The 54,528-nt window shown below is 71.4% G+C and carries 58 protein-coding genes (2 of these 58 running past the window's edge); 25 read left to right on the forward strand and 33 right to left on the reverse strand.

Features of this window, described 5'->3' with window-relative positions:
* The 8 genes from ACFVQ0_RS31110 to ACFVQ0_RS31145 all read left to right on the forward strand — a co-directional run.
* Positions 1–511: the 3' portion of an IclR family transcriptional regulator gene (locus ACFVQ0_RS31110; protein WP_024492240.1), read on the forward strand. The gene continues 260 nt to the left of window position 1, outside the view; 511 of the gene's 771 nt are visible here — the last part of the coding sequence; its start codon lies beyond the left edge, outside the window; its stop codon occupies positions 509–511.
* A 3-nt stretch (positions 512–514) separates the two neighbouring features.
* Positions 515–985: a GNAT family N-acetyltransferase gene (locus tag ACFVQ0_RS31115; protein ID WP_390092528.1), complete on the forward strand. Its 471-nt coding sequence runs from the start codon at positions 515–517 to the stop codon at positions 983–985.
* A gap of 90 nt (positions 986–1,075) precedes the next feature.
* Positions 1,076–2,113, forward strand: coding sequence for a hypothetical protein (locus ACFVQ0_RS31120; RefSeq protein ID WP_390092529.1), 1,038 nt, complete (start codon positions 1,076–1,078; stop codon positions 2,111–2,113).
* Positions 2,110–3,414: a histidine kinase gene (locus tag ACFVQ0_RS31125; RefSeq protein WP_390092530.1), complete on the forward strand. Its 1,305-nt coding sequence runs from the start codon at positions 2,110–2,112 to the stop codon at positions 3,412–3,414. Before ACFVQ0_RS31120 ends, ACFVQ0_RS31125 begins: the two co-directional genes overlap by 4 nt.
* Positions 3,411–4,091: a response regulator gene (locus ACFVQ0_RS31130; protein ID WP_390092531.1), complete on the forward strand. Its 681-nt coding sequence runs from the start codon at positions 3,411–3,413 to the stop codon at positions 4,089–4,091. The genes ACFVQ0_RS31125 and ACFVQ0_RS31130 overlap by 4 nt, the downstream gene beginning before the upstream one ends.
* Before the next feature lie 87 nt (positions 4,092–4,178).
* Positions 4,179–5,630: a peptidoglycan D,D-transpeptidase FtsI family protein gene (locus tag ACFVQ0_RS31135; RefSeq protein WP_390092532.1), complete on the forward strand. Its 1,452-nt coding sequence runs from the start codon at positions 4,179–4,181 to the stop codon at positions 5,628–5,630.
* A gap of 191 nt (positions 5,631–5,821) precedes the next feature.
* The gene (locus ACFVQ0_RS31140) at positions 5,822–6,397 is read left to right on the forward strand and encodes a SigE family RNA polymerase sigma factor (RefSeq protein ID WP_390092533.1); all 576 of its coding nucleotides are present in this window, start codon (positions 5,822–5,824) and stop codon (positions 6,395–6,397) included.
* Positions 6,397–7,104, forward strand: coding sequence for a hypothetical protein (locus ACFVQ0_RS31145; RefSeq protein WP_390092534.1), 708 nt, complete (start codon positions 6,397–6,399; stop codon positions 7,102–7,104). Before ACFVQ0_RS31140 ends, ACFVQ0_RS31145 begins: the two co-directional genes overlap by 1 nt.
* A 53-nt stretch (positions 7,105–7,157) precedes the next feature.
* On the opposite strand, the gene ACFVQ0_RS31150 is transcribed toward ACFVQ0_RS31145, so the two are convergent.
* From ACFVQ0_RS31150 to ACFVQ0_RS31190, 9 genes are all read right to left on the reverse strand, one after another.
* Positions 7,158–8,489 (reverse strand): polysaccharide lyase family 1 protein, encoded by a 1,332-nt coding sequence (locus ACFVQ0_RS31150; protein WP_390092535.1) that lies wholly within the window; start codon positions 8,487–8,489, stop codon positions 7,158–7,160.
* Positions 8,490–8,542: 53 nt separating this feature from the next.
* Positions 8,543–9,877, reverse strand: coding sequence for an ABC transporter substrate-binding protein (locus ACFVQ0_RS31155; RefSeq protein ID WP_390092536.1), 1,335 nt, complete (start codon positions 9,875–9,877; stop codon positions 8,543–8,545).
* A gap of 78 nt (positions 9,878–9,955) precedes the next feature.
* Positions 9,956–10,783: a PmoA family protein gene (locus ACFVQ0_RS31160; RefSeq protein WP_390092537.1), complete on the reverse strand. Its 828-nt coding sequence runs from the start codon at positions 10,781–10,783 to the stop codon at positions 9,956–9,958.
* Entirely contained in the window at positions 10,780–11,967 is a 1,188-nt protein-coding gene (locus ACFVQ0_RS31165; RefSeq protein WP_390092538.1) for a Gfo/Idh/MocA family protein, read from the reverse strand. Before ACFVQ0_RS31165 ends, ACFVQ0_RS31160 begins: the two co-directional genes overlap by 4 nt.
* Positions 11,968–11,972: 5 nt before the next feature.
* On the reverse strand, positions 11,973–12,893 hold the full coding sequence (locus ACFVQ0_RS31170; RefSeq protein WP_390092539.1) for a carbohydrate ABC transporter permease: 921 nt from the start codon (positions 12,891–12,893) through the stop codon (positions 11,973–11,975).
* Positions 12,890–13,819 (reverse strand): carbohydrate ABC transporter permease, encoded by a 930-nt coding sequence (locus tag ACFVQ0_RS31175; protein WP_390092540.1) that lies wholly within the window; start codon positions 13,817–13,819, stop codon positions 12,890–12,892. The genes ACFVQ0_RS31170 and ACFVQ0_RS31175 overlap by 4 nt, the downstream gene beginning before the upstream one ends.
* Before the next feature lie 124 nt (positions 13,820–13,943).
* Positions 13,944–15,671 (reverse strand): L-arabinonate dehydratase, encoded by a 1,728-nt coding sequence (araD, locus tag ACFVQ0_RS31180; protein ID WP_390092541.1) that lies wholly within the window; start codon positions 15,669–15,671, stop codon positions 13,944–13,946.
* Positions 15,668–16,570 carry a dihydrodipicolinate synthase family protein gene (locus ACFVQ0_RS31185; protein WP_390092542.1) on the reverse strand — a complete coding sequence of 301 codons (903 nt, stop codon included), beginning with the start codon at positions 16,568–16,570 and terminating at the stop codon, positions 15,668–15,670. The genes araD and ACFVQ0_RS31185 overlap by 4 nt, the downstream gene beginning before the upstream one ends.
* Before the next feature lie 32 nt (positions 16,571–16,602).
* Positions 16,603–17,259: a GntR family transcriptional regulator gene (locus ACFVQ0_RS31190; RefSeq protein WP_390092543.1), complete on the reverse strand. Its 657-nt coding sequence runs from the start codon at positions 17,257–17,259 to the stop codon at positions 16,603–16,605.
* 265 nt (positions 17,260–17,524) lie between these two features.
* Here ACFVQ0_RS31190 and ACFVQ0_RS31195 point away from each other — a divergent pair, with 265 nt between their 5' ends.
* Positions 17,525–18,766 carry an MFS transporter gene (locus ACFVQ0_RS31195; protein WP_390092544.1) on the forward strand — a complete coding sequence of 414 codons (1,242 nt, stop codon included), beginning with the start codon at positions 17,525–17,527 and terminating at the stop codon, positions 18,764–18,766.
* On the opposite strand, the gene ACFVQ0_RS31200 is transcribed toward ACFVQ0_RS31195, so the two are convergent.
* Together ACFVQ0_RS31200 and ACFVQ0_RS31205 are read right to left on the reverse strand one after the other, a co-directional pair.
* Positions 18,749–19,930, reverse strand: coding sequence for a hypothetical protein (locus ACFVQ0_RS31200; protein ID WP_390092545.1), 1,182 nt, complete (start codon positions 19,928–19,930; stop codon positions 18,749–18,751). The two genes, ACFVQ0_RS31195 and ACFVQ0_RS31200, sit on opposite strands and share 18 nt — an antisense overlap.
* On the reverse strand, positions 19,927–20,895 hold the full coding sequence (locus tag ACFVQ0_RS31205) for a 5-dehydro-4-deoxyglucarate dehydratase (RefSeq protein WP_390092546.1): 969 nt from the start codon (positions 20,893–20,895) through the stop codon (positions 19,927–19,929). The genes ACFVQ0_RS31200 and ACFVQ0_RS31205 overlap by 4 nt, the downstream gene beginning before the upstream one ends.
* A 519-nt stretch (positions 20,896–21,414) precedes the next feature.
* On the opposite strand from ACFVQ0_RS31205, the gene ACFVQ0_RS31210 reads away from it, so the two are divergent.
* Complete coding sequence (locus ACFVQ0_RS31210; protein WP_390092547.1) at positions 21,415–22,224, forward strand: NAD-dependent epimerase/dehydratase family protein; 810 nt, start codon at positions 21,415–21,417, stop codon at positions 22,222–22,224.
* Positions 22,225–22,306: 82 nt separating this feature from the next.
* A complete protein-coding gene (locus ACFVQ0_RS31215; RefSeq protein ID WP_390092548.1) occupies positions 22,307–23,524 on the forward strand; it encodes a TerD family protein in 1,218 nt (405 codons plus the stop codon).
* A 145-nt stretch (positions 23,525–23,669) separates the two neighbouring features.
* On the opposite strand, the gene ACFVQ0_RS31220 is transcribed toward ACFVQ0_RS31215, so the two are convergent.
* The 4 genes from ACFVQ0_RS31220 to ACFVQ0_RS31235 all read right to left on the reverse strand — a co-directional run bounded on the left by ACFVQ0_RS31220 (position 23,670) and on the right by ACFVQ0_RS31235 (position 28,285).
* Entirely contained in the window at positions 23,670–23,900 is a 231-nt protein-coding gene (locus tag ACFVQ0_RS31220) for a hypothetical protein (RefSeq protein ID WP_037711258.1), read from the reverse strand.
* A gap of 320 nt (positions 23,901–24,220) precedes the next feature.
* On the reverse strand, positions 24,221–25,720 hold the full coding sequence (locus tag ACFVQ0_RS31225) for an alkaline phosphatase PhoX (RefSeq protein ID WP_390092549.1): 1,500 nt from the start codon (positions 25,718–25,720) through the stop codon (positions 24,221–24,223).
* A 154-nt stretch (positions 25,721–25,874) separates the two neighbouring features.
* The gene (locus tag ACFVQ0_RS31230; protein ID WP_390092551.1) at positions 25,875–27,389 is read right to left on the reverse strand and encodes a hypothetical protein; all 1,515 of its coding nucleotides are present in this window, start codon (positions 27,387–27,389) and stop codon (positions 25,875–25,877) included.
* A gap of 179 nt (positions 27,390–27,568) precedes the next feature.
* Entirely contained in the window at positions 27,569–28,285 is a 717-nt protein-coding gene (locus tag ACFVQ0_RS31235) for an antibiotic biosynthesis monooxygenase (RefSeq protein WP_390092552.1), read from the reverse strand.
* 145 nt (positions 28,286–28,430) lie between these two features.
* Between ACFVQ0_RS31235 and ACFVQ0_RS31240 the strand changes: the two genes are divergently transcribed.
* From ACFVQ0_RS31240 to ACFVQ0_RS31250, 3 genes are all read left to right on the forward strand, one after another.
* On the forward strand, positions 28,431–29,549 hold the full coding sequence (locus tag ACFVQ0_RS31240) for a lipid II:glycine glycyltransferase FemX (RefSeq protein WP_390092553.1): 1,119 nt from the start codon (positions 28,431–28,433) through the stop codon (positions 29,547–29,549).
* Positions 29,550–29,614: 65 nt separating this feature from the next.
* Positions 29,615–30,397, forward strand: a complete 783-nt coding sequence (locus tag ACFVQ0_RS31245; RefSeq protein ID WP_390092554.1) for a phosphodiesterase — start codon at positions 29,615–29,617, stop codon at positions 30,395–30,397.
* A 31-nt stretch (positions 30,398–30,428) separates the two neighbouring features.
* Positions 30,429–30,872: a GNAT family N-acetyltransferase gene (locus ACFVQ0_RS31250; protein ID WP_390092555.1), complete on the forward strand. Its 444-nt coding sequence runs from the start codon at positions 30,429–30,431 to the stop codon at positions 30,870–30,872.
* A 66-nt stretch (positions 30,873–30,938) separates the two neighbouring features.
* Here ACFVQ0_RS31250 and ACFVQ0_RS31255 read toward each other — a convergent pair whose 3' ends face one another.
* Positions 30,939–31,556, reverse strand: coding sequence for a DUF4232 domain-containing protein (locus ACFVQ0_RS31255; RefSeq protein WP_390092557.1), 618 nt, complete (start codon positions 31,554–31,556; stop codon positions 30,939–30,941).
* A 194-nt stretch (positions 31,557–31,750) separates the two neighbouring features.
* Here ACFVQ0_RS31255 and dapA point away from each other — a divergent pair, with 194 nt between their 5' ends.
* Entirely contained in the window at positions 31,751–32,641 is an 891-nt protein-coding gene (dapA, locus tag ACFVQ0_RS31260) for a 4-hydroxy-tetrahydrodipicolinate synthase (RefSeq protein WP_390092558.1), read from the forward strand.
* A 15-nt stretch (positions 32,642–32,656) separates the two neighbouring features.
* On the opposite strand, the gene dapD is transcribed toward dapA, so the two are convergent.
* From dapD to ACFVQ0_RS31280, 4 genes are all read right to left on the reverse strand, one after another.
* Entirely contained in the window at positions 32,657–33,646 is a 990-nt protein-coding gene (dapD, locus tag ACFVQ0_RS31265) for a 2,3,4,5-tetrahydropyridine-2,6-dicarboxylate N-succinyltransferase (RefSeq protein ID WP_390092559.1), read from the reverse strand.
* 131 nt (positions 33,647–33,777) lie between these two features.
* Entirely contained in the window at positions 33,778–34,647 is an 870-nt protein-coding gene (locus ACFVQ0_RS31270; RefSeq protein ID WP_390092560.1) for a CU044_5270 family protein, read from the reverse strand.
* Positions 34,634–35,233, reverse strand: coding sequence for an RNA polymerase sigma factor (locus ACFVQ0_RS31275; RefSeq protein ID WP_390092561.1), 600 nt, complete (start codon positions 35,231–35,233; stop codon positions 34,634–34,636). Before ACFVQ0_RS31275 ends, ACFVQ0_RS31270 begins: the two co-directional genes overlap by 14 nt.
* Positions 35,230–36,483, reverse strand: coding sequence for an MFS transporter (locus ACFVQ0_RS31280; RefSeq protein ID WP_390092562.1), 1,254 nt, complete (start codon positions 36,481–36,483; stop codon positions 35,230–35,232). The genes ACFVQ0_RS31275 and ACFVQ0_RS31280 overlap by 4 nt, the downstream gene beginning before the upstream one ends.
* Before the next feature lie 140 nt (positions 36,484–36,623).
* Here ACFVQ0_RS31280 and ACFVQ0_RS31285 point away from each other — a divergent pair, with 140 nt between their 5' ends.
* Entirely contained in the window at positions 36,624–37,502 is an 879-nt protein-coding gene (locus ACFVQ0_RS31285; RefSeq protein WP_390092564.1) for a winged helix-turn-helix transcriptional regulator, read from the forward strand.
* Positions 37,503–37,576: 74 nt separating this feature from the next.
* Here the strand turns inward: ACFVQ0_RS31285 and ACFVQ0_RS31290 are convergent, their stop codons facing one another.
* Together ACFVQ0_RS31290 and ACFVQ0_RS31295 are read right to left on the reverse strand one after the other, a co-directional pair.
* Positions 37,577–38,113 carry a TetR/AcrR family transcriptional regulator gene (locus ACFVQ0_RS31290; RefSeq protein ID WP_390092565.1) on the reverse strand — a complete coding sequence of 179 codons (537 nt, stop codon included), beginning with the start codon at positions 38,111–38,113 and terminating at the stop codon, positions 37,577–37,579.
* Positions 38,113–38,433, reverse strand: coding sequence for a multidrug efflux SMR transporter (locus tag ACFVQ0_RS31295; RefSeq protein WP_024494376.1), 321 nt, complete (start codon positions 38,431–38,433; stop codon positions 38,113–38,115). Before ACFVQ0_RS31295 ends, ACFVQ0_RS31290 begins: the two co-directional genes overlap by 1 nt.
* A gap of 109 nt (positions 38,434–38,542) precedes the next feature.
* Here ACFVQ0_RS31295 and ACFVQ0_RS31300 point away from each other — a divergent pair, with 109 nt between their 5' ends.
* The 3 genes from ACFVQ0_RS31300 (at position 38,543) to ACFVQ0_RS31310 (ending at position 41,419) form a co-directional block, all read left to right on the forward strand.
* Positions 38,543–39,664: a hypothetical protein gene (locus ACFVQ0_RS31300; protein ID WP_390092566.1), complete on the forward strand. Its 1,122-nt coding sequence runs from the start codon at positions 38,543–38,545 to the stop codon at positions 39,662–39,664.
* Positions 39,665–39,739: 75 nt separating this feature from the next.
* Entirely contained in the window at positions 39,740–40,408 is a 669-nt protein-coding gene (locus tag ACFVQ0_RS31305) for a HEAT repeat domain-containing protein (RefSeq protein ID WP_390092567.1), read from the forward strand.
* A 6-nt stretch (positions 40,409–40,414) separates the two neighbouring features.
* Positions 40,415–41,419: a MerR family transcriptional regulator gene (locus ACFVQ0_RS31310; protein ID WP_390092568.1), complete on the forward strand. Its 1,005-nt coding sequence runs from the start codon at positions 40,415–40,417 to the stop codon at positions 41,417–41,419.
* A 242-nt stretch (positions 41,420–41,661) separates the two neighbouring features.
* Here ACFVQ0_RS31310 and ACFVQ0_RS31315 read toward each other — a convergent pair whose 3' ends face one another.
* The 3 genes from ACFVQ0_RS31315 to ACFVQ0_RS31325 all read right to left on the reverse strand — a co-directional run bounded on the left by ACFVQ0_RS31315 (position 41,662) and on the right by ACFVQ0_RS31325 (position 44,084).
* Positions 41,662–42,291 (reverse strand): alpha-ketoglutarate-dependent dioxygenase AlkB, encoded by a 630-nt coding sequence (locus tag ACFVQ0_RS31315; RefSeq protein WP_390092569.1) that lies wholly within the window; start codon positions 42,289–42,291, stop codon positions 41,662–41,664.
* 315 nt (positions 42,292–42,606) lie between these two features.
* Complete coding sequence (locus ACFVQ0_RS31320; RefSeq protein ID WP_390092570.1) at positions 42,607–43,680, reverse strand: hypothetical protein; 1,074 nt, start codon at positions 43,678–43,680, stop codon at positions 42,607–42,609.
* A gap of 194 nt (positions 43,681–43,874) precedes the next feature.
* On the reverse strand, positions 43,875–44,084 hold the full coding sequence (locus tag ACFVQ0_RS31325; protein ID WP_390092571.1) for a DUF397 domain-containing protein: 210 nt from the start codon (positions 44,082–44,084) through the stop codon (positions 43,875–43,877).
* A gap of 163 nt (positions 44,085–44,247) precedes the next feature.
* Between ACFVQ0_RS31325 and ACFVQ0_RS31330 the strand changes: the two genes are divergently transcribed.
* Positions 44,248–44,538, forward strand: a complete 291-nt coding sequence (locus tag ACFVQ0_RS31330) for a transposase (RefSeq protein ID WP_390092572.1) — start codon at positions 44,248–44,250, stop codon at positions 44,536–44,538.
* A gap of 367 nt (positions 44,539–44,905) precedes the next feature.
* On the opposite strand, the gene ACFVQ0_RS31335 is transcribed toward ACFVQ0_RS31330, so the two are convergent.
* The 4 genes from ACFVQ0_RS31335 to ACFVQ0_RS31350 all read right to left on the reverse strand — a co-directional run bounded on the left by ACFVQ0_RS31335 (position 44,906) and on the right by ACFVQ0_RS31350 (position 47,298).
* Complete coding sequence (locus tag ACFVQ0_RS31335; protein WP_390092573.1) at positions 44,906–45,508, reverse strand: dienelactone hydrolase family protein; 603 nt, start codon at positions 45,506–45,508, stop codon at positions 44,906–44,908.
* A gap of 73 nt (positions 45,509–45,581) precedes the next feature.
* Positions 45,582–46,133, reverse strand: coding sequence for a YciI family protein (locus ACFVQ0_RS31340; protein WP_390092574.1), 552 nt, complete (start codon positions 46,131–46,133; stop codon positions 45,582–45,584).
* 128 nt (positions 46,134–46,261) lie between these two features.
* Positions 46,262–46,471, reverse strand: a complete 210-nt coding sequence (locus ACFVQ0_RS31345; RefSeq protein WP_390092575.1) for a DUF397 domain-containing protein — start codon at positions 46,469–46,471, stop codon at positions 46,262–46,264.
* On the reverse strand, positions 46,468–47,298 hold the full coding sequence (locus ACFVQ0_RS31350; RefSeq protein ID WP_390092576.1) for a Scr1 family TA system antitoxin-like transcriptional regulator: 831 nt from the start codon (positions 47,296–47,298) through the stop codon (positions 46,468–46,470). Before ACFVQ0_RS31350 ends, ACFVQ0_RS31345 begins: the two co-directional genes overlap by 4 nt.
* A gap of 104 nt (positions 47,299–47,402) precedes the next feature.
* Between ACFVQ0_RS31350 and ACFVQ0_RS31355 the strand changes: the two genes are divergently transcribed.
* Positions 47,403–47,642, forward strand: coding sequence for a hypothetical protein (locus tag ACFVQ0_RS31355; RefSeq protein ID WP_390092577.1), 240 nt, complete (start codon positions 47,403–47,405; stop codon positions 47,640–47,642).
* Positions 47,639–47,791, forward strand: a complete 153-nt coding sequence (locus ACFVQ0_RS31360; RefSeq protein ID WP_390092578.1) for a hypothetical protein — start codon at positions 47,639–47,641, stop codon at positions 47,789–47,791. The genes ACFVQ0_RS31355 and ACFVQ0_RS31360 overlap by 4 nt, the downstream gene beginning before the upstream one ends.
* 489 nt (positions 47,792–48,280) lie before the next feature.
* Here the strand turns inward: ACFVQ0_RS31360 and ACFVQ0_RS31365 are convergent, their stop codons facing one another.
* Positions 48,281–49,675, reverse strand: a complete 1,395-nt coding sequence (locus tag ACFVQ0_RS31365) for a hypothetical protein (RefSeq protein WP_390092579.1) — start codon at positions 49,673–49,675, stop codon at positions 48,281–48,283.
* A 338-nt stretch (positions 49,676–50,013) separates the two neighbouring features.
* Here ACFVQ0_RS31365 and ACFVQ0_RS31370 point away from each other — a divergent pair, with 338 nt between their 5' ends.
* The 3 genes from ACFVQ0_RS31370 to ACFVQ0_RS31380 all read left to right on the forward strand — a co-directional run bounded on the left by ACFVQ0_RS31370 (position 50,014) and on the right by ACFVQ0_RS31380 (position 52,798).
* Complete coding sequence (locus tag ACFVQ0_RS31370) at positions 50,014–50,466, forward strand: hypothetical protein (protein ID WP_390092580.1); 453 nt, start codon at positions 50,014–50,016, stop codon at positions 50,464–50,466.
* 9 nt (positions 50,467–50,475) lie between these two features.
* Positions 50,476–52,278, forward strand: a complete 1,803-nt coding sequence (locus ACFVQ0_RS31375) for an alpha/beta hydrolase (RefSeq protein WP_390092581.1) — start codon at positions 50,476–50,478, stop codon at positions 52,276–52,278.
* Positions 52,279–52,354: 76 nt separating this feature from the next.
* Complete coding sequence (locus tag ACFVQ0_RS31380; protein WP_390092583.1) at positions 52,355–52,798, forward strand: hypothetical protein; 444 nt, start codon at positions 52,355–52,357, stop codon at positions 52,796–52,798.
* A 109-nt stretch (positions 52,799–52,907) separates the two neighbouring features.
* On the opposite strand, the gene ACFVQ0_RS31385 is transcribed toward ACFVQ0_RS31380, so the two are convergent.
* The 3 genes in view from ACFVQ0_RS31385 to ACFVQ0_RS31395 are tightly spaced (at most 20 nt apart) and all read right to left on the reverse strand, a layout consistent with a single transcriptional unit that may run on beyond the window.
* On the reverse strand, positions 52,908–53,246 hold the full coding sequence (locus tag ACFVQ0_RS31385; RefSeq protein ID WP_056783575.1) for a metal-sulfur cluster assembly factor: 339 nt from the start codon (positions 53,244–53,246) through the stop codon (positions 52,908–52,910).
* Positions 53,243–53,698: a Fe-S cluster assembly sulfur transfer protein SufU gene (gene sufU, locus ACFVQ0_RS31390; RefSeq protein WP_390092584.1), complete on the reverse strand. Its 456-nt coding sequence runs from the start codon at positions 53,696–53,698 to the stop codon at positions 53,243–53,245. Before sufU ends, ACFVQ0_RS31385 begins: the two co-directional genes overlap by 4 nt.
* A gap of 20 nt (positions 53,699–53,718) precedes the next feature.
* Positions 53,719–54,528: the 3' portion of a cysteine desulfurase gene (locus tag ACFVQ0_RS31395; protein WP_073735372.1), read on the reverse strand. Its footprint extends 459 nt past the window's final position; only the last 810 of its 1,269 coding nucleotides appear in the window; its start codon lies beyond the right edge, outside the window; the stop codon is at positions 53,719–53,721.

Genomic DNA, 54,528 nt, shown 5'->3' on the forward strand with positions numbered 1-54,528 from the left:
GGTCGTCGCCGCCTCCCGCCCCACCCTGGACCGGCTCTCCGACGACACCACGGAGACCATCCACCTGGCCCGTCTCGACGGAACGAACGTGGTGTACCTCGCCACCCGCCAGTCCCAGCACTATCTGCGCCCCTTCACCCGGGTCGGCCGCAGGCTGCCCGCGCACTCCACCTCGCTCGGCAAGGCGCTGCTGGCCACCCACAGCGACGAGCAGGTCCGCAAGATGCTGCCCGAGACGCTGCCCGCGCTGACCGAGCACACCCTGACCGACCGGGAGAAGCTCATCGAGGAGCTGCGCCTGATCCGCGAGCAGGGATACGCGGTGGACCGCGAGGAGAACACCCTGGGGCTGCGCTGCTTCGGTGTCGCGATCCCGTACCGCACCCCGGCGCGCGACGCGATCAGCTGCTCGGTGCCGGTCGCCCGGCTCACGCCCGCGCACGAACAGACGGTCAAGGACGCGCTGTTCGACGCGCGCGACCGGCTGACCCTCGCGACCCGGAGGCTCTGACCCGTGGAGATCTCACTGCGCCCGGTCCAGGACGGCGATCTGCCGCTGTTCTTCGACTGGATGTCGGACCCGGTGGCGGTCCACGCCGCCGCCTTCACCAGCGAGGACCCCACGGACCGGCACGCGTTCGACGCGCACTGGGCACGGATCCTGGCCGACCCGTCGGTCGTGATGCGCAGCGTCCTCGCCGACGGAGTAGTGGTCGGCAACGCCGGGGTCTACGGGCCGCCGGACGACCGCGAGGTCACCTACTGGATCGACCGGGCACGCTGGGGCCGGGGTGTCGCGACCGCCGCGCTGGCCGCCCTGCTCGTCGCCGTACCGGAACGTCCGCTGTACGCGCGCGCCGCGGCCGACAACGCGGGGTCCCGCCGGGTGCTGGAGAAGTGCGGGTTCACCGTGACGGGCGAGGACCGCGGCTACGCGAACGCCCGCGGCGAGGAGACGGCCGAGCTGCTGTTCACCCTGGCCTGAGCGGCGGGCGGCACGTCTCCCCCGCGCGGGGGAGACGGATCACCGTCGGGTATGAGGTGCGCCCGCCGCCCGCGCGGGAGCGTGGACGGTATGACACAGACACCGCTCACACGAGCTCCGGCATCGGCCCCCGCACCGGTTTCCGCCGCCCCGGTCGCCACCGGGGCGCGCACCGCGCTGCGCGCGCTGGCGATCGTCGCCTGCCTGCCCTACATCGTGCTCAAGGCCGCCTGGGTCTCGGGCAGTCACCTCGGGATTCCCGACGGCAGTTCGCTGCTCGACCACCCCACCACGATGATCGTCGCCAACAGCGGTTCGGTCCTGATGGACGGCGCGGTCGTCGTCATCGCCCTGCTGCTCACCCAGGCCTGGGGCCGGCGCGTGCCCCCCTGGCCGCTCGTCCTGCCGATGTGGGTGGCGACCGGTCTGCTGCTGCCGGTCATGACCGGCTATCCGCTCCAGCTGCTGGTCCAGGCCCTGGGCGGCGAGATCACCAGCAGCGCGGAAACCACCCGGCCCTTCCTCGACCAGTGGGTCTTCGCCGTCGTCTACACCGGCTTCATCATCCAGGGCCTGGCGCTGGGCACCCTCTTCGCGCTGTACACGAAGGACCGCTGGGGCCATCTCTGGCGGGGCACCCTGCGTGATCTGCCCGCCAGTCCGACCGCTCCCGCTCTGCGGGCCTGTGCCGTCGCCGCCTCGCTGACCGCCCTGATCCCGGGCACCATGCACCTGCTCTGGGCCACCGGGTCGACCGCCGGGCTCAACGCGGCGCTGATCGCGGAGAGCAACAGCGGCTCCCACGTCGTCGACGCGGTCGATGTCCTCTTCACCGCCGCCGCGGTCGCCGGGGTGCTGCTCCTCGCCTTCCGCCGGAACTCCGCGCTGCCGCTGCGGGTGCCGCTCGCGCTGGCCTGGGGCGGGTCGGGCGCGGTGGGCTGCTGGGGCGGCTGGATGGGCCTCGCCGCGCTGAGCAGCGTCGACGACCTCGCCCATCGGCCCACCCCCGCCGTGGTGCTGACCTACGCTGTGCAAATGCTGGTCGGAATGCTGGTGTTGGCCCTGGGCACGTACTTCCTGGCCGAGCGCGCGGCCGGTACGCGACCGCCGTCCGGCCTCCGGGCGTGACGCCGCTGCTCGGGCGGCGGGCCCGGCTGCGCTGGCTCCATCTGATCATCGGCGGCGCCCTGTTGATGCCGTACTTCCTGGTGGGCACGGTGATCGTCGGCTCGTTCCGGGCGGGCGCCAATGTGTTCAGCTCGCCGGTCGACCAGCTGATCGCGTTCGCGTTCGCCCTGCCGATGGCCTCGGTCACCGCGCTCTTCCCGCTCGCCCGGCCGCTGTCGGTGTCCGCCGCCCGCGCCCTGTGCGGCCTGCCGCCGGACCGGCCGCTGGCGGACGGTCCGGCCAGGACCCGGCAGGCCCGGGTCCGCGCGGCGCTCTGGTACACCCTGCACGTGGCGCTCGGCGGCATCGTGAGCGGCATGACGCTGGCCCTGACCCCGTTCGCGGTGGGTGTGACGGTGCTGCCGTTCTTCGCCGCCGTGCGCGAGTCCCCGGTGCTCGACGTGCCGGAGGCGCTGGACGGGCCGTGGCTCCCGGTCCTGGCCCCGTTCGCCGGGATCGCGATGCTGGCGGCGATGGCCGGCTGCGCGGCGGCGGCCGGGGCGCTGCTGGCGAACCGGGCGCCGGTCCTGCTGGGACCGACCCCCGACGACCGGCTGGCCGCCGCCGAACGCCGGGCGGCCGTCCTCGCGGTACGCAACCGGCTGGCCCGGGAACTGCACGACTCGGTCGGCCACGCGCTCAGCGCCGTCACCCTCCAGGCGGGCGCGGCCCGCCGGGTGCTGGACAGCGATCCGGAGTTCGTCCGCGAGGCGCTGACCGCGATCGAGGAGACGACCCGGCGCACGGTCGACGAGCTCGACTCGGTGCTCGGGCTGCTGCGGCGCACCGCCGACGACACCGAGACCGCGGAAGCGGCCGGGGTGGCGCGGGACACGACCGGTCCCGGGCTCGACGCGCTGGACGGGCTGCTGGCGCGGTGCGGGGTGCCCGTCTCGTACACGGCCGACGGCGACCGGGGCGCGGTGCCCGGCGCCGTGGGGCGCGAGGCGTACCGGATCGTGCAGGAGGGGCTGAGCAACGCGCTGCGGCACGGGGCGCACGGCGCGGACGGTGGGCACTGCGGACCGGTGCGGCTGCGGATCACGGTGCGCGCGGAGGAACTGGAGATCGTGATGGACAGCCCGCTGCCCGCACAGCCGTCCCCGGCGGCCCCGGTGCGCCCCGGCGGCGGCCGGGGACTGCGCGGCGTCCGTGAGCGCGCGGTACTGCTCGGCGGCCGGGCCGGGGCCGGACCGCACGACGGCGGGTGGCGGCTGACCGCCTGCCTCCCCCTGCGCCCCGGCGCGCGGGAGCTGCCATGAGTACGCCGGTCCGGATCGTCGTCGCCGACGACGAGCGCATGGTCCGTACCGCCCTGCGGGTCATCCTGGACGCCGAGGCCGGGCTGGAGGTCGTCGGCGAGGCCTCGACCGGCGCGGAGGCGGTCTCCGTGGTGCGGGAGCTGCGCCCCGACGTGGTGCTGATGGACGTGCGGATGCCGGAGACCGACGGCATCCGGGCCACCGAGCTGATCCTGGCCGTGCTCGACCCGGCGCCCCGTGTCATCGTCGTCACCACCTTCGAGCACGACTCCTACGTGTACGAGGCGCTGCGCGCGGGGGCCGCCGGCTTCCTCCTCAAGCGGGCGGCGGCCGAGGAGCTGGTGCAGGCGGTGCGGCTGGTGGCCCGCAGCGACTCGCTGCTGTTCCCCGCCGCCGTACGGGGCCTGGCGGCCGAGTACGGGAGGCGGCGGCCGTCCGCCGCGCCCGCCGCCTGGGCGGCCCGGCTCACCGAGCGGGAGGCGGACGTCCTGCGGCTGATGGCGGCCGGGCTCAGCAACGCGGAGATCGCCGCCCGGCTGCGGGTGGGCGCGGCGACGGCGAAGACCCATGTGGCGGGCGTCCTGGCGAAGACCGGCACGCGGGACCGTACCCAGGCGGTCATCGCCGCGTACGAGTCGGGGTTCATCTCACCGGGCCGGACCGGCGGCACCGGGTGAAAGAACGATGAGCGGGACGATGAGTAATGGGTGAGAAGCGGCACAACCGGGAACGGCGTACCGCGCCCCGCACGTCCCTTGTACGGGATGAACAAGACCATAAGGCGAGCCTCGGTCTTCTGCCTGCTGCTGGTCCTCGCTCTGCTGGGGCGGGCGACCTGGGTGCAGGCGTACCAGGCACGGGCGCTCGCAGACGACGACCACAACCGGCGGAACACCATCGCGCAGTACGCGCAGCCGCTCGGGGACATCATCGTGGCCGGCTCGCCGGTCACCGGATCGAAGAGGACGGAGGGCAGCGATCTCGCGTACAAGCGCACCTACAAGAAGGGCGACCTCTACGCCGCCGTCACCGGCTACAGCTCGCAGGCCTACGGCACCACACAGCTCGAAGGGATCTACAGCCATGTGCTGGACGGCACCGACGACCGGCTGAAGAACCCGCTGAACCTGGTGACCGGTGAGAAGACCGATCCGGGCAGTGTGCTGACCACGATCGACCCTGACGTGCAGAAGGCGGCGTACGACGCCCTCGGCGGCGACAAGGGCGCGGCCGTGGCGATCGACCCGAAGAGCGGGCAGATCCTGGGGATGGTCTCCACGCCGTCGTACGACCCGTCCGACATCAGCGGGACGACGGACGGCGACACCTGGAAGAAGCTGCTCGCGGACCCGGACAAGCCGCTGGTCAACCGCGCGATGCGGCAACCGCTCGCGCCCGGTTCGACGTTCAAGCTGGTGGTGGCGTCCGCCGCGCTGGAGAACGGGCTGTACAGCTCGGTCGACGAGGCCACGAAGAGCCCGATGCCGTACACGCTGCCCGGCACCAGCACCCCCCTGAAGAACGAGAGCGCCTCCGCGCCCTGCGAGAACGCGACGCTGCGCGTGGCGCTCCAGTACTCCTGCAACAACGTCTTCGGCAAGGTCGCCGCCGACCTCGGCCAGGACAAGGTGCGGGCGATGGCGGAGAAGTTCGGCTTCAACACGGAGGACCTCGACGTGCCGGTCAGGGCGTACAAGAGCGTCTACCCGACGAAGATGGACGACGCGCAGACGGCGCTGACGGGCATCGGCCAGTTCGAGGTCACCGCGACCCCGCTCCAGATGGCGATGGTCTCCGCCGCGCTCGCCAACGGCGGTGAGCTGGCCGCACCGCACATGGTCTCCAAGGTGACGGATTCCAAGGGCGGCACGCTGGAGGACTTCGCGGACGGCGACATGAAGCGCGTCGTCTCCGCGTCCACCGCCAAGCAGTTGCGCAGCGCGATGGTGACCGTCGTGGAGCAGGGCACCGGTACCAACGCCCGGATCGGCGGTGCGGAGGTGGGCGGCAAGACGGGCACGGCGGAGAACGGCGTGGGCAACAGCAACACCCCGTACGCCTGGTTCACCTCGTACGCGAAGGACAGGTCGAGCGGCCAGGAGGTCGCGGTCGCGGTGATCGTGGAGGACGCCGGATCCTCCGCCTCCGAGGTCAGCGGCAACGGCCTCGCGGCCCCGATCGCGCAGAAGATGATGACGGCCGCGCTCCAGCGGTGACCGTGGGAACGTGACGCCCCGGTGCCCGGTTCGGGTACCGGGGCGTTCGACGTGTCCGGGCCCCTTCACGTTTTCGCCTCGGTACGCCTTACTTGGTTACGCACCCGCGTCGAAGCGCTTCCGGGGTGCGCCGGTACGCCCTCGCCCACCTGGCGCGGGCACCGGCAGCCGAGCGCGGGGAAGGGGTAGCCGTGGCCACACCCATCGACGCCGGCGATGCCGCCGCCGAGTTCCATGCGTTCTTCGAGGCCCACTACGCCGAACTCGCCCGGCTCGCCCACCTGCTGACCGGTGAGGCCGACGCCGCCGACGATCTGGCCGCCGACGCCCTGCTGGCGCTCTGGCACCGCTGGGACCGGGTCAGGAGCGCCGACCGTCCGGTGGCGTACGCGCGCGGGGTGGTCGCCAACCTGGCCAGGACCCGGATCCGCGGCGCGGTGCGCGAGCGCCGCCGGATCGCGCTGTTCTGGGCGCCGCGCGGCGGCGGGGACGGATACACGGTCGAGGACCCGGACGTGTGCGCGGTGGTCGACGTCCAGGGGGCGCTGCGCAGGCTGCCGTTCCGCAAGCGCGCCTGCGTGGTGCTGCGGCACGCCTTCGACCTCTCGGAGCGGGACACCTCGCTGGTGCTCGGGATCTCGGTGGGTACGGTGAAGAGCCAGACCTCGCGCGCCGTCGCGGAGCTGCAACGGCTGCTCGGCCCCGGTACGCCCGCCGCGCACGTGCACGTGGCCGTCGCGGCGCAGCGCACCGGAGGAGGCCAGTGATGGACGAGGAGTTGCCTCGGCGGCTGCGGGGCGCGGCCCAGGCGCACCGGCCCGACCGGGAGCGGATGCGGGCCCGGGTCGAGCGGGGCATGGCCGAGGGGCGACCGTCGGCGCGGGCCGCGCGCCCGCCGGGTGGAGCGACGCCGTGGCCGCGGGTCGCGGGGGCGACGGCGGCGGTCTGCGGGGTGCTGGCGGCGGGGGCGTTCGCCGTCACCTCGGCGGGCGGGGACGGGCCGCGCGGGGAGCGGGCGGCGGCCCCGCCGTCCGCCGTCACCACGCCGTCCGCGCCCGGTGGCGGTGCGCCGCGCGCCGAGGACGGCCCGCTGTGGACGGACGGCGCCGTCGACCCGCACAGCAACGCGTACTGGGCGCAGAGCGATGTGACGCTGCGGACGGCGGAACCGCTCCTCTCGCTCACCGTCGAACTGCGGATCGCGCTCACCGGCGGGGTGGCCGGCACCGGCTCCTGGCGCTCGCTGCCCGAGCGGGACTTCACCGTGTCCGCGAAGGAGGACGGCGGCTTCCTCGTCTACCGGTGGGTCCTGAAGCCGGGGCGCACGGTCCCGGCCGGGACGCACACGTTCGCGGGTCAGTACAACCACGCGGAGGGCGCCCGGGACGCCTCCGGCGACTACCTGACCGCGCACGCCGTCCGCGCCTCCGGTCAACGGGCCTCGGTGCGGGACACCTTCGGCCGGAACCACTGACCGGTCGTGAGCGCTCAGGCCTGGGCGTGCGCCCGGTGCGGCTTTCTCACCGGTCAGGCACCGGGGGTCCGGCCGGCTCCCGCGCCGAGGCCGACGAGCAGCGGCACGAGCAGCGGGTGGTCGACCCGGTCGCGCAGGGCCGGGGTCCATCCGGCGCCGGTGGTGAGCCGCTCCTCGGGGACGCCCGCGTTGTGGACCGCCACCAGGTCCGTGCGGCGGCCGTTGACGTAGTTGTCGGCGGCCGTGAGCGAGGACTCGGACCACTTCTTGAGGATCTTCGCCCGGTCGAACTCGCCGGCCAGGGTGAACGCGTTGTGCTCGGCGACGAGGTGCGACTCCGCGCCGATGCCGTACGAGTAGCCGTAGACGCTGCCCCTGGTGGCGACGAAGTGGTTGTTGTAGGAGTCGACCTGTCCGAAGCGGACCCGGGGCGCGCGCTCGTTCAGGTCCTTGAAGAGGTTGTGGTGCAGGGTGACCCGGAGCTTTCCGCGATCGGTGGCCCCGGCCCCGTCGCTGTTACCGATGAGCATCGTCTTGTCGTGGTCCTTGAGGACGTTCCAGGAGGCGGTGACCAGGTCGGCGCCCTTGACGATGTCGAAGAGCCCGTCGTGCTGCTGGTACAGCTCGTCGAAGTAGCGGGGCTGGTCCGCGTCGGAGTGGTCCCCGTCGCTGAAGGTGTTGTGGTCGACCCAGACGTGGTCCGAGCCGTGGACGACGAGGTTGTCGTACTCGGAGTTCCAGTGCCCGGTGTCACCGTCGGTGGGGTCCCACTGCGGGAAGCAGTCGTAGGTGTCCTCGAAGCTGATGTTGCGGACGATGACGTTGGAGACGTCCTGGATCTGGAGACTGGCGCCGACGACCGTGGCGTCCTTGCCGACGCCGATCAGCGTGGTGTTGGAGGGGACGTAGACGTTCACCGCGGCCTTCTGGACCTTGGCGGAGGCGAGCCGGGCGTCCTCCATGGGGCCGGACGGGACCTCCTCGCGGCCCCAGGTCGCCGGGTCGTAGGCGGCGAGGTACCCGTCCAGGGTGTAGCCGTCCCTCTCGTACTCCTCGCAGCCGATCGGGTTGCCCTCGGCGTCGGAGTTCCCGTGGACGGTGCCGTCGATCCTGACGATCTTCGGGGCGTCGCCCGCGTCCGCGAAGGCGGCGACGAGTTCGGCCCGGTCGCTCACGGTGTAGACGTGATCGGGGGTGGCGGCGGCGCCTCCGGTGGTGGAGCCCTCGGCGGCGGCCCAGCCGTCACCTGCGGGAAGCACCGAGCGCTCGGCACCGGCTCCGCCGTGGCGCGCGGCGGCCTGGGCGGGCACGCTCAGGGCCAGGGCCAACGAGGCGCAGCCCATCGCGACGGCGATGGCGCGGGTGCGGGATCTGCGTGCGGGCATGACGAATCCTCAGCTCTCGTTCGGGTGTGCGGGAAGAGGGGGCGGTCGAGTGCTCAGCCGTTGCCGATCTCCTTCCACTCCGCCTGGGCCTTGTTCAGCTCTTCGGCGATCTTGTCCAGGAAGGCCTTGGCCGTGATCTTGCCGAGCAGCAGCTTCTGGAACTCCGGCTCGTTGTCCGCCTTGCTGATGTTGTTCCAGTCGGGCAGGTAGTACGGCAGCTGCACGATCTTGGTGGAGCCGTCGGTGAGGGCCTTCGCGGCCAGTTCGGTCGGCTCCGCGGCGCTGATCCAGGGGTCCTTGGCGGCCTCGGTGTTGGCCGGGATGGCGCCGGCGGACTCGTTCCACTTGCTGTTGGACGCGTGCGAGGCGGCGAACTCGATGAACTTCCAGGCGGCCGTCTTGTTCTTGCTGGACCGGAAGAGGCCGAGCCCGTCGACCGGGTTGGAGACCTGGACCCGGGTGCCGCCGTCGCCGATGGGGTTCGGTATGCCGGCGAACTTCTCCTTGCCCAGCGCCTTCAGGTGGTCCTGGTAGGAGCCCAGGTTGTGGCTGAGCATCCCGATGGTGCCGGTGTCCCACTGGGCGACCATCTTGGTGAAGTCGTTGTTCACGTCGGCGGCGGGCGTCGACTTCTTGTACAGCGCGGCGTACTTCTCCAGCGCGGCGACGTTCTCCGGGTCGTTGAGGGTCGTCTTGTCGCCCTTCCAGAACTCCGTGATGCCGGACTGGCCGTACGCGGCGTCCATGGCCTGGGCGATGGAGCCGGCGCCGCCTCGGATGGTGTAGCCGAACCTGTTCTTCTTGGCGTCGGTGAGCCTGTCGGCCGCCTTGTAGAAGTCGGCCCAGGTGGCGGGGGCCTTCAGGCCGGCGGACTTGAACAGGTCGGTGCGGTACCAGAGCGCGCCGTTGTTCGCGGAGGTCGGCACCGCGAACATGTCGTCGCCCCGGCCGCCCGCGTCCTTGACGCTCTCGACCATGCCCGCGACGAGCTTGCCCTGGAGCGCGGAGCCCTTGATCCGGTCCGTGAGCGGGTCGAGGGCCTCCTGCGAGACCATGTTGGCCAGGTAGGCGGTGCCGACGCCGCCCACGTCCGGCAGTCCGCCGCCCGCGATGGCCGTGTCGTACTTGGACTGCACGTCGGCGATCGGGATCGGCACGTACTTGACCTTGATGTCCGGGTTCGCCTTCTCGAAATCCTTGATGATCTCGGTCCAGACGGCGGTGCGCGGACCGCCGTTGTTGTCCCAGAAGGTGATCTCGCCCTTGCCGTTGCCCTCGGTTCCGCTGTCGCTGCCGTCGCCACCGCAGGCGGTGGCGGTCAGTGCGAGTACCGCCGCGACGGACACCGCTGCCGCGGCACGCCCACGCTGCGTCTTCGAGATCTTCATGGTCGGCTCTTCTCTGTGGTTGGTCCGGGTGAGGGTTGCTGCGTGGGGGGGCTCAGGGCCGGTCGTCCGGTACGGCGCTCACGCGGTCACCGCCCGGCGGACGTGGGCGGCGGACGTGGCCCGGTCGAGCCGGCCGTCCGCGATGACGGTGACGACGCGGCGTACGACGGTGGCTCCGGCGGGGACGGACAGCCGGTGGGCGGCGGCGAGGGACGAGCCGACGCCCGGGTACTCGGTGCTCCGTACGAACCACGGGTCGCGTCGGGTCTCCTCCGTCGCCCCCGCGAACACCAGGGTCCAGCCGTCGCCGCTCATCGCGACCCAGTCGGCGGCGCGGCCGTGCACGGCGTCCTCGCCGTCCCCGTGGCCGCTGAACACGGCGGGCGCCGAGGGTTCCTTGGGCGCCCGCCAGAAGAAGCCGCCGTATCCGGCGCCCGGCCTGCCGTTGGTCGCGGGGCTGCCGATCGACAGGTCGCGGGAACCCCGGTTGGTGAGCGAGAAGGAGAAGTCCAGCGCCCAGGCGGTGTCGGAGAGTTCGGCGGTGGCGACCGTGCGGTGCTCCCGCAGCAGCTCGGTGTCCTCGGCCTCCCAGCTGAGCTCCTCGACGAAGCCGTCCGGGTCACGGAGCTTCCAGCCCAGGTGGCGCTGGGTCCCGTGGTTGTCGAGCGCGGTGGGGCCCTGGTCGCGGACGAAGGTGCGGCCGCCCCAGAAGTTGTGCCCCGCCACATCGGGCACGGCGACGGAGGTGCCCAGGTGGTGGAGGTGGTCGGCCGGGTGCTCCTCGGTGACCGGGATGCCGCCGAGCGTGGTGACGGGGTGCAGGTAGGGGCGGTCCCCGGGGGCGGGGAGGTAGGTGTAGCGGCCGACGGGGCGGCCGGCGCAGCTCAGGAGTGCGGTGGTCGTCATGGTGAACTCACCTCTGTCGGGAGCGCCCAGGGGACGCCGAGTTCGGAGAAGAGCCTGAGGGTGTCGGCGGCCGCCGCGACGGCCGCGTCGATGCCGCGCACCACCCGGCGGGTGCCGTCGCCGGTGAGGGCGGGGGCGGTGTGCCAGGTGTCGGAGGGCAGGGCGGCGGGTTCCGGGGCGTTCCGCACGGCTTCGACGACCCGCATGAACGCGCCGGTGCGGTGCGGCGGCGCCAGGAGCGCGGTGCCGTGCGTCAGGTGGGCGACGAGGTTCTCCAGGAGGTCGGTCCGTCCGTGGACGTTCTCCCGCGGTCCGTGTCCGGCGCGCTGGAGCAGGACCCGGTCCTGCTTGTACCAGAAGGTGATCCGGCCCCGGTCGCCGTGGACGATCACATAGGGTTCCCCGGCCTGCTCCGCGCAGAGGGTGACAGCGGCGGTGACCGGCAGTCCGGACGTCGTGGTGAGGCGTACGCACGAGGTGTCGTCGGCCTCGATGTCGTGGGCGCGGAAGAGTTCGGTCTCGATCGACGCGATGTCGTGGGCCGCACCGCTGCCGGCGAGTTCGAGGGCGGTGGCCACGGCGTGGGCGAGCGGGTTGGTCAGTACCCCGTCCACCACGTCGGTGTCGCCGATCCGGCGCCGCCCGGCCCAGGGCGCCCGCCGGTAGTAGGCGTCGTCCCTGACCCAGGCGCCTGCGGCCCCGTAGCCCCGTACGGTGCCGATGGCGCCGGTCCGGACGAGTGCGCGGACGGCGGGCACCGCGTGCGAGCCGAAGGACTGGAAGCCCACCTGGCAGGCGATCCCGCCGTCCCGTACCCCGGTCAGGATCCGTTCGAAGTCGGTGAGGGTCGCGGCGGGCGGCTTCTCCAGCAGCAGGTGGACACCGCGTGCGGCGGCGGTGAGGGCCAGTTCGGCGTGGGTCTGGATGGGGGTGCAGATGACGGCGGCGCGGGCTCCGGTGGAGTCGAGGAGCGCCCCGAAGTCGGCCGACTGCTCCGGGGGCGCGTCGGTGAAGGCGGCGAGCTCGGCCGGGTCGAGCGGGTGGAGTTCGCAGACCCCGGCGAGCCGTACGAGGCCCCGGTCCTGGAGGCGGCGGATATTGGCGAGGTGCCAGCTCCCGTGGCCCCGGGCGCCCGCGAGGACGACCGGCAGCGGGGTGGTGTGCGTGCTGTTCGTCGGGCCCATGCGCGTCAGCCCTTCACGGCGCCGGCGCTGAAGCCGGTGATCAGCCACTTCTGGATGAAGGCGAAGACGATCACCACGGGGACCGCGGCGATCACCCCGCCCGCGGCGAGCGCGCCCAGGTCGACGCTGTCCGCGCCGATGAGGGTGTTGAGGCCGACCGGGATCGTCTGCTTGTCCTGCTCGCTCAGGAACATCAGGGCGAACAGGAAGTGGTTCCAGCTGTGCACGAAGGCGAACGAGCCGACCGCGATCAGCCCCGGCCGCAGCAGCGGCAGCACCACCGCGCAGAAGGCGCGGAACCGCGAGCAGCCGTCCACCCAGGCGGCCTCCTCCAGCGAGACGGGCACGTTCTTGATGAATCCGCTGATCAGGATGATGGAGAGCGGCAGTTGGAAGACCGTCTCCGCGATGACCACACTGCCCAGGGAGTTGATCATCTGGAGGTTCTTGAAGATCTCGAAGAGCGGTACGAGCATCAGCGCGCCGGGGATGAACTGCGAGCAGAGCAGCGCCAGCATGAAGGCGTTCTTGATCCTGAAGTCGAACCGGGCGAGCGCGTAGCCGCCGGCCAGGGCGACGAGCGTGGTGGCGACCAGGGTGCAGACCCCGACGATCATGCTGTTCTGGAAGAAGACGGCGAAGCTGCGCTCGTTCCAGACCTTGTCGAAGTGCTCCCCGGTCATCGGCCACGGCACCAGCGAGGTGGATCCGGCGGGGCGCACGGCGAACAGCAGCATCCAGTAGAACGGGATGAGCGTGAAGACCAGGTAGATGCCGAGCGGTACGTAGATCTGCCAGCGCGGCACCTCGTCGAAGGCGCGCCGGCGTCCGGGCCCGCGGCGCCGGTGCGCGGTGGGCGGCCGAGTGCTGGGCGCGGGCGGGTGTGCGGAGCGGGTGCCGTTCTTCTCGGCCAGTGCGGCAGTCACTTGTGGTCGCCTCCGAACTTGCTCAGGCGCAGATAGACGATCGAGCAGAAGAGGAGGATCACGAACGCGACGGTGGTGAGCGCGGAGGCGTAGCCGAAGTCATGGCCCTCGATCCCGGTGTTGGCGACGTAGAGCGGCAGCGTGGTGGTCTCGCCCGCGGGTCCGCCTCCGGTGAGGGTGTAGAGGAGGTCGACGTTGTTGAACTCCCAGACGCCGCGCAGCAGGGTGGCGAGGATGATCGCGTCCCGCAGGTGCGGCAGGGTGATGTGGAAGAACTGGCGCAGCCGCCCCGCGCCGTCGACGGACGCCGCCTCGTACAGCTCCTTGGAGACGGACTGGAGGTCGGCGAGGATGAGGATGGCGAAGAAGGGGACTCCGCGCCAGAGTTCGGCGACGGTCGCGGCCCAGAAGACGGTGCCGGTGTCGGAGAGCACGGAGGTGCCGTAGTCCCCGATGCCGGCGTCCGCGAGGTAGCGGCTGAAACCGGTCGAGGAGTTGTAGAGCAGGATCCAGATGGTGCTGGTCAGCACGCCGGAGACGGCCCAGGGCGAGAAGACCATGGCGCGGGAGATGCCCCGGCCGATGAAGGTCTGGTTGACGATCAGGGCGAGCGCGAGCCCAAGGGTGAGCTGGAGCGCGACCTGGGTGACCACCCACTGGGCGCTGAACCCCAGCGTGGTCCAGAACTGGTCGTCCTCGGTGAAGATCCGGGTGAAGTTGTCGAAGCCCGCGAAGCCGTTCCGCCACGGCTTGGTGACGTTGTAGTTCTGCAAGCTGTAGTAGAAGACGCTGATCACCGGGTAGGCGATGAAGCCGAGCATCAGCAGCCCCGCCGGGGCGATCAGCAGATACGGCAGTCGGCGGGGGCTCGCGGAGCGGCGCCTGGGCACCTTGGGCGGTGCGGCCACAGCGGCGGCTTGGGCCATGACACGTCTCCGTTCTCTGGAGGTACGGGGTGCGGCGTACGGGCGGTGCGTGTAGCGCGCAAGCGCTTGCCGCATGCTGTTCGACCGGTCGAACAGGACGGTGCGCGGAATTCCGTCGGGCCGTTCAGCCGGCGTACGGGTCCGGCACTTCTCCCGGCCGGGCCAGGAAGGCGAAGTCGCAGCCGGTGTCGGCCTGGGTGATCTGGTCCTGGTAGAGCGCCGCGTACCCGCGCTCGTAGCGGTTGACCGGCGGCGCCCACCCGGCCCCGCGCCGCGACAGTTCCTCCTCGCTCACGTCGAGATGGAGCAGCCGCGCCTCGACGTCCAGGGTGATCAGGTCGCCGGTGCGGACGAGCGCGAGGGGCCCGCCGACATAGGACTCGGGCGCGATGTGCAGCACGCAGGCCCCGTAACTGGTGCCGCTCATCCGGGCGTCGGAGAGCCGCACCATGTCCCGTACACCCTGCTTCAGCAGGTAGTCGGGGATCGGCAGCATGCCGTACTCGGGCATCCCGGGGCCGCCCTTGGGCCCGGCGTTGCGGAGCACCAGCACATGGTCGGGGGTGAGCGCCAGGGCCGGGTCGTTGATGGTGCGCTGCATCTCCCGGTAGTCGTCGAAGACGATGGCGGGACCGGTGTGGCGCAGCAGATGGGGCTCGGCGGCGATGTGCTTGATGACGGCGCCGTCCGGGCAGAGGTTGCCGCGCAGCACCGCCACGCCGCCCTCGTCGGCCAGGGGGTTGTCGCGTTCCCTGATGACGTCGCTGTTGTGCACGAGCGCGCCGTCGAGCTGCGCGCGCAGGGTGTCGTGCGTGACCGTGGGCCGGTCCAGGTGGAGTACGTCGGTGAGCCGGGCCAGGAAGCCCGGCAGCCCGCCCGCGAAGTGGAAGTCCTCCATCAGGTACTTCCCGCCGGGGCGGAGATTGGCCAGCACCGGGACGGCACGGGCGACGCGGTCGAAGTCGTCCAGGGTGAGCCTGACTCCGGAGCGGCCCGCCATCGCGATGAGATGGATGACGGCGTTGGTGGAGCCGCCGAGCGCGAGGACGGTGGCGACGGCGTCCTGGTACGCCTGGGCCGTCAGGATGTCGGACAGCTTCCGTTGCCGCCAGACCAGTTCGACGATCGCGAGCCCCGACCGCGCGGCCATCCGGTCGTGCCCGGAGTCGACGGCCGGGATGGAGGAGGCGCCCGGGACGGTGACGCCGAGCGCCTCCGCGGCGGCGGTCAGGGTGGAGGCGGTGCCCATCGTCATGCAGTGGCCGGGCGAGCGGGCGAGCCCGTTCTCCAGCTCGGCCATCTCGCAGTCGCCGATGAGCCCGGCCCGTTTGTCGTCCCAGTACTTCCACATGTCGGTGCCGGAGCCGAGGACCTCGTCGCGCCAGTGCCCCGGCAGCATCGGCCCGGCCGGCACGAACACGGCCGGCAGATCCACCGACGCGGCGCCCATCAGCAGCGCGGGCGTCGACTTGTCGCAGCCGCCCAGCAGCACGGCGCCGTCCACGGGGTAGGAGCGCAGCAGCTCCTCCGTCTCCATCGCCAGCATGTTGCGGTAGAGCATCGGGGTCGGCTTCTGGAACGTCTCCGAGAGGGTGGAGACCGGGAATTCGAGCGGGAAGCCGCCCGCCTGCCAGACGCCCCGCTTGACCGCCTGGGCGCGGTCGCGGAGATGGACGTGGCAGGGGTTGATGTCGGACCAGGTGTTGAGGATCGCGACGACCGGCTTGCCGAGGTGCTCCTCGGGGAGGTAGCCGAGCTGGCGGGTGCGGGCGCGGTGGCTGAAGGAGCGCAGCCCGTCGGTGCCGTACCACTGGTGGCTGCGCAGCTCCTCGGGGGCGATGCGGCCGGTCATATCGACCACCCCGCGACCTGGTCCGCGACCTCGGCGCGCCGTGCCTCGGGCAGCACCCGGCTGGGCGGGCGGACGTCGCGGCCGCAGAGCCCGAGCGAGGCCAGGGCCTCCTTGACGACCGTCACGTTGTCGGCGGACTGCCCCTCCGCGCGCAGCTCCTCGAAGCGGCGGATCCGCTCCCACACCTTCATGGCGGCCGGGTGGTCGCCGGCCCGCAGCGCCTCCAGCATGGCCAGCGAGACACCGGGGGCGACGTTGACGAGCCCGGAGGTGAATCCGGTGGCGCCCGCCGAGAAGTAGGAGGGGGCGTACAGCTCGGCGAGACCGGCGATCCAGACGAACCGTTCCAGGCCCGCGTCCCGGGCGAAGGCGGCGAAGCGGGCGGCGTCCGGGACGGCGTACTTGACGCCGATGACGTTGGGGCAGTGGTCCGCGAGCGTGGCGAGGCGCTCCCCGTCCAGCCGCGGGTTGCGGACGTAGGGCACCACGCCGAGTCCGGGGACGGCCTCCGCGATGGCCCGGTGGTAGTCGATCCAGCCGTCCTGCGAGACGTACGGGTGGACGGGCTGGTGCACCATCACCATCCCGGCGCCGGCGTCCCTGGCGTGCTCGGCGGCGGCGACGGCGGTCGGCACGTCGTGGCCGACCCCGACCAGGATCGTGGCGCGGCCGCCCGCCTCCTCGACGGTCAGCTCGGTGACGGAGCGCCGCTCGTCGGGGGTGAGGGCGTAGAACTCGCCGGTGTTGCCGTTCGGGGTGAGGACGCGCACGCCGCCGTCGAGCAGCCTGCGCAGCAGGGCGCGGTGCGCCGCCGTGTCGATGGTGCCGTCCGGGGCGAACGGGGTCACCGGGATCGCCACGACGTCCGCGAGAGCAGCCTTCAGCGGGGTGAGGTCCATGCGGACTGGCCTTTCTTCGGTGTGCCGGTGGTTCACGCCGCGCCGCCCCCGTCCTCTTCGTCGGGGAACGCGCGGCGGACGAACGACGCGATGTGGTCGTGCAGGGCGCCCGCCGCCGCGTCCGCCTCTTCGGCCAGCGCGAGCCGCAGGATCTCCCGGTGCTCGGCCGCCTCCCGCTCCCAGGACGGGACGGTCGCCCAGGCCACGGTCGACACGAGGGCCGCCTGATCGCGGACCTCGTCGAGCATCCGCGACAGCAGCGGGTTGCCGCAGGGCAGGTAGAGCGCCCGGTGGAAGTCACGGTTGGCGAGCGACCTGTCGGCCTTGTCACCGGCCGAGTCGGCGCGCTCCAGGGCCTCCTGGGCCGCGTCGAGCGAGGCCTTGCGGGTGATGGAGCGGCGCAGCGCCTCCGGTTCGAGCAGCAGCCGTACGTCGTACACCTCCCTGGCCATGGTCGCGTCGACCAGGCGCACGGTGACGCCCTTGTACTGGCTCATGACGACGAGTCCGGTACCGGCCAGGGTCTTGAGCGCCTCACGGACAGGGGTCTTGGAGACCCCGAACTGCGCGGCCAGCTCGGTCTCCACGAGCGCCTGCCCTGGTCTCAGCTGCGCCGTGAGGATCGCGTGCTTGATCGCCTCCAGCACGTACTGGGTGCGGGACGGAATCGGAGTGGGCGCAAAGGTCATGGGTGAAGGGCTCTCACATCTCGCGTATCGCGTCTCATATATGACGTACGAAGTACGACGCGATGAAGCTAGAGGCGCCGGGAATGTTTCGTCAACGCTTCCGACAGGAGAACTTCGCCGGACTACGACGTGTGCCCTACACCGGTCCCGGCGGCGGTCCGCCCCGCCGGGCGGCGTACGGCATCCTCCCGATGCCCCGGACCGGCCTCAGCCGCCAGCCTGACCGCACAACACACGTGCAGGTCAGGGAGGTTCGGTGGGTGCGATGGCGGGTTCCGCAGCGGTACGGGTACTGGGCGACCGGACGGCGGGGCTGTTCCTGGCGGCGGTCGTCGTCTCCGGATTCGGCAGCTCCGCGATGTCGCTCGCGGCCGGGATCTGGGTCAAGTCGCTGACGAGCTCGGACAGTCTGGCCGCGCTCGCCCTGTTCACCGTCTGGCTGCCGGTGCTCTTCGGCCCGGTCCTGGGGGCGGTGGCCGACCGGCTGCCCAGGAAGCCGCTGCTGGTCTGGTCGAACATCGTCATGGCGCTGCTGCTGCCGACCCTGACCGCGGTGGACTCGGCGGGCCGGGTCTGGATCCTGTTCGCGGTGCTCGCGGCCTACGGGACGGCCTCCGCGCTCATGGACCCGGCGGAGTCGGCGCTGGTCGCGGGGGCTGTGGACGCCCGGCTGCTGGGCGACTTCAACGGGCTGCGGATGATGGCGAACGAGGGCATGAAGCTGGTGGCCCCGCTCACCGGAGCGGCGCTCTTCACCCGGTTCGGCGGCGTCTCCGTGGCCCTGCTGGACGCGGTCTCCTTCGCGCTGGCCGCCGGGCTCTACGGACTGCTGCGGGTGCGGCGCGCGGCCCCCGCGGCGGCCGGGGACGGCGCGGGCGGCTGGACCGCCGGGGTGCGGCAGGTGTGGGGCTCGCCGGTGCTGCGGCCGCTGGTGTTCGCCGGATCGGTCACGATGCTGTGCGCCGGGCTCAACGGGGCGACGCTGTACGCCGTCGTGGACCGGCTCGGCCACTCCCCCGCGTACGCGGGTGTGCTCTCCGCGGTGCAGGGAGTCGGGTCCGTCGCGGTCGGGCTGCTGGCCGGACCGCTGCTGCGGCGGCTGCCGGAACGGGTGTTCACCGCGGCGGGCATCGCCCTGTTCGGGGTGGCGGTGGGGCTGCGCGCGGTGCCGTACGACGCGGTGGCGCTGCTGGCGTGCGGGCTGATCGGGGCCGGGCTGCCGTGTGTGCTGATCGCCGCGATGACGGCGGTGCAGCGGGAGACGCCGGACGCGCTGCTGGGGCGCACGTCCGCGACCGCCGGCACGCTGATGTTCGCGCCCAACGCGGTGGCGCTGGCGCTGGGCGCGGGGCTGGTCGCGGTGGTGGACGTGCGGGTGCTGCTGCCGCTGGTGGGCGCGGTGGCGGTGGCTGCGGCGGTGGTTCTGGTCACGGGCCGACGGGGGCGGGGGCGGCCGACGAGCACCCCTGCCCCCGCCGGCCCGCTCCCGTCATCGGCCGAGGCGTGAGAGCGCTGCGGCGACGGCCTCCAGATCCGGATCGGAGGCGAGCCCCGCGTGGTACAGGCGCAGTTGGTTCGCCCCGAGGGAGAGCGCGTGCCGGGCGTCGCGCTCCAGGGTGTCCGGGCTGCCGCCCATCCCCCGCACCACCGTGAGGTTGGCCGCGAGGACACCGGCCCGTCCGCCGAACGGGCCGAGCACCGCCTCGCGCGCCGCGTCGGTCCCGGTGCACGGCAGCACCACGCCGTCGGCCACCGACAGGATGTGCTCCGGGTCCACGCCCACGTTCGCACCCGAGCGGTACGGGGCGGGGTCGGCGTGCAGCAGCACCTGGAAGCCGGGGGCGGCCGCCGCCGCCCGTACCGCGCCGACCACCGACTCCTGGAGCCCGCGGGCCACCTCGGTGCGCCACCGGAGGGTGGCCGCCGCGAGGTCCGCGCCGAGCAGCTTCTCGACGCCGGACCAGCCGGATTCCGGGGAGCCGGCACCGGACCAGGCCGGCTCCAGCGCCCTGCGCACCGCCCGGCCCAGCTCGTCGGCGTCCAGCCCCTGACCGTCGTACCCGGCCCGGCAGTCGGGACAGAAGCAGAGCGACATCAGGTACTGGGCCGCGTCACCGAGGCCGACGCCCGCGATCTTGTCGTGGGCGTGCAGATGCGCGAAGCCGTACCAGCCGCAGGACTCCAGCTCTGTGCCGTGCGTGCCGCCGCGCACCGCGGCCTCCGACGCCAGCTCCACCAGGTAGTCGCGGACGGCGGGCTGTGCGATGCACGGGGCCCACGGGTAGCGGTCGCCGTAGGCGTTGACCACACAGATGTCCGGATGCTCCGCGCCCAGCCGGGAGTTGTGCGCCAGCACCACCCAGCTGTGCACCTGGAGCCCGGCACCGGCCAGTGCCTGAGCGGCCTCCGCGTAGGGATCGTCGGAGGCCACCCAGGACTGCGTGCGGGGCCGCAGCCCGCGCCCCTGCCACCGTCCGGGCTCCGGCGGGTAGAGCACCGCCGCGTGCTCGGCCGTGACGATGCGGTGGCCGGGGTGACGCGGGGTCAGCGCCCGGGTGGAGTGGTAGGCGGCGGCGAGCGTCACCTGCTGGACGCCGAGGTCCGCGACGCGGGCGGCCGCGTCCGGGTCCCCGACGATGTCCCAGGGGTACAGGAAGGCGGAGGTCCTCACCCGCGCTCCCCGGTGGCGGCGGCGGCGCCCCGCTCCAGCAGCGCGCGGCCGCTCGCGATGATCGTGGTCAGCTCCTCGATGTGCGCGGCCGGCGGCTCGGTGAGCGGACTGCGCACCTGCCCGACGTCCAGGCCCTGGAGCCGGACGGCCGCCTTGACCAGCGACACCGCGTAGCCCCGGCCCTTGGAACGGAGCTCGACGAGCGGCCGGTAGAAGTGGTCGAGCAGCGCGTTGACGAGCTCGTCGTCACCCGCTTCGAGGGCCCGGTAGAAGGCCAGCGCGATATCGGGTGCGAAGGCGAAGACGGCGGAGGAGTAGAGCGTGACGCCGATGCCCCGGTAGGCGAGTCCGGTGAGCTCGGCGGTGGGCAGCCCGTTGAAGTACAGGAAGTCCCGCCCTGCCAGTCCGGTGCGGACGGCGCTGACGATGCGCTGCATCAGGTCGAGGTCGCCGTAGCCGTCCTTGAGGCCGATGATGCCCGGTGTCCGCGCCAGGGCCAGAACGGTCTCCGGGGTGAAGACGGCGTTGTCGCGCTGGTAGACGATCGTCTCCAGCCCTGTGGCGGCGGCGAGCGCCGTGTAGTGGGCCAGCAGGCCCTCCTGATCGGCCACGACCAGGTACGGCGGCATGGCGAGGAGCCCGTCCGCGCCCGCCTCCTCCGCGAGCTTCGCGAACTGGACCGCGAGCGCGGTGCCGTATCCGGCGCCCGCCACGACGGGCACCTGGCCGGCCGTCTCCTTGACGGCGGCGGCGACGACGAGGTGGAACTCCTCCGGCGTCAGGGCGTGGAACTCACCGGTCCCGCAGCAGGCGAAGACGGCGGCCGCACCGGCGTCGATGCCCTTGCGCACATGCGCGCGGAAGACGTCGAGGTCGACGGAACCGTCGGGTCCGTAAGGAGTGACGGGGAAGAAGAGCGGCCCGGCGACAGCGGTGAGTCGGGCGGCAAGAGGGGCTGAGGTCACGGGCGCTCCCTGAGCGGTTTCAGGCGTGCACAATTCTGATTGGCGTCCATATTCATGAACAGCTCTTACGCTAAGGCAGCGGATCGTCGCGGGTCAAGACAGGTACTCCGCGTTGCGGGGGGCGGGTGCCGCACGGTTCAGGGTGCGCCACGTCCGGTGGGTGGGGGTGGGGTCCCTCCGGGGAGACTCCTCAAAAACTGGCGTGGCAGCCGGAGACGTTGCGGGGCCGGGTATTACGCCATTTTTCTGCGGGGACTCCCCTGCACGACCCCACCCACTCCCGCGTGCGCCTGAACACCGGCCATACGACTGCCGCAGATGCGGGACGGCCGGATCCGGGGCCGCACAGGGGAGCACCCGCACCAGCCGGCCCGTCCGGCGCTTGAGGACGGAACCCCGCACCAAGGACCCGGACACCCCTTGACGCACGCCCACCCCGCTCCATAACTTGTCCACGCATGTGAACCCCGCCCAAGGACCCGGCGAGCGAACCCGCCCCCGTACCGAGGAGATCCGCGTATGCCCGCCCCCCGTACCGTCCTGCTCACCGGCGCCGCCGGCGGACTCGGCACCCTCATGCGCGGACTGCTGCCCGCCCACGGCTACCGGCTGCGCCTGCTCGACATGGTCCCCATCGAGGGCGAGCCGGACGCCATCACCGCGGACCTGGGCGACACGGAGGCGCTGCGCGAGGCGGTGCGGGGCGTCGACGCGATCATCCACCTCGCGGGCATCTCACTGGAAGCCTCGTTCGACAAGATTCTCCGGGCGAACATCGAAGGCACCTACAACCTCTACGAGGCCGCGCTCGCGGAGGGCGTGCGCCGGATCGTGTTCGCCTCCTCCAACCACGCCGTCGGATTCACCCCCCGCCCGCTCCCTGGCGACCCGCTCATCCCGATCTCGACCCCGCGCCGCCCGGACACGTTCTACGGGCTCTCCAAGTCCTTCGGTGAGGATCTCGCCCAGCTCTACTGGGACCGGCACGGCCTGGAGACCGTCTCGGTGCGCATCGGCTCCTGCTTCCCGGAGCCGACCTCCGTACGGATGCTCTCGGTGTGGATGAGCCCCGGCGACGGAGCCCGGCTCTTCGACGCCGCGCTCACCGCGGAGAACGTCGGGCACACCGTCATCCACGGCTCGTCCGACAACACCCGGCTCTGGTGGGACCTCACCTCGGCGCGCTCGCTCGGCTACGAGCCGAGGGACGACTCTGAGCCGTACGCGGCGAAGCTCATCGCCGAGCAGGGCGAACTCGACCCGGACAACCCGGACCACGCCCACCTCGGCGGCCACTTCTGCACCAACCCGCCGATCTGGCCGCACTGAGCGCGGCCGGGGCCGCCGCCGTACGGGCGAAGCCACCCAAAGGTAAGGGAACGGCAAAGCCGGGTCATTCGTTACCTCGTGCATGACCGCTATGACACCTGGCTCGAACATCCCTCTCTCCGCCCCCCGCGTGGCGGTGGACGTCGCCGCTCCGGTGCGGCTCGACGTATCGGGCCTGCTGCTCACCGCCGACGGCAAGGTGCGCTCCGACGACGACTTCATCTTCTACAACCAGCCCACCGGCCCCGGTGTGGCCTACCGCTCCGGTGGCGGCACCGCGCCCGACGCGATCGTGGTCGACACCGCTGCCGTGCCGTCCGGGATCGAGAAGATCGTCATTACCGCGAGCCCGGACGGGGCGGGCCAGACCTTCCAGGGCATCGAGCCCACCGCCACCGTGCGCAACGCGGACGACGGCAGCGTGCTCGCCACCTTCACCCCGCCGCAGCTGAGCGCGGAGACCGCGCTCGTCGTCATCGAGGTCTACCGGCGGGGCGGCGCCTGGAAGGCCCGTGCGGTCGGTCAGGGCTATGCCAACGGGCTGGCCGGCATCGCCACCGACTTCGGCGTCTCCGTGGAGGACGAGCCCGCCGCCGCGCCCGCGCCCGTGGCGCCCCCGGTGCCCGCCGCCGCCCCGGTGGACCCGAGGCTGGCCGCCCCGCCGATGCCCGCCGCACCGCCTGCCGCCGCGCCCGCCGCCCCGCCGGCGCCCCCGGCCACGGGCCGGATCAACCTGGACAAGGGCCGGGTCAGCCTGCGGAAGAACCAGACGGTGTCGCTGGTCAAGGGCGGCAAGCCGCTGCTCTCGCAGGTCAAGATGGGCCTCGGCTGGGAGCCCGCGTTCCGGGGCAAGGACATCGACCTGGACGCGTCGGTGATCGCCTACGGGCCGGACCGCAACCACCTGGACAGCTGCTACTTCGGGAAGCTCTCCATCCTGAACGGCGCCATCAAGCACTCGGGCGACAACCTCACGGGCGAGGGCGCCGGGGACGACGAGGTGATCGTCGTCGACCTGGGCCGGATCCCGCCGGAGGCGACCGGCCTGGTCTTCACGGTCAACTCGTTCACCGGCCAGAAGTTCACCGAGGTGGCCAAGGCTTACTGCCGGCTGATCGACGCGGCCACCGGCGACGAGCTGGTCCGCTTCGACCTGACGAGCGCCGAGCCGCAGACCGGCGTGATCATGGCCAAGCTGATCAAGCAGTTCTCCGGCGAGTGGGAGATGACCGCGGTGGGCGACTTCGTGAAGTCGCGCACCGTCCGGGGCATGGTCAAGCCCGCCGCCCAGTCGCTCTAGGCCTCCGCGGGGGAACGGCTTCCCCGAGGGGGAACGGCTTCAGGGGCACCCGGCTGGTGCGGGTGCCCCTGAAGGCCGTCTGCGCGAGAAACGCGCGAGAGACGCGGAGGAGTACAGCGGACGCGGCGCGTGCTCGTCGCTTCTCTCAGAGCTTGGTCAGCTTGGAGTACGGGCTCAGGATCCTCCCCTGTCGCCCCGAGAAGTCGATGAGCACTGCGTCGTTGTCGCCCTCGACAGCAAGGACTCGGCCGAGTCCGAACTGGTCGTGCGACACCCTGTCGCCCACATCGAACAATTCGACCGGTGGGGCCGCCTGGGCCGGGCGGTTGAAGGGACTGGAAGGCAGGTGACGCCGGGATCCGGCTGACTGTTTCATTACCTTGAGTATGCGCCCTGGAAACGCCGGACGCCATGCCCGACCGCTCCTGGGGCCCCACTGATGCCGGATTCGTAATCAGCGATTCCGCGCCCGCGCGGCCTTCTTTCCCGCTCCCGGCAAGGGCACCAGGCCGAACCGCGCCCCCGCACAGCCCCCGGGGATGTGGCGCTTATCCCTTTCCGACATGGGGCGCCGGGCGCCGGTCCGCCGACCGCGAGGTCCGCACGCACCCGGCGGCCCCGGCGGGTGCGTGCCACGCCGCGAAGTCCCTCTCCCGGAGGACACCGGCACGACCCGGCCCGGACCACTCGCAGGAGTTATCGCTGCTCTCGCGGCTGACGCTTCCACGGGCCGGTGATGGCCACCATGATCCCGGGCGTCTGGATGTTGGCGAAGAGCGTCTTCCCGTCGGGCGAGAAGGTGACCCCGGTGAACTCGCTGTACTCCGGGTCCTCCTCGGTCCCGGCGTTCAGCTCGTTGCGCGCGATGGGATACGTGCGGCCGCTCTCGGTGGCCCCGAAGAGGTGCTGCACACCCTCGCCGTCCTCGGCGATCACCAGTCCGCCGTACGGCGAGACGGTGATGTTGTCCGGGCCGTCGAAGGCGCCGTCCTTCGAGGGGTCGGCGTTGACTCCGAGCAGCACCTTCAGCGTCAGCGTCCGGCGCTTCGGGTCGTAGAACCAGACCTGGCCGTCGTGCTGGACCGGGCTCTCGTCACGGGCGAACGAGGAGACGATGTAGGTACCGCCGTCGCCCCACCACATGCCTTCGAGCTTTCGGGCACGGGTGACGTCCTTGTCGCCGAACTGCTTGCGCACCGAGACGGTCTTCGCGTCACGGTCGGGGACGTCGACCCAGTCCACCCCGTACACGGTGCCGATCTTCGTGGCGCGCGAGAGGTCGTCGACGAACCTGCCGCTGCGGTCGAAGCACTTGGTGGCCTGGAGGACCCCGGCGTCGGCGGCGAGCGTGCGCAGCTTGCCGTGGCCGTGCTTGAAGCCGTGCGGCGGGACCCAGCGGTAGAGCAGTCCGTTGGGTCCGGAAGCGTCCTCGGTCAGGTAGGCGTGGCCCTGCTTGGGGTCGATGACGACGGCTTCGTGGGCGTACCGGCCGAACGCCTTGATCGGACGGGGGTCGCGGTTGGCGCGCTTGTCGTACGGGTCGACCTCGAAGACGTAGCCGTGGTCCTTGAGCAGCCCGTTCTTCCCGGCCCTGTCCTCGGTCTCCTCGCAGGTGAGCCAGGTGCCCCACGGGGTGGCGCCGCCCGCGCAGTTGGTGGAGGTGCCGGCGATGCCGACCCACTCGGCGGTGCGGCCGTCGCGGCGGGTCTCCACGACGGTGCAGCCGCCGCCCGCGACCGCGTCGTAGACGAGACCGTCGGTGAGCGGGACCGGGTGCTCCCAGTCGGTGCGGACGCCGGCCAGCTCGTGGTTGTTCACCAGCAGGGTGACGCCGCGAGAACCCTCGAAGGCGGCCGTGCCGTCGTGGTTGGAGGGGGTGTACTCACCGGTCTCCAGCTTGGTGACGCCGCTGTGGGTGATGACCTTGTACGAGAATCCGGCGGGCAGCGCGAGTATGCCCTTCGGGTCGGGGACCAGCGCCCCGTAACCGGGCTCATGACCGTGACCGTGACCGTGTCCGTCGTGGTCATGACCGTGGCCGTCGTGACCGTGGCCGTGACCGTCGTGGCCGTGCTTCGAGTCGCCGGCGGCGAGGGCGCCGGGCGCGGTGGCCAGCGCGGCGACGGTTCCGGTGAGGGCGATGCCGGCACCGGTGAGGGCGGACTGTCTGGTGAATTCCCTGCGCGTGAAGGCCATCACGTACTCCTGGTGCAGCTGGGACGGTAGCGGGCGGGATCACCGTCCCGTGCCTTCCCCAACACCAGTTGAACTGTGGACGGCTTCCAGGGAATGCGTTCCGTGAACTTCCCCGGTGGCGGGGCCGTACGCCCCGCCACCCACCGTCTCCCGCTCAGCTCCCGGAGCCACTCCGGGACCGGGCCTTGAAGGCTGCCTTGCGGGCGTCCTTCGCCAGCTTCTTGTCGCTGTGCAGCCGGCCCATCGCCTCAAGGACGTCCGCCGTGGCCGGGTGGTCCACCCGCCACACCTCGTCGAAGAACCCGCTGTGCTGACCGGAGAGCCCCTCGACCAGGCCCTGGAGCTCGTCGAGATCGCCGTCCGCCTCCAGCTGCGCCGCGATCGTGTCGACGGCGAGCCAGAAGATCATCGACTCCGGCGGCGCGGGCACGTCGGCGGCGCCGAGCTCCGCGAGCCAGACCCGGGCGAGGCCGCCCAGTTCCCCGTCGTCGAGCACGGCGCGCACGGCGGGCTCCGCCTCCGCGCCGACCAGGGCGAGCGCCTGCTGGCAGTGCAGCCGGCGCAGCGGTGCCTGCGGGTCCTCGCCGCGTGCCGCGTCCAGGAGCTCGGCGGCGGCCCCGCCCGCGCCGCGCCCGGCGAGCCAGAGCTGGACCTCGGCGCGGGCCCCGTCCTCCGGGTAGTACGCGATGCCGCCGAGAAGCGCGTCGGCGTCCTTGTCGACGAGATCACCGATGGCCGGGGCGTCCACGCCCGCGTCCAGCATCCTGGCCCGGATGCCGTACAGGCCGAGAGGGGTCAGCCTCACCATCCCGTACCGGGTGACGTCGTCGTCGTCGGCGGGCGGGGTGGCGTCCTCGCCCTCCTCGGCCAGCAGCGCCTCGTCCACCGGCTGGTACTCGACGATGCCGATGGGCTCCAGGATCCGGAACTGGTCGTCCAGGCGCATCATCGCGTCCGAGACCTGCTCCAGGATGTCGTCGGTGGGCTCGCCCATGTCGTCGGGCACGATCATCGACGCGGCGAGCGCGGGAAGCGGTACCGGCGCGTCGCCCGCGGCGCTGTCGGAGACGGTGAGCAGGTAGAGGTTGCCGAGCACCCCGTCGAGGAATTCGGCCTCGGTCTCCGGGTCCCAGTCCAGGGCGTCGAAGTCGATGGAGCCGTCCTCGCCGACGAGGTCCGCGAAGTCGTCGAAGAAGGGGGCGGTGGCGTCGGCGTGCGCGGCCTCCAGGCCGTCGAGCCAGATCGCCAGGACGTCACTGGGCGAGCCGCCGGTCAGCAGCGCGAGGTTCTCGCCCGCGGTGACGGTGCCCTCCGCGTCGGAACCCTCCCCGTCGGAGCCCTCCTCCCCGGAGCCGTTCTCCACCGCCGGGTCGGCGCCGGGCTCCGTCTCCGGGTCCTCGACCTCGACGAGCCCGGTGTCGACGGCGAGCCGCCAGGCCTCGCTGGCCTCCGCCGCACCGTCCTCGTCCGCGCTGAGGCCGAGGTGCTCGGCCGCCGCGGGCAGCTGCGCGTCGACGAGCTCGCCGCCGGCGCCCACCCTGGTGCCGGGCCCGGCCCAGCGGGCGAGCCGGACGGCGCGGGCGAGCAGCGGCGCGGCAAGCGCGTCCCGTGCCAGCTCGGCCTCGGTGTGCAGCCGTACCGGCGGCAGGGTGGGGCGCTCTGCGGACATCAGGGGGTTCTCCTAGGAACAGTTCGGGTCGTACGCGCCGCCGGGCGATGGGCTCCTGGCGCGTACGGGGACAGGCGGCCCCAAGCGTAGACGCATTTCGTTCCCCGCCGCCCGGTACCCGGACAGGTCCGCCGCAGCCCGCCCGCAGACCCCCGCAACCGGCGTGCGCGCCCGCGCCATTACCGCGCGGAGGCCGCCGGCCGCAGACTGAGCGCGGGGGTGTAGCGGTGCACACCGCCGCCGGTCACGCCGGGGTAGGCCTGTACCCGCTCCCACTGCGGCGTCCGCGAGCCGACCCCGTTGCCGGGCGCGGCCAGCGCATCGATGTGGGCCTGCGCGCTGACCCACTCCGCGTAGTTGAGCACCCGGGTTCCGTCGGTGCTCACGTGGAAGTGCCCGGCGATCCCGCCGGGCGCGGGCGCGGGGTCCGTCCCGAGCGCCTCGAACACGCTGTCCACCCAGTCGCGTTGGCGGGCCCTGTCCGCCCCTTCGAACTCGACGTCGACGGTCACGACGCACCCCGGCTCCCGGGCGTCGGACCCGTCGGGCGAGGAGGAGCGGTACAGCTCGTACGTGTACACACCGAGCCGCTCGATGCCCGGGACGGCCGCGTCGATGTCGGCGTTGCGCGCGTCCCGGCCGGTCCGGACGAAGGCCCGGTAGCTCTCCTCGTCCGACCACTGCGAGTAGTGGAGCAGCGTCCTGCCGTCCTCCCCCACGCCGACCGAGTACGAGAGCGGCCCGGGACGCGGCCACTCCCGGCTCTCCCAGGCCTCCCGGATGGCCGCGACGGCCTGCCGCTGCCGCTGCGGGGTGCCCACGTCCCAGGTGCTCGCCTTGACGATCCCCGCGTCCGCTCGGGTGAAATCGGGCCGGGTCACGAATTCCACGCTCATGGCTGCTCCCCTCGCGGACGCTCCCCTGCGGCTCGCCCGTAACAGCCACCCTGTTACGTCAAGTGCGCTTGAGGTCAACTACGGCCCGCGCTGTCGTCGTTAGGCTGGCGAATCGGACAGAACCGGACAACGAACGGAGTACCGCATGTCGCTGCGGGTCGAGAGCATCACGCGCGAACAGCATCTGGCGTTCGTCGCGGGGCGGGGTTCCGCGAGCCATATGCAGGTCCCGTCGTGGGGCGAGGTGAAGCCGGACTGGCGCGCGGAGAGCATCGGCTGGCTCGACGCCGGGGAGCTGGTCGGCGCCGGACTGGTCCTGTACCGGCCGATCCCCCGGCTGAAGCGGTATCTGGCCTATCTGCCGGAGGGGCCGGTCATCCCGTGGCAGGAGGGCGATCTGCGCCCCTGGCTGGATCCGCTGGTGGCGCACCTCAAGGCGCGCGGCGCGTTCACGGTACGGATGGGACCGCCGGTGATCGCCCGCCGCTGGGAGGCGCGGACCGTCAAGGACGCCATCTCCGCTCCGGCCGCGCGCAGGCTGCGCGATGTCGAGCCCGACGTGTGCGAGCCGGGCGCCGCCGAGCTGGTGGAGCAGCTGCGGCGGCTGGGCTGGCAGCAGGGCGAGGACGGGGAGTCGGACGGCTTCAGCGCCGGGCAGCCCCGCTACGTCTTCCAGGTGCCGTTCGCCGGGCGGTCGCTGGAGGAGGTCCGCGACGGGCTGAACCAGCAGTGGCGGCGCAACATCAAGAAGGCGGAGAAGGCGGGCGTCAAGGTGGTCGAGGGCGACCACGACGACCTTCCGGCCTTCTACGAGCTGTACCGCGAGACGGCCGAGCGCGACCGTTTCATCCCCCGCCCGCTCGACTACTTCCAGCGCATGTGGACCGCGCTGCGCGCCGAGGATCCCGGGCGGATGCGGCTGTACCTCGCGCACCACGACGGGGAGGTCCTCGCCGCGGCGACGATGCTGACGGTCGGGACGCACGTCTGGTACTCGTACGGTGCCTCCACCGGCCGGCGGCGCGAGGTGCAGCCCAACAACGCGATCCAGTGGCGGATGATGAGCGACGCGCACGAGCGGGGCGCGACCGTCTACGACCTGCGCGGCATCACCGACACCCTCGACGAGAGCGACCATCTGATGGGCCTGCTGCGCTTCAAGGCGGGCACCGGCGGCCGGGCGGCCGAGTACGTCGGTGAGTGGGACTACCCGGTCAACAGGCTGCTCCACAAGGCGTTCGGCCTGTACATGGCCAGGCGCTAGCGTCCGCGGAGGGGGTGGCGCCGGTGACCGTGTGACGGGCGCCCGGTACGGGGCAGGCTGTCGGGATGACCGTCTCCGTGGCCCACCTCAGCGATCCGCATCTCACCACCGGCGCCCTCGCCGCAGAACCCGCCGCCGGGCTCGACCGTGCGCTGCGCCGGGTGCTCGCCCTCGATCCGCTGCCCGACCGCGTGGTGATCACCGGCGATCTGACGGACCGGGGCACGCCGGAGGAGTACGCGCTGCTGCGCGAGGTGATCGGCCGCTTCCCGCTGCCGCTGCACCTGGTGACGGGCAATCACGACGATCCGGCGGCACTGCTGGGCACCTTCGGCGGGACGGACTTCCTGGGCGGGGGCGAGAAGACGTACTACGCCGTGGACCACCCGGAGGTCACGGTCGCCGTCCTGGACTCGAAGGTCGCCGGGTCCCCCGGAGGGCTGCTGGGGGCCGGGCAGTTGGCGTGGCTGGACGGTGTGCTGTCCCGCAGGCCGGGCGTGCCGGCGTTCGTGTGCCTGCACCATCCACCGGTGCCGGTGGGCATCCCGTTCCTGGACCGGATGCGGCTGGCGGACGGCGACGCGCTGGCAGAGGTGGTTGCCGCGCACCCCAGGGTCGTACGCGTGCTGGCCGGTCATGTCCACCGCCCGGTCACCGTCGCCTACGCGGGCAGCGTGCTGGCCGTTGCGCCCAGCACCTACCGGCAGAGCGGTCTGGCACTGCGTGACGCCGTCCCCGGCTATCTGCCGGAGCCGACGTCGTTCCTGCTGCATCTGCTCGCCGGCGACGCGTGGGTGACGCACACCGTGCCGGTCAGTCATGCGGCCGGGGTGCTGGCCGGATACTGACGCTCCGGGCCACCGTGCCAGAATCCGCGGTGTGAACCTGCGTACCGCCACCCGCCAGGACCTGCCCGCCGTACTCGCCCTGCTGGCCGACGAGGACGAGGTCGTCGACCCGGCGTCGATCGTCGTGGACGACGCCTACGAGAAGGCGTTCGCGGACATCACGGCCGATCCGCGCAACGAGGTCCTGGTGCTGGTGGACGGCGACACGGTGGTCGGCTGCCTCCAGGCGACCTATATCCCCGGGCTCGGCAAGCACGGGGCCGAGCGCGCGCTGATCGAGGCCGTGCGGATCAGGCCCGACCGGCGGGGCGGCGGGCTCGGGCGGGAGCTGATGGAGCGGGCCGTCGAGCGGGCCGGACGGCGGGGTTGCGCGCTGGTCCAGCTGACCAGCGGCAGGCAGCGGACGGACGCGCACCGCTTCTACGCCTCGCTGGGCTTCGCGGCCAGCCACGAGGGCTTCAAGCTCGCCCTCTGAAGGGTCCCGGCGCTGGACGGTGCAAGTGCCGGACAGTTCCGGCGCTGAACGTTCCAGGCTCGGCGGTCACCCTGGCGTGGAGGTGCGCCAGCCCGTCATGTTGAGCTCGTCGAGCATCCGTACGTCGCTGCCCTCCAGCGGGAAGGTGCGCGCCTCCAGGCCGGGCGCCGGGGCGATCTCCAGCGCGTCGCCCTCGATCAGGTCGCCGCCGGTCGGGGTGGAGACCCAGGCCAGGAGCGACCGCATGGTCTTCCCGGGGGCCAGCATGACCTCTTCGGGGCCCTTGTCCTGACCCATGTAGGACGAGCCCGGGTTCACCTTCACCGCCAGCGCGTCGCCGTTCTCGTCGAGGGCCTGGACCGAGGGGTAGCCGTCGACCCGGACGGGCTTGTGGCCGCAGTTGGTGAGGGTCAGTCCGACGGCCCGGTGCATCATCGCGGCCTCCACGGGGCCCATGTTGACGACGAGACCGGAGTCCGGGCAGCCGCCGGTGGCGGAGGGGGTGGGGGCCGGGCGGGCGGTCTCCCCCGGGAGCGCGGCGGGCGGGGACTGGATGTCCAGCGGGGACGGCGGGCTCACGTGCACCCCCGTGGACGCCGTGCGCGACGGGCTCGGGCCCGCCTCGCCCTCCCCCGCCGGTACGAGGAATCCCGCGCACCCGGACAGGGTGAGTGTTCCGGCCATGATCAGAGCCGCGGAGGCAGCTCCGCGTATCCCTGTCCCCGTCAGTCCCCGCACGCTCATGATCCCGCCCCCAGGTCGGCCCGCCCCATGTGCGAAGGATCATGCCAGAGGGCAAAATCGTTGAGTGTTCCTTCAGCTTCACCCGGAGAAGAACTAAGTAGACCTTCACGGTCCGCCGGGCGGACACTTCGGACATGACGTCTCCCGCAGCATCCCGGCCGCGCCCCTTCGGCAGCGCTCTCTGCGCCATGATCACTCCGTTCACCGCCGACGGAGCCCTCGACCCGGACGCGGCCGCCCGGCACGCCTCCGCCCTGGTCGCGGACGGCTGCGACGGGCTGGTGCTCAGCGGCACCACCGGCGAGTCCCCGACCACCTCCGACGCAGAGAAGGCGGCACTGCTGCGCGCGGTGCGCGAGGCGGTCGGTCCTGACGTGCCGGTGATCGCGGGCATCGGCACCTCGGACACCCGGCACACCGTGGAGCTGGCCCGGCAGGCGGAACGGGCGGGCGCCGACGGCCTGCTGGTCGTGACCCCGTACTACAGCCGGCCGCCGCAGGCCGCCGTCGAGGCGCACTTCAGGCGGGTCGCGGACGCGGCGGGCCTCCCGCTGATGCTGTACGACATCCCCGGCCGCACCGGTACCCGCATCGAACCGGAGACGATGCTGCGGCTGGCCGAGCACCCGCGCGTCGTTGCGGTGAAGGACTGCTCGCAGGACCTGCTCGGTGCGGCGAAGGTGCTCGCGGCCACCTCGCTCGCGTACTACTCGGGCTGCGAGGAGCTGAATCTGCCGCTGTACGCGGTGGGCGGCGCGGGGTACGTCAGCACGGTGGCCAACGTGGCGCCGCACGCGCTGCGGGCCGTCCTGGACGCGTTCGACGCCGGGGACACGGCGGGGGCGGCCCGGCTGAACGGGCTGCTCGCACCGCTCGTCGAGCTGATGATGGCGGCCGGGCTGCCCGGCACGGTGACCGCGAAGGCACTGCTGGACGCGGGCCCGGTCCGGGAACCGCTGCGGCCCGCCGGGCGCGAGGCGTCCGACGGGCTGCGAAGGGCGTACGAGGAACTCCTCGCCGGGTAGCCGGCGAGTCCCCGCTCAGTCGTTGCTGTGCAGGACGTCGTTGAGGCCGTCCCAGACCGCGTTGTTCGGGCGGGCCTCGACGGTGCCGGTCACCGAGTTGCGGCGGAAGAGGATGTTCGAGGCACCGGAGAGCTCGCGCGCCTTGACGACCTGGCCGTCCGGCAGCGTGACCCGGGTGCCGGCGGTGACGTACAGACCGGCCTCGACGACGCACTCGTCGCCCAGCGCGATCCCGACCCCGGCCTCCGCGCCGACCAGGCAGCGCTCGCCGATCACGATGCGCTCCTTGCCACCACCGGAGAGCGTGCCCATCGTGGACGCGCCGCCGCCGATGTCGGAGCCGTTGCCGACGACGACGCCCGCGGAGATCCGGCCCTCGACCATGGAGGTGCCGAGGGTCCCGGCGTTGAAGTTGACGAAGCCCTCGTGCATGACGGTGGTGCCGGAGGCGAGGTGCGCGCCGAGCCGCACCCGGTCGGCGTCGGCGATCCGGACGCCCTTGGGCGCGACGTAGTCCGTCATGCGCGGGAACTTGTCGACCGAGGTGACCTGGAGGTGCAGGCCCTCGGCGCGGGCGTTGAGCCGGACCTTCTCCAGGTCGTCGACGGCGACCGGGCCGAGCGACGTCCAGGCCACGTTGGTGAGGAGGCCGAAGAGGCCGTCCAGGTTCTGGCCGTGCGGCTGAACGAGGCGGTGCGAGAGCAGGTGCAGCCGCAGGTACGCGTCGTGCGCGTCGAGCGGCTTGTCGTCGAGCGAGGCGATGACCGTGCGCACGGCGACGACCTCGACCCCGCGGCGGGCGTCCACGCCGATGGCCTTGGCGGCGCCCTCCCCGAGCAGGTTGACGGCGCGGTCGGGGCTGAGCCGCTCGGTTCCGGCCGGGCCGGGCTCCGCGGTGAGCTCGGGCGCGGGGAACCAGGTGTCGAGAACGGAACCGTCGCCGGCGATGGTGGCGAGGCCGGCGGCGACGGCGCCGGTGGTGCGGGTGGAAGTCGTGTCGGTCATGACCAGAACCTAACCGGCCGGGGCCCGCCCCGGCCAACCGGTCTCATCGTCCGGGCGTCGCACCGCCCGCCGTACGGGAGCACCCCTGTAGCCCCCGTACGGCGGCCGGCGGACATCCGGACCGGGCGGGATCAGGAGCGCTTCCCCTCCCGGTCGACCAGGGCGGCCTTCATGACGGCGCGGGCACCGTCCCCGTCCGGCGAGCCCGGTGAGCTGCCCGCGTACCGGAAGGTCTCCGCGTCCAGGAGCAGCAGGCCGCGCTCCCCCGGGAAGCGGATGCCGATGACCGGCCGGTCCAGCGCGTCCCGGGTCCGGACGGCCCGGAGCCCGGGGACGGTGGCCATCGCCCGGTAGACCGCGGCGAGCCCCTTCGGCTCCGCGGGGCAGGACGCGGCCAGGAGGGACAGCGCGCGGAAGTCGTGGGCGGCGACGGACTCGTCCTCGCCCGGGTAGAAGGCGCGGGCCCGCTTCTTCACCTGGGCCGGGTCCTGGGGCAACTGCGCCAGGAACTGGAACCGTTCGCGGGGCGAGCGGTCGTCGCCCGCCTTCCCGTTCTCGAATTCCGGGTCCGCGTACCGGTACCAGTGCTCGGTCTCCCGGCGGCCGCCGCGCTCCTCACCCGGGCCGTCCTCCTGGGCACGGATCTCCAGATCCTTGGTGTAGACCCACTGCCCGGCCCTCGGCGCCGGCACCGGATCGTCCGCGACCTCGGCGGCGGCGTCCCGCAGCACCGGTGCGGCGCTGCCCAGTTCGACCACGGCGGCGGTCCGGGCGCCGGGCCGCACGTCCTGTTCCCCTCCCAGGAACTGCGTACCGAGGACGGCCGCCGCGGCGACCGCGGCCGTGGCCGCCACCGCGGTGAGCCGCCAGTCGGCGCGCCGCCCGCGCCGCCGTCCGGCGGCCTCGGTAAGCCGCTGCCGCCCCTCGGCCAGGGAGCTGCGGTCCGGGACCGGCGCGTCGGCGCGCAGTGCCCGTACGAGCGTCATCTCATCCGTGTCCATGGGCCACCTCCAGGCTTTCGGTTACGACTGTGGGGTCGCCGCCCAGCGCCGTGCGCACCTTGCGGCGGGCGCGGTTGAGCCGGGAGCGGACGGTGCCGACGGGCAGCGAGAGCGCGTCGGCCACCTCCTGGTAGCTCAGGTCGGCCCAGGCGATCAGCAGGAGTACGTGCCGGTCACCGGCGGACAGCCCGGCGAGCGCTCCGGCGAGTTCGGAGTGGGCCGCCTGGGCGCTGACCCGGTGGTCGGCCCGCTCGGTCCAGGACTCCGCGACCGGGTCAATTCCGGTACGCGCCAGCGCGCGCAGCGCCCTGACCTCGGCGCGCCGGTGTTTGCCGATGAGGTTGGCGGCGATTCCGTACAGCCAGGGCCGGGCACTCTCGCGGCCGGTGTCGAAGCGGGCGCGGGCCCGGAAGGCGGTGAGGAATGTGTCGGCGGTGATGTCGTCGGCGGCACCTTCACCGAGCCGGCGGGCGGCGTAGCGGTGGATGTCGGCGGCGTACCGGTCGTAGAGCAGCGCGAAGGTCTCGGGCTGTTCCAGTGACTGGCTGACGACGGCCGCGTCGTCGTCTCTCGGTGGTCCGGTCACAGTGTCTCCGTCTTCTCCAGCTCCGTACGGGGTGTGTCACCTCCTGTTGCCCGAAGGGGCCTTGCGGGTTCACGCAGCCGCCGGGCGGCGAGCACGGCCACCCCGGCGCCGCAGGCCAGCACCGCGCAGGCGGGCCACAGGAGCGCGGGCGCGGTGGTGTAGAGCGCGCCGCCCAGCGGGGGCGCGAGCACCTGTCCGCTGATGGAGGCGCCCGCGTACAGGCTCTGGAACCGGCCCTGGGCGTGGGCGGGTGCCTGGTCCGCGACGTAGGCCGTGGCGGGGGTCTTGTAGAGGATCTCGCCCAGGGTCAGCGAGACCATCATCATGACGGCGAACAGCGCCCCCGCGCCGGGGATCAGCACGGCGTAGCCGGTCCCGACGAGCAGCAGTCCGGTGCCCACGACGGCGAGCGGCGCCCGGTCGCGCAGCGCGTGGGCGGCGGGGAGTTCGAGGCAGAGGATGACGCCGCCGTTGATGGCGATGAGCCAGCCGTAGAACTGGGTGCCGTGGCCGTGGTCGGCGAGGAAGACGGGCAGGGTGGAGTACTGCTGGCGGTAGACCAGGTCGACGCAGACGATCGCGGCGAGGAGCACCGGCACCGCGGGCCTGGCCCGCAGTTCGTTCCAGAGCCCGGGGGCGTCCGGGCGGTGCGCGGGCCGGGAGTGCGCGGTCCCCCGGGCGGGCAGGATCCGTGCCGCGTACACGGCGTACAGCAGGGTCCCGACGCCGTCGATGACGAAGAGCCAGTCGTACGAGAAGCGGGCGGCGATCAGCGCGCCGAGCGGCGGTCCGACGGCGAAGCCGCCGTTGCCGGCGAACCGGGTGAGGGCGAAGCTCTGGCGCCGGCGCCCCGCGGGGACGGAGACCGCGACGAGCGCGGAGTTCGCCGCGCGGACCACCCCGGTCGCGTACTCGGCGAGCGGGAGCACGCAGTACAGGGCGGGGAGCGGCAGCAGCGGGAGGCCGACGAGCACCACGCCGCTCACGCAGGCGCCGGTCAGCAGCGCACGGCGGTGCCCGTAGTGGTCACCGAACCAGCCGCCGGTGAAGTTGCCCGCGACGAGGCCGAGGCCGCCGATGCCGCTGAGCACCCCGGCCTGGGCGACGGAGAGTCCGCGCGGACCGGTCAGGTAGACGAAGAGATAGACGAAGGTGAAGCTCACCACGCCGTTGAAGAACGAGCCGAGGGCCAGCAGCCGCACCGTGCGCGGCACTCCCCGCACCATCCCCGTTCCGGTACCCGTCCCCATGCCGGTCCCCATGCCGATCCCGCCCCGTCCCCGTTCCCGAAGGCACTCATCCGTGAGTTCCTTTTGGGAACGGACTATGGCAGCATGCTTTCCGCAGGTCAATCCAGTTGAATGGCCGTCCGACGCGACGGAGGAGCCCGATGCCCCAGCGAACCAGCCTGGCCGACGCCGACTGCGCGATCGCCCAGGCGCTCGACGTGGTCGGGGACTGGTGGACCCTGCTGATCGTGCGGGACACGGCGCGCGGGGTGCACCGTTTCGACGCGCTCCAGCACGAGCTGGGGGTGTCCCGGAAGGTCCTGACGGAGCGGCTGCGGCTGCTGGTCGACGCGGACGTGCTGTCCCGGGAGCCGTACCAGGAGCGGCCCACCCGGTACGAGTACCGGCTGACCCCGCGCGGCCGCGCCCTGCTGCCGGTACTGATCGCGCTCCAGGACTGGGGCGACGCGTGGGTGACGGGAGACGGAACGACCATGGCGACCGCACAGGAGTCCTCGCAGGAGGCCGCACGGGTGCACGCGCTGGTCGGCACCCGGGTGCCGGAGCTGAGCCTGCCGTTCCACACCGGGGGCGAGCACGACCCGGTCGCCCCGGCCACCCCGTACACCGTCCTGTACTTCTTCCCCGGCGCCTACGCCCGTCCGGAGTCCTATCCGCCGGACTGGGCGGGCATCCCCGGCGCGCGGGGCTGCACCCTCGAATCGTGCACGTACCGCGACCAGCTCGCCGAGTTCACGGCGGCGGGCGCGACGGTGCACGGCGTCTCCACCCAACGCCCGGACGAGCAGCTGGCGTTCGCGGAGGCGGAGCGGCTGCGCTTCCCGCTTCTGTCGGACGCGGAGCTGACGCTGACGGCGGCCCTGCGGCTGCCCACCTTCCGGGCGGCGGGGATCAGCCGGCTGAAGCGGCTGACGCTGGTGGTGGACCGGGACCGCACGGTCCGCGAGGCGCTGTACCCGATCACCGACATCGAAGAGAGCGTGCGGGCGGCGCTGGCGGCGGTCCGGCGCGCGGGCTAGCCCGCAGCGGCACCGGTCTCGGCACCGGCGCGGCCTGACGTGAGGCGTACGAGCCCCGCCCCGGCCGGGCCGGGTCACCCCGCGATCCGCCCCAGCATCTCCCGGGCGTACGCCTCGTCGTAGTCGCCGCCGGTGAGCAGGACCTGGAGACAGATCCCGTCCATCAGCGCGACCAGCGCCCGCGCGGTGGCCGGGTCGGTGCGCGCCGCGAGGAGTCCGGCCGTGTCGTCGGTCCACTCGGCGGCGACCGGCCGCAGCGCGGGCCTGCGCAGGGCGGCGAGGTACAGCTCGTACTCCAGCTCCGCCCGGCCCCGGCCGCCGCCGAAGAACTCCCCGAGCAGCCGGGCGAGTTCGGCCGCGAGGTCGGCGTCCGGATCGGTGAGGGCGGCGCTGTCCCGCATGAGCGCGGCGAAGTTCTCGTTCGACCGGCGGAGCGCGGCGATCAGCAGCTCGTCCAGCGAGGCGAAGTGATACGTCGTCGAGCCCAGCGGCACATCGGCCTCGGCCGCGACGGAGCGGTGGCTGAGCCCGGCGATACCCTTGGCGCCGACCACCCGGATCGCCGCGTCGATGATCCGGGCGCGCCGCTCGGGGTCGTACCGCCGCACCATCAGTGCGCACCGCCCAGGTTGAGCACCACCACACCGGCGATGACCAGCGCTATGCCCGCCACCTTGACCAGGTTGCCGGACTCCCCCATGAACAGGATTCCGATGACGGCGACGGCGGCGGTGCCGATGCCGGCCCAGATCGCGTAGGCCGTGCCCATCGACAGGGTCTTGAGGGTCTGGGCGAGCAGCGAGAAGGCCAGCAGATATCCGACGACGGTGATCAGCGAGGGCCAGAGCCGGGTGAATCCCTCGCTGTACTTCATGGCGGTCGTCCCGGCCACCTCCGCCGCGATGGCCGCGGCCAGCAGTCCATATCCCATGTGTACGAGTGTACGCATCGGCGGCCGCGAAAGGCCCGGGGTCAGCCGGATCCACCGGGCGCTACCGTGGTCCGTCCATGTACATGACCGAGGGGCAGGCGGAACGGCAGTGGCGCAGGACGCAGGGTGGGGCGGCGGTCCGCAGGACCCGCCGTACGGGGGCGCGCCGTACGGGGGGCCGCCCAACTGGGGCGGCTGGGGCGGCGGCTGGATGCCACCCAAACCCGGGGTGATACCGCTGGGGCCACTGAGGCTCGGGGACATACTGAACGGCTCGTTCGCCACCATCGGCCGCCACGGCAAGCAGCTGTACGGCGTCGGCGCGGCCGCCTACGGAGGGGCGTTGGCGGTGGTCGTGGCGGCGATCGCGATCGCCTACTCCGCCACGTCGGGCCATGTGGACCGGCTGCTCTCGCTCAGCTCCGACGAGGATGCCAGAACCGAGGACTGGGTACCGGTCCTGGTCGCCTTCTGCGTGATCGCCCTGCTGTGCCTGGTCGTGGGCGTCCTGTCCACGGCACTGATGTACGCGGCCGTGCCCTCGGTCCTCCAGGAAGCGGTGCTGGGCCGGCCGACCACCTTCTCCGCCGTCTGGCGCCGGGCCTGGGCGCGGGTTCCCGCCGTGATCGGAACCGTCTTCCTGACCTCGCTGATCGCGATGATCCCGATCGTCCTCGTCTGGGCCGGGGTCGTCGCCCTCATCGTCGGCCTGGCCGGCTCGGGCGGCGGCGGCCTCTCGGTCGCGCTGATCATCATCGGTGTCCTCGGCGCGCTGGCGACGGCGCCGCTGGCGCTCTGGCTCTGGGTGAAGTTCAGCCTGGCGCCCTCGGTGGCGGTCTTCGAGAACCAGGGCCCCATCGCCGCGATGCGCCGCTCGTCCGTGCTGGTGCGCGGGGACTGGTGGCGGATCTTCGGCATCAGCCTGCTGGCGGGCGCCATGGCGGCGGCCGCGAGCTATGTGGTCCAGCTGCCGTTCACGTTCTTCGGCATGTTCTCGGGCATGCTCGGCTCGGCCAACCTGAGCGACGACCCGAACGCGGCGTCGATCGTCGTCGCCATGAGCGGCTACCTGCTGGCCGTCCTGGTCGGCCAACTCGTCAGCCAGCTGATCGTGGCCACGTTCCCGCCCCTGGTCACCGGCCTGCTGTACGTGGACCGCCGCATCCGCACGGAGGACCTGGGCCCGGTCCTGGCCGAGGCCGCCGCCGTACCGCCGCAGTACGCGGACTGAGGCGGCCCGTGGTTGGCCTCGGGTTGACCTTGACACGGTGACAAGGTCTTGACTGCCTGCCGAGGAGGTGGCCCCATGGCGACCACAAGACAGGACACGGATGCGGCACGGCTGCTCCGCGCTCTGGAGGACGACCGTTCGTCGGTACGGCTGCGGGCGGCGCTCGCGATCGGCACGGCGCCCGACCCGTGCTTCGTGGACGGGCTCATCGAGCGATGCGCGGTCGAGCCCGAGTTCCTCGTTCGCGACATGCTGACCTGGGCGCTCACCCGCCACCCGGCACCCCTGACGCTTACCGGGCTGCTCCGCGAACTGGGCTCGGAGCGGGCGCGAGCCCGGAGCCAGGCGCTGCACACGCTGTCGAAGATCGGGGACCGGCAGGCGTGGCCGGCCGTCACCCGCACCCTCCTGTGCGACGCTGACGACGAAGTGGCGCGCACCGCCTGGCGGACGGCGGTCGCGCTCGTACCGGAGGGCGAGGAGTCCGCGCTGGCCACGGTCCTGGCGACACAGCTCGGGCGCGGTGGGCGGGAGACGCAGCTGAGCCTGAGCCGGTCCCTGGTCGCGCTCGGAGAGGCGGCCGAGCGGGCCCTGCTCACCGCGACCACCGCGCCCGAACCGGGTGTGCGTGCACACGCGATCGCCACCCAGCGGCTGTTGCGCGACCCGGAAGCCGGATTCGAGTACGCGATCGAGGAGGCGAAGCGCGTCGTGGCCCTCGGCGGGTCCGGCCAGGAGGGATGACGAGGCGTGTTGATCGGTGAGGTAGCCCGGCGGTCCGGGGTCAGTTCGCGGATGCTCCGGCACTACGAGTCGCTCGGCCTGGTGAGCCCTTCCGGCCGGACCGGCTCGGGCTACCGGGAGTACTCCGGGCAGGACATCCGGCGGATCTTCCACATCGAGAGCCTGCGGTCGCTGGGGCTGTCGCTGCGCGAGATCGGCCGCGCGCTCGACGACCCCGGCTTCACGCCCTCGCTCCTCGTCGACGATCTCGTCCGCCAGACGCGCGAACGCATCGCGGCGGAGACCGAACTGCTCACCGTGCTGCGCCGGGTCGACGCCACGGACCCGGCGGGCTGGGACGACGTCCTCCAGGTCGTGGCGCTCCTGCGGGCGCTGGGCTCGAAGAGCGCCGACACCCGCCAGCGCGCGGCCCTGTCCTCCGGCGACGAGGTGCCGGTACCGGTGGAGGCCCTGGTGGAGGCGGCGCTGAGTGAGACGGAACCGAACGTCGCGGGAGCCATTCGCTGGGCGCTGGCCCGCTCGGGTGACCGGGGCCCGGCCCTGCTGGCGGAGGGCCTCGGCTCCCCGGTGGCCGCCGTGCGGGAACGCGCCGTCCAGTCCCTCGCCGAACTGCCCGGCGGCGAGGCCGCCGCCCGACTCCGGGACGCCCTCGCCCACCCCGACGCCGTGGTGCGCGGGCACGCGGCGCTGGCCCTCGGTGAACAGGGCGAGGCCGAGGCGGTCCCGACGCTCATCGGCATGATCGTCGAGGGACGCAACGACACCGGCGCGGCCGACGCGCTCGGCGTGCTGGCGCACGACACGGCCGCGGCGGACCGGATCGCCGCCGCTCTCGTCGACCACCTCGCGGCGGACACCACGGAGGCGCCCGCACGCGGACGGCTGACCCAGGCACTGGCGGGCGTCCCGGGAACAAGGGCCTCACGTGCGCTCGTGGATCTGTCGCGGGACAGCGACCGGGCCGTGGCCCTGACCGCGACGTACCTGCTTCGACTGCGCGGCGAAGGGTGACGGGTCCGCCGCGCGGGGGGGCGATCGTTGTCGTTGCCCTAGGGGTCGCGCACGCTGCGGCGATCGCCGGATGCCTGATCGCACTTCGCCGCAGAGGCGGCTCGGGCGAACGCGGCGCGGTGGAGCGCGGGGCCGCGGGCCAGGGCCTCGCGAAGGCCCTGGGCTTACGGGGACCCGCCCAGCGGCAGAACATGGGCCCCTTCCAGCGGCATCCGCAAGCAGCACGGGGCGCCGAGGACCGGCTACCGCACCCCGTGCGGCCGGAACTGAACGCTGATGCGCCCTCCGGTGGACCGCGCCGACTTGGGGATGGCGTGCTCCCAGGTCCGCTGGCACGAGCCGCCCATCACGATCAGGTCGCCGTGCCCCAGGGGCCGACGGACGGTCTCGCCACCGTGGAGGGGCCGGAGCAGCAGGTCACGGGGCGTGCCCACGGAGAGGATGGCGACCATGGTGTTCTCGCGGGCGCCCCGGCCGATGCGGTCGCCGTGCCAGGCCACGCTGTCGCGCCCGTCGCGGTAGTGACACAGCCCGGCTGTCGTGAACTCCTCGCCCAGCTCGGCGGCGTAGTGCGCGGAGAGGGACCGGCGCGCCTCGTCGAGAACCGGGTGCGGCAGCGGCTCCCCGGCCCGGTAGAAGGCGAGCAGCCGGGGCACGTCCACGACCCGCTCGTACATCTGCCGCCGCTCGGCCTTCCACGGAACGTCTACGGCCAGCCGCTCGAACAGGACCCCGGCGCCACTGAGCCACCCGGGCAGCAGATCGATCCAGGCCCCGTTCCCGAGGACCGTCCTGCGCATCCCGCTCAACGGGCCGAGGCGCACGTCCTCACTCTGATCGAAGAGCGATCCCTGAAGCTGGTGCGTTGCCATGCGTCCAGAGTACTGGAATCGAACTGGTGCGCTAATTGATGCTGCCGCCCGTCCAGCCCGGGAACACGCGCGCCAAAGCGACCGTCTCGGCAAACACAGAGGGTTGTACTACGGGAGGGTGCGGGCGGCTCTCGCGCAGGGCTGTGCGGACGGCCACCTCCACGCCTTTGCCCAGGGCACCCGTGTGGCCGGGGTCGGCATTGGCCATCACGGTGACCTGCCCGGCGGTGGCGCCGGACGCCGATACGATTTGCCGGCCGGGTCGCACCCGGCCCGCCGCATCGACTTCTGGAACCGGGAGAACGAGCCCCCGAGTCAGGCGAGATACGACATGGCCAAATCCCCCGCCGTCCCGTCGAACTTCTTCGCACTCTGCCAGGCGGGGGCGTGGAGTTGTTGTACCGCCGCCAGGCGCTGCCCCTGCTCCGCAGGATCGGCAATGTCGCCGGTAACTGCGAAGTTGATCTCCACCACTCCGTTGGAGATGTCCCTCTCGCTCAGCATCGGCCCGCCGAAGAGTCGATCTTCCGCCGGATGGGTCTGCCACGGCAGATTCTGGGCCACATTGTTCAGATGGTGAGCCCCGATTTCCTGCAAGCCCCTCGCGAAATCGGCAGCCGACACGCTGGTGGCACCTGCCTCAGGGCGGCCCTCAAGTGAATCCGACAGGGAGTATTTACCCTGATAACTCTGCAAAATTCGGCAGCTACCCCCACGCTTTTCCACAAAAAATGCATGCGTATTTCCATGGATTTGCATGTTGGCGTCTCCGGCCTGCTGGACCTGGGCTATTACCCCGTCCAGGGTCACTTTAGACGACTGAGTCTCGCGGGCGAAGGTGATCTGGCGGAGTTGATTGGCGGTTTCACCGCAGACACCCACCAATTCCGGAGTATATTTCTTCAGGGCATCGGGTACCGAAAGTTCTGCGTATTCAGGATCGAACCCGATACTCATCACAATGGCGCGCGGATCGAACAGCTCCATCTCCAGCACCCGAGGGTCTTCCAGGTGGAGCTCCGTGACCATATTGAGAATCACGTCACGAATGCTCGTGTCCGGCGGCCCGGCAGATGGGGTGGCCTGGCCACTGCCGGCGTCTGCCCGCTGCACGACCCCGTCCCCACCGGAGCGCTGCACCACCGCAGGTTGCCCACCCGGCAGATGGCCGCAGCCCGTACCGTGACGATGCCGCTGTTCCTGGATCTGTCCGGCCCGGTTCATCATCTGCACGACAGCGGCATTGCCCGCCATGGCCTGGAGATCGAGGATGCTCAGTGCGGACGTCGGGCCGGTCACCGGCCGAGCGACCGCTCGCTTGGTCGCCTGGCCTGCCTGCGAGATATCCGCCTGCTTGTTCCCTGCCGTGCCTCTGGAGTGGGCATGCACGCGCTCTCCTCAAATCTCCGGTTGACTGTCCGCATTTACGAACACGGCCTGGGCAGAGACCGCCGAATCGGGGGCGCTCATTGTCCATACGTGGCCGGGATAATAGGGAATTCCACGATATTGAGCAAGGAGTTCGGCGGCGAGTTCGGCCTGGAAAAGGCCGCAGACCTGGGCCCGCCGAAGCCCCCTAGCGGTCAGGCAGTGCCCAACTCTCCGGCCTTGACGCCCGCCACGAACGAGGTGAACGAACCGGTGGCGACGTTCAGCACCGGGCCGACCGGGCACTTGGAGTCACGGACCGGGACCATGCCGCACGCGGCAATCAGGTTGGCGGCGACCTCGATGCACTGGCCGCCATTCTCGCTGTACGAGGACTTGAACCAGCGGGGAGATTCGCTCGTCACAGAGTGCCCTTTCGTAACTGGTCAATCGTGCCCACGGACGCCGCCCGGGGCCGCACCTCGGGCCGGTAGTCGATGGTAGTCCGGCACGGCGACAACGTCACCGGGGCGACGTCCGTGTCAGCGACGGCTAGGGCGTGTATCGAAAGTGGATCTTGAGCCATGAATGATCGTGATTCATGGCGCGGGGCGGCCGCCCGTGTGGCCCCGGCGGCAGTTGATCGACGGCATACGGTTCCGGGTTCGGACGGGTGTTCCGTGGCGGGACGTGCCCGTCGAGTACGGGCCGTGGGGCCGGATCTACGACTTGTTCCGCCGATGGCAGCGGGACGGCACCGGGCACCGGGTCTTCACCCGGCTCCAGTCTCTGGCCGACTCGAAGGGTGCGATCACGTGGGACCTGAGCATCGACTCGACCGGGTGGCGTGCCTATCAGCATGCGGCAGGGGCCCGCTAGCAGGGTGACCTGCAGAAAGAACCACCAGGCGGTATCTTCACCGAGCCCCGTGATCACGGACTGGGACGGTCGCGCGGGGGGCGCCACCAAGCTGCACCTGTCCGTCGAACAGTGGCCAAAGCCCCTGTCGATCGTGGTGACGGCAGGGCAGCGCGGGGACTCGCCGCTGTTCGAACCCCTGCTGAGGAAGGTAACCGCAAGCAGTGCGGCTCTCGCGGCGGCCGACCGCCGAAGTTCGGCCCGGTCGACTACCGCGAGCGCCATGCCGTCGAGTGCGGGATCAACCGCCTCAAGGGGTACCGCGCAGTCGCCACGCGATATGACAAGCTCGCAGTCCGCTACGAAGCGACCGTTTTCGTCGCAGCCGTCAATGAGTGGCTGTGACCTGCGCCTTCGAGGTACCGTCGGACGGGCTGAGGAATTCCAGCACTCGACGCCAAGTCAGCTCGGTCGCCGCCAGATCGTGGTCGGGGAGCTCACCGTCGATATAGAAGTGACCGACGCCCGGGTAGCGGAAGACTTCCACCTCGATGCCGGCCTCTCGTGCCGCCTGGCAGAAGGTGGCGACGCGCTCGGGCGGTGCGAAGTCATCCGGCTCGGCAGCGTGCAGCTGAACCCGCAGGCCGGGGCGGACGGAGTCGGGGAGGTCTACGGCGGCGTGCAGGAGGAGAACGCCTGCGGTGGCGGGACGCTCGGGCCAGAGTTCCGCCACGACGCCTGTCCCCATGGACACACCAGCGAGTACGGTCTCGTCCGGCATCCCCTCAAGAGCCTGTCGCGCGTGTTTCACCACCGCTTCCCAACCGATCCGCTTGACCAGTCGGAATCCCCCGTCAAGGGTGGAGGCGGTCTCGCCGCTGAACAGATCGGGCGTGATGACCTCGTGCCCGGCGCGACGCAGCCGCTCGGCGGCAAGGACCTCAGCGGAGCGCAGACCGAGAACGGAGTGGAACAAAGCGATATGGGCCATCAGGCCATCCTGCTGGACGGACTGTAGCCGCAACCAGCCCTTTCGATACACGCCCTAACGAGCTCGTGCATGGTTAGGACGGGCGCCCGCCGAAGTCCCAGTTGTGCACCTCGATGGCCGCGTACCGGTCCGGCGTCAGGATGGCGCGCGCCGTGTCCGGGTCCGGCGCCCGGAGGAGCGCCGCCGTGCCCAGCCAGACGGCCCCGTCGTCGGACAGCAGCGGACCGTAGGCGATCAACTCGTCCCGGGCGGGCGGCAGCGCGAGGTCTGCGGCCTGCCCCGTGCCGAGGCCGAGGACCAGGTACCGGTTGCCGCCGGTCCGGCCGCCGGGGAAGTCCCACATGGTGCGTCCGAGCGCGTTCCGCCACCGTCGCACCAGCACGTCCCGGTAGGCGCCGGCCTGGTAGTTCGGCTCGTCGAAGGCGAACGCGCGGGCAGCGGCGGCATCGGGCAGATCGAGGATGTGCACGCTTCCGGTGAGGGTTTCACCATCGTCGGCGAAGGTCGGACCCCGGGCGATCATCTCTTTCGCATACTGGTCCATGTACGACCAATGCTCTTCCGAAAGCTCTTCACGCAGCGCCAAGGAGCCGGGCCGGTCGCGGTGGTAGCAGAGAAAGTCCATACCTCATGATCTCTTCACCGACGCGGTCAGGTCGAGCGGTTTCGGCCGCCGAGGGGGTCCGGACGGCGAGCGGGGACCGGACCCCCTCGGCACCTCGGTGTCGTGGACGCGCGCTGACTCCGGACGGGTCAGGCGGTGCCGAACTCGTCGGCCTTGACGCCTGCGACGAAGGAGGCGAACGAACCGACGGCGACGTTCAGGACCGGGCCGGTCGGGCTCTTGGAGTCACGGACGGGGACCACGCCGCGTGCGGCAACGAGGTTGGTGGCGACCTCGATGCACTGGCCGCCGTTGCCACTGTACGAGGACTTGAACCAACGGGGGGATTCGGTCGTCACAGGGTGCCCTTTCGTAACTGCTCGATCATGTCCACGGATGCTGCCTGGGATGGCGCTTCGGCCTGCAGTTGATGGTAGGCCGTCAGTATGGGCAGCACTAAGCCGGTTTCCCGTTCGAGGTGCCCGCGCTGAGCGGACTCGGCGTAGGACATAAGAGAGCGGTCCGGCATCGTGAGCACGGTGATGGGCAGGCTGAACGGCCGCCGTGCCCCCATGGAGAACGGCGCTACTTGCAGCACTGTGTTCGGCCGCTCGGCAAACCTCAACAGGTGTTCGAGCTGGGCATCCATGATCGCGGGATCACCCATCGGTCGACGAATGCACCCTTCGTCGAGCACAACAAAGATCAAGGGTGACGGGATACGGGCAAGCGCGGCCTGCCTCCGCAGCACCAGCTCCACTCTTTCGTCAGCCTGTTCAGGAGTGATCGCCTCGCGCCTCACCGCATCGGCTTCCAGCGCTGCCGCGTACTCCCGCGTCTGGAGCAGACCAGGCACGACGCCCACTTCGTACAGCCGGATCTCCGCCGCTCGCGCCTCATGCGCAACGTAGTCCGGAAACCCCTCAAGCAATGCCGTATACCTCGCCGCCCGACTCAAGCGTTCGAATCGCTTCCCCGTGCCAAACACCCTGTCAGCATTCTTCGCAAATTGAGGAGTTGGAGGACGACGGCCAGTTTCAACAGCCGAGATGTGCGTGCCCGAGCACCCCATGCGCTCCGCCAGCTCGTCCTGCGTCCAGCCTCGTTCATCCCGCAGCCTGCGGAGAAGCTGCCCGAAGCGCGCGCTGGGAGACTTCTCCGGGTCCAACTCTTTGCGGTTCACCATCCGTAAATCCAACTCCCCACTCATTTGCTGCAAGTTGAACTCGCCCTGACCCTACGCCACGCTGAACGCCCTTGGTAGTGGAACGACTACAGAGAGGTGCGGCGATGCCTGAGCAGAAGCGCGTCCAACCCCCGCCCGCCGGGGCACTCCTGGTGGACCGGGGCCGTAACGACCGCATCGGGGAGTTCCGGGGCGTCTCCGGCCCCTACTGGTCACTGCGGCCGATCGGCGGAGGTCCCGAGTGGGAAGCGCTCCCCGAATACGTCCGGCCCGCCACCCGTGACGAGCGGCTCCGCGCCCGTACCGCTTATGAGAACGCCAGGAGTCGGGGGGAAGTGGCATGAACGCCAGCAGCGACGGCGATTGCCGTGAGTGCCAGGAGTTCGATGCGGCCGAGGCCGAGGCACGGCGTGCGGGGGACGGGAGCCGGGCGACCGACTGCCGGGTGCTGCGCAGGCGGCATCTCGCCGCCGAGCACGGGGAGCGGCCGTGAAGCCGTACCCGGCTGGGGAGCGTGCAGGGTGAGCGGTGCGGGCTACGCGGTGGAGGTCACCGCGACGACCGGGCAGCGCGCCGTGTCGCTCGGCGAGGCCGTGGTGAGGAATCGCCGGCTCGCCCTGCGGTGGCTGAGACGGCAGGCGCTCCGTCTCGGGGGCGGGCGTGACGCCGGGTGCGGTTCCGGGTGGTCCGGCGGCGGAAGGGACGTGCGTACCGTGATCCGTCAGAGTTCCGGTGTGCGCGACGCGCTCCGGGCCTGGGGCGACGACCTCGGTCAGCAGGATCACGCCATGGCCCGGCTGGAGTCCGGGTGCCCCGACGTGTTCACCGCGGTGGACCCTTCCCTCGGCCTCCTGGTGACGTTCGCCGGACGGCGCGTGCGGTCGGGGCGCGGCGATGACGGCGGGCGGGACGGCCGTGCTCGCCGGGCGGACCGGCGGGCACGGCCGTACGGAGGGCGGACCGTGGGGTTCGACGCTCCGGGTCAGCCGTTGACGGTGAACCAGGTGGCGCGGGACTTCTTCCACTCGTCGTGGTCGAGGTCCTTGGCCTCCGTGCCGTCGCCGTACAGGTCGGCCGCGCCCGCGTCCGTGATCACCTGGGCGCGTGCGCCCGGCGTGTTCAGGTCGGGCACGGCGACGATGGCCTCCCAGCCGCCCGGGTCGGCGGTCGGCAGGTCGAGGCGCTTGACCGGAGTGTGGCCCGCGATGCCGTCCCAGGAGTAGAGGGCGTACGGGTCGGAGTTGTCGTCCGCCGCCCAGGAACCGGCCACGATCAGGTACTGGTCGGCGGAGTTCTTGCGGATGTCGCGGATGCTGAGCCCGCCGAGGTCCAGCTCGATCGGGGTGCCGATCGTCGCCTTCGCTCCCGAGCCGGCCACCTTGTCGAAGTTGGTGACGGGCACGATCAGCGCCTTGCCGCCGCCCTTCGGCGGGACGAGCGGGGCGCGGAAGCTGATGTAGGCGGTGGTCGTGGAGCCGGGGGCGAACTCCAGGCCCTCGACGTTGAACCCGTCGATCTGCTTGGGGGCTTCGCCGTCCTTCGTCCCCGCCGCGAAGCCGTAACGGTTGTCGTTGGACTTGTCCCAGGCGACCAGATCGTCGCGGAGCTTCTTGTACTTTCCGCCGACCGTCAGCTGGGTGGCGGCGCCGGATCCGCTCACCGTGGTCGTGAAGACGGTGTTGCGGTCGGACTTGTACTCGCCGTCCTTGTTGTTGCCCAGCGAACCGGTCCAGTAGATCGTGTTCCCGACCCGGGCCGCGCCCTCGATGTCGACCTCCTTGGAGACGCCCAGCTTCGAGGCGACGTCCCAAGTGCGGACGGGAGCCCCGGAGACCGAACTGTCGTAGAGACGCAGGGTGTTGGTCTCGTCGTCGGCCACCACCACATAGCCGCCGCCCACGTCGACAGCGGCGGAGGCGTCCGAGGAGCCGGTGAGGTAGCGGGTGTCGGCCGCGTTCTGGACGGCGGCGGACGCCGCGAAGTGCAGGGCCTTGGTGGCGGTCTTGCCGCCGAGGCCGGTGACCTTGATCGTGAGGTCGGTGTACCCGCGGGCGTGCGCGGCGACCCGGAGCTGCCGAGTGGCGCCCGTGCCGGTCACCGTCACATCGCCGGTCGCGGCGACGGACGACTTGGAGCTGGCGGACGCCGCCACGCCGAGGTCCGACACATCGGCGCCGCTCTGCCCGACCGTGACCGTCACCACGGGGTCGGCGGTCGCACCGACGGCCCCGGAGAGGTAACCGGACGACAGCGTGATCGTCGGCGTCCCGTAGCTCGCGGCGTGGGCGGGGGCGCCGAGCCCGAGGGCGGCCAGCGCCAGCGCACCTCCCGCGGCTGCGACGGTCCGGCGGTGAGGGAGGACAAGCTGATGCAGCACGGTGTGCCTCTCGTCGGCGTGGTGTCGAGAAGTAGGTTCCGATTCTCCCGCCAACGGCAGGCGGACACCGGGGATACAGCGAGCGAACAACGCCGGACGGCCATCGGCTGGCGGTGGCCGGTGCCGTGGTGTCGCACGTCGTGGTGATGCTGTGTCATGTCTCGGTCCTCCTGAGGGAGTTCGCGAACACGGATGAGCCCGCCCCAAGCGGACACTTGTTTGATTGCAATCGCCAATCCGGGAATGATGGCTCGCGTTGGGCCCTCGGGCAGCCCGAACTCGGGAACGGACCCAAGGGATACGGGGATACGGGGACACGGGGACACGGGGAGGACGCAGTGACGACACGGAGCGAGTTGGAGCAGCTCAAGGACGGTGCGGCGACACCGTCGACGCACATGCGGTTGAACCACCTTCAGGCCGGCGACGGGGGCGGGGGCAGCGCTTCGGCGGATCTGAAGTCGACCAAGCGGGCCTGGGCCCAGGCCGGCGACGGCACCAAGGGCCTGGCTGTGCCGATCGGTTCCGCGCTGAGGAAACTTGAGGACGGGCAGGCGGGGCTGGGCGAAGCGGCCGACTGCCTGAGCGCGGCGGCACAGCGGGAGCTGTACACCTCCTGGCACAAGTACGTAGCGGATGTGCGCAAGCGCTGCACATCGCTGGGGGATCTTCTCGCGTCTTCGGGGCGTGACCTGTCGAAGACCGACGAGTCTCTGAAGACCGAACTCGACGCGCTCAAGAGCAAGTACACGGACACCCCGGCCGTCGGCGGCCAGTCGAAGGGGAAGTGATCCGGGCACATGGACTTTGCGACACTGAAGGCGCTCAAGCCGTCGGAGTTCGAGGATGCCGCGGACGGGTACCGGGCGACGGACGAGATGGCGAACGCGGCCAAGGACACCGTCGACAACCAGATCTCCGCGGGGATACGCAACCAGCTCTCGGGCGCGACGGCGAAGGCAGCCCTTGGGGAACTGGCCGGGCTGTCGAAGAACTTCCAGTATGTCCAGACCGAGTGCGGGCTGGTGAGCACCGCGCTGGACGGCTTCGCGTTCGACATGGCCTCGGCCAAACGGAGGCTGGAAGCGGCGATCGAGGACGCGCAGGCGGACCACTGCACGGTGCACGCGGACGGTTCGGTCGGCTTTCCGGCAGGCAGGAAGCCGGGCGAGGAGAAGGACGCCGCGGGCGGCACGGTGACCGGCAGCGCCGGAGGCAATCCGACATCCGATGCCCTGGACCGCCAGGCAGCGAGCATTCACCCGAACCCGCATTACGGCGCGGCCATCGGCTACGCCGACCGGATAGCGGATGCCTTGCAGGAGGCCACGGAGGCGGACGCGAAGTGGGCACCGAAGCTCCGCGCCCTCCTTGCCGACGACGACCTCGTGGTCTCGGACCGGGACTGGACGGACGTGACGTCCGACCGGGGCGGGGTACTCAAGGCCGCCGACCCCTATCTCGACAGCATCAAGGGCCCGCCGAAGGAGGCCACCCCCGAGGAGAACGCGGAGTGGTGGAACAACCTCACCCCGGAGCAGCGGGCCGACTATCTGGCCGTCCATCCGAATGCCATCGGGGCGATGAACGGCCTCCCGTCCGACATTCGCGACGACGCGAACAGAATGGTTCTGGACGAGACGACGGCGAAATACAAGTTGGATCTGGCCGCCATTCCGCAGGAGCCGGCCAAGTACAGCGCCAATACCGCCGGAAGCTACCCCGCCGCCGTCATCACTCCGGAATGGAGGCGCTGGAACGACGCATACGGGGCCAAGAAGGCCAGGATCGAGGGGGTGCTGAAGGGAGCGGGCGCCATCCAGGACCGCTTCGACCGGACGGGGCAGGACGGGCTTCCCGAGGCGTATCTGCTCGGCTTCGACCCCACCGGCATCGGAGACGGCAAAATCATCCTCGCCAACGGGAATCCGGACACGGCCGATCACGTGGGCGTCTGGGTGCCAGGTACGAAAGCGAGCCTGGAATCCACCGAAGGGGACCTCGGCCGTTCCGAACGGCTCTGGGCCGAAAGCCAGCGCCTTGCCCATGGCCAGAACGTCTCCACCATCCTGTGGCTCGACTACAACGCGCCGGACAACGTCATTCCTCAGGCGACACGCGGGGAGTACGCGGAAGAGGGGGGCCCGCGGCTCCACGACTTCCTGCAGGGGAACGGAGTCGCGCAGCAGGCCGACGACGGCACTCGCGCGCACACCACGGTCGTCGGGCACAGTTACGGCAGCACGGTGGTCGGCGTATCGGCGCAGTCGGGAAGCTGGGACGACCCCCAGGCCGCCGACGACTACGTCTTCGCGGGCAGTCCCGGTGTCCAGGCGGATCGCGCGGCCGACCTGGGTGTCGGAGCCGACCATGTATGGGCCATGGGCGCCGAGTACTCCGTGGGCGACCAAGTGGTCCGGCAGGGCGGTCGATTCATGGGACTCGGTGACAACTGGATCATTCCCACCGACGAATCCTTCGGCGGGAAGATCATGGCAAGTGACGCCGGCGCACACACCGAGTTCTACGATGAAAATTCGGTCAGTCTACGCAATCAGGCAGCCGTCATCGCCGGAAAATACGGCAAGGTGGAACTTGAATAGGCGAGTTTATCAACTGGGATTCATCATGGCGATATGCGCGCTGACGGTGGCGTGCTCGAAAGGAAAGGAGGCTCCGGTGCAGACACGGGACAGCGATACCGTGAAGACGGACACCGAAAGGACATCCAGCCGGATTCTTGAGATGCTCGACATCAAGGGCGAGGCCACGGAGCCGGGCGCGATGACGTTGCCCTGCTCGGGCTACGACTCCGCAGAAGGGGTCTACCGCGCACGTCATCCCTGGGGAATTTACAAGGCCCCCTTTACCGATATGCAGAAGGCCATGAATCGCCTGCGGGCCGAGCTCCCGAAAAGCGGCTGGAAGATCGTCAAGGACGGTCCGGACAGGAGCCAGGGCAAAAGTCCGCAGATCGTCGCGGAGTCCGAGGGGCGGGAGTTCGCAGTCGACGTGAGGCTGCACAAGGAGGTCAAGGCCGAGAACTCCCCGGCCATGCTGGAGATCACCGTCGAATCGCGTTGTTACCGGTCGCCGGCCACTCCGACGGCTTCGGAGGGGTAGCCCGTCGGCAGCGTGATCGTCGGCGTCCCGGAACAACGCCGAACGGCCCCCGGCAGTCTCGCGCCGGGGGCCGTTCAGGTCGTACGGGTTCAGGTCGTACGGGTGGGACTCAGACGTTGAAGCCCAGCGCGCGCAGCTGCTCGCGGCCGTCGTCGGTGATCTTGTCCGGGCCCCACGGCGGCATCCAGACCCAGTTGATCCGGAGCTCGTTGACGATGCCGTCCGTGGCGGACTTCGCCTGGTCCTCGATGACGTCGGTCAGCGGGCAGGCCGCGGACGTCAGGGTCATGTCGAGGGTGGCGATGTTGGCGTCGTCCACGTGGATGCCGTAGATCAGGCCCAGGTTGACGACGTCGATGCCCAGCTCGGGGTCGACGACGTCGTACAGCGCCTCGCGGACCTCCTCCTCGGAGGCCGGCTTGGTGGTGAGAGTCTCGTTGTCGCTCATGCCGTCTTCCCTTCGGACAGCGCCTTCGCCGTCGCGTCCTTCCACGCCATCCAGCTGAGCAGCGCGCATTTGACCCGGGCCGGGTACTTGGAGACACCGGCGAACGCGACCGCGTCCTCCAGCACCTCCTCCATCGCGTCGTCCGGCTCCAGCTGTCCCTTGGACTGCATCAGCTCCAGGAACGCGGCCTGGATCTTCTGGGCCTGGCCCAGTTCCTTGCCGACCAGCAGCTCGTTCAGCACGGAGGCGCTGGCCTGGCTGATGGAGCAGCCCTGGCCCTCGTAACTCACATCGGCGATGGTCTCGCCGTCGTACCGCACGCGCAGCGTGATCTCGTCACCGCACGTCGGATTGACGTGATGCACCTCGGCGTCGCCGTCCCGCAGGCCGCGCCCGTGGGGGTGCTTGTAGTGGTCCAGGATCACTTCCTGGTACATGGAATCAAGCTTCACCAGTCAACCCTCGCCGCTGTCTAACCGAAAAAGTTCCGGACGTGTTCCAGGCCGTCCACCAGGGCGTCGACCTCGGCGGGCGTGGAGTACAGATAGAACGACGCTCGCGTCGTCGCAGGAATTCCGTACCGCAGGCAGACCGGCCGTGCGCAGTGGTGTCCGACCCGGACGGCGATGCCCTGCTCGTCGAGTACCTGGCCCACGTCGTGCGGGTGGATGTCACCCAGAGTGAAGGAGATCGTGGCCCCGCGGTCCTCCGCGGTGGCCGGACCGATGATCCTGAGGTCCGGGACCTCCAGCAGGCGCTTCACCGCGTACTCGGTGATCGCCTGCTCGTGGCGGTGGATGTTCTCCATGCCGATCGCCGAGAGGTAGTCCACGGCCGCGCCGAGGCCGACGGCCTGGGCGATCGGGGGCGTACCGGCCTCGAACTTGTGCGGCGCGGGGGCGTAGGTCGACGAGTGCATCGACACGGTCTCGATCATCTCGCCGCCGCCGAGGAACGGCGGCAGGTCCTCCAGGAGCTCCTGCCGTCCCCAGAGCACGCCGATGCCGGTCGGGCCGACCATCTTGTGGCCGGTGAAGGCCACGAAGTCGGCCTGCAGCGCCTGCACGTCGAGCACCATGTGCGGGGCGGCCTGCGAGGCGTCGATGCAGACCAGCGCGCCGACTTCCTGGGCGCGCCGGACGATCTGCTCGACCGGGTTGATCGTGCCCATGATGTTCGAGACCAGCGTGAAGGAGACGATCTTCGTCTTCTCGGTGATGATCTCGTTGATGTTGGACAGGTCGAGCCGGCCGTCGTCGGTGATGCCGAACCACTTCAGCTT

It is taken from the genome of Streptomyces sp. NPDC057900 (assembly GCF_042887885.1).
Classification (GTDB): domain Bacteria; phylum Actinomycetota; class Actinomycetes; order Streptomycetales; family Streptomycetaceae; genus Streptomyces.

Bases quoted from the DNA above. Each gene is read 5' to 3' on its own strand.
- ACFVQ0_RS31120 (WP_390092529.1), top strand. From the start codon at position 1,076: ATGACACAGACACCGCTCACACGAGCTCCGGCATCGGCCCCCGCACCG.
- ACFVQ0_RS31130 (WP_390092531.1), top strand. From the start codon at position 3,411: ATGAGTACGCCGGTCCGGATCGTCGTCGCCGACGACGAGCGCATGGTC.
- ACFVQ0_RS31135 (WP_390092532.1), top strand. From the start codon at position 4,179: ATGAACAAGACCATAAGGCGAGCCTCGGTCTTCTGCCTGCTGCTGGTC.
- ACFVQ0_RS31145 (WP_390092534.1), top strand. From the start codon at position 6,397: ATGGACGAGGAGTTGCCTCGGCGGCTGCGGGGCGCGGCCCAGGCGCAC.
- ACFVQ0_RS31150 (WP_390092535.1), bottom strand. From the start codon at position 8,489: ATGCCCGCACGCAGATCCCGCACCCGCGCCATCGCCGTCGCGATGGGC.
- ACFVQ0_RS31155 (WP_390092536.1), bottom strand. From the start codon at position 9,877: ATGAAGATCTCGAAGACGCAGCGTGGGCGTGCCGCGGCAGCGGTGTCC.
- ACFVQ0_RS31160 (WP_390092537.1), bottom strand. From the start codon at position 10,783: ATGACGACCACCGCACTCCTGAGCTGCGCCGGCCGCCCCGTCGGCCGC.
- ACFVQ0_RS31165 (WP_390092538.1), bottom strand. From the start codon at position 11,967: ATGGGCCCGACGAACAGCACGCACACCACCCCGCTGCCGGTCGTCCTC.
- ACFVQ0_RS31175 (WP_390092540.1), bottom strand. From the start codon at position 13,819: ATGGCCCAAGCCGCCGCTGTGGCCGCACCGCCCAAGGTGCCCAGGCGC.
- araD (WP_390092541.1), bottom strand. From the start codon at position 15,671: ATGACCGGCCGCATCGCCCCCGAGGAGCTGCGCAGCCACCAGTGGTAC.
- ACFVQ0_RS31185 (WP_390092542.1), bottom strand. From the start codon at position 16,570: ATGGACCTCACCCCGCTGAAGGCTGCTCTCGCGGACGTCGTGGCGATC.
- ACFVQ0_RS31190 (WP_390092543.1), bottom strand. From the start codon at position 17,259: ATGACCTTTGCGCCCACTCCGATTCCGTCCCGCACCCAGTACGTGCTG.
- ACFVQ0_RS31195 (WP_390092544.1), top strand. From the start codon at position 17,525: ATGGCGGGTTCCGCAGCGGTACGGGTACTGGGCGACCGGACGGCGGGG.
- ACFVQ0_RS31210 (WP_390092547.1), top strand. From the start codon at position 21,415: ATGCCCGCCCCCCGTACCGTCCTGCTCACCGGCGCCGCCGGCGGACTC.
- ACFVQ0_RS31215 (WP_390092548.1), top strand. From the start codon at position 22,307: ATGACCGCTATGACACCTGGCTCGAACATCCCTCTCTCCGCCCCCCGC.
- ACFVQ0_RS31220 (WP_037711258.1), bottom strand. From the start codon at position 23,900: ATGAAACAGTCAGCCGGATCCCGGCGTCACCTGCCTTCCAGTCCCTTC.
- ACFVQ0_RS31225 (WP_390092549.1), bottom strand. From the start codon at position 25,720: ATGGCCTTCACGCGCAGGGAATTCACCAGACAGTCCGCCCTCACCGGT.
- ACFVQ0_RS31230 (WP_390092551.1), bottom strand. From the start codon at position 27,389: ATGTCCGCAGAGCGCCCCACCCTGCCGCCGGTACGGCTGCACACCGAG.
- ACFVQ0_RS31235 (WP_390092552.1), bottom strand. From the start codon at position 28,285: ATGAGCGTGGAATTCGTGACCCGGCCCGATTTCACCCGAGCGGACGCG.
- ACFVQ0_RS31240 (WP_390092553.1), top strand. From the start codon at position 28,431: ATGTCGCTGCGGGTCGAGAGCATCACGCGCGAACAGCATCTGGCGTTC.
- ACFVQ0_RS31245 (WP_390092554.1), top strand. From the start codon at position 29,615: ATGACCGTCTCCGTGGCCCACCTCAGCGATCCGCATCTCACCACCGGC.
- ACFVQ0_RS31255 (WP_390092557.1), bottom strand. From the start codon at position 31,556: ATGGCCGGAACACTCACCCTGTCCGGGTGCGCGGGATTCCTCGTACCG.
- dapA (WP_390092558.1), top strand. From the start codon at position 31,751: ATGACGTCTCCCGCAGCATCCCGGCCGCGCCCCTTCGGCAGCGCTCTC.
- dapD (WP_390092559.1), bottom strand. From the start codon at position 33,646: ATGACCGACACGACTTCCACCCGCACCACCGGCGCCGTCGCCGCCGGC.
- ACFVQ0_RS31270 (WP_390092560.1), bottom strand. From the start codon at position 34,647: ATGGACACGGATGAGATGACGCTCGTACGGGCACTGCGCGCCGACGCG.
- ACFVQ0_RS31280 (WP_390092562.1), bottom strand. From the start codon at position 36,483: ATGGGGACGGGTACCGGAACGGGGATGGTGCGGGGAGTGCCGCGCACG.
- ACFVQ0_RS31285 (WP_390092564.1), top strand. From the start codon at position 36,624: ATGCCCCAGCGAACCAGCCTGGCCGACGCCGACTGCGCGATCGCCCAG.
- ACFVQ0_RS31290 (WP_390092565.1), bottom strand. From the start codon at position 38,113: ATGGTGCGGCGGTACGACCCCGAGCGGCGCGCCCGGATCATCGACGCG.
- ACFVQ0_RS31295 (WP_024494376.1), bottom strand. From the start codon at position 38,433: ATGGGATATGGACTGCTGGCCGCGGCCATCGCGGCGGAGGTGGCCGGG.
- ACFVQ0_RS31305 (WP_390092567.1), top strand. From the start codon at position 39,740: ATGGCGACCACAAGACAGGACACGGATGCGGCACGGCTGCTCCGCGCT.
- ACFVQ0_RS31315 (WP_390092569.1), bottom strand. From the start codon at position 42,291: ATGGCAACGCACCAGCTTCAGGGATCGCTCTTCGATCAGAGTGAGGAC.
- ACFVQ0_RS31330 (WP_390092572.1), top strand. From the start codon at position 44,248: ATGATCGTGATTCATGGCGCGGGGCGGCCGCCCGTGTGGCCCCGGCGG.
- ACFVQ0_RS31335 (WP_390092573.1), bottom strand. From the start codon at position 45,508: ATGGCCCATATCGCTTTGTTCCACTCCGTTCTCGGTCTGCGCTCCGCT.
- ACFVQ0_RS31340 (WP_390092574.1), bottom strand. From the start codon at position 46,133: ATGGACTTTCTCTGCTACCACCGCGACCGGCCCGGCTCCTTGGCGCTG.
- ACFVQ0_RS31350 (WP_390092576.1), bottom strand. From the start codon at position 47,298: ATGGTGAACCGCAAAGAGTTGGACCCGGAGAAGTCTCCCAGCGCGCGC.
- ACFVQ0_RS31355 (WP_390092577.1), top strand. From the start codon at position 47,403: ATGCCTGAGCAGAAGCGCGTCCAACCCCCGCCCGCCGGGGCACTCCTG.
- ACFVQ0_RS31360 (WP_390092578.1), top strand. From the start codon at position 47,639: ATGAACGCCAGCAGCGACGGCGATTGCCGTGAGTGCCAGGAGTTCGAT.
- ACFVQ0_RS31375 (WP_390092581.1), top strand. From the start codon at position 50,476: ATGGACTTTGCGACACTGAAGGCGCTCAAGCCGTCGGAGTTCGAGGAT.
- ACFVQ0_RS31385 (WP_056783575.1), bottom strand. From the start codon at position 53,246: ATGAGCGACAACGAGACTCTCACCACCAAGCCGGCCTCCGAGGAGGAG.